This is a genomic window from Paenibacillus sp. FSL K6-2862, from assembly GCF_038005125.1.
Taxonomy (GTDB): domain Bacteria; phylum Bacillota; class Bacilli; order Paenibacillales; family Paenibacillaceae; genus Paenibacillus; species Paenibacillus illinoisensis_A.
Window position 1 is genome coordinate 1,178,724 of sequence record NZ_JBBOSN010000001.1, and the last position, 57,671, is coordinate 1,236,394.

A 57,671-nucleotide genomic window follows, 5' to 3' on the forward strand; every position below is an offset into this window, starting at 1 on the left:
AGAACATCGAGCATTTCGGACACGTAGCTGCGGACATGAGGAATGATCAGGTTGTAGGGTACGAAGAATTGAATCGGATTTTCCGATCTGCGCTGGATGAAGCATGGGCGGATGAAGAGTAGGAGCATAGGAAGAAGGAGGAGTAATCCATGCATTTGATATTAAAAGCAACTGGAGAGGGAGCAGGCAATGTATCGCATCTGCTCTCGAAGAATCCGAATAATGTGTATGACCGGACAGACAAGGGTGTGCGCGTAAGAATGGTATATACGACAGCTACAGAACGTGAAACCGAAGTGTTGATGCACGCCGAACCTGATCCCGTTGATCTGGTTAGAGGAACACCGGATGGTTATGATATTACGCAGTATATTAATGACCGTGAATTTGTGACCAGCAGCTTGTTCTGCTCTTACATACGCTCAGCGCTCGGGACCGCGCTTAATGGCAAACCGAAGGAAGCCTATGTGCAGTGGGTAGGGCATTCGTTCGACATGGAGCTCTCGTTCGGACCGGTGGCATCGGATCTGCCTGATCGAGCCATTGAGGAGTTGTTCTCGCCGCTTGGTTACGCTGTAACCCTGGAGAGAGACGAGCTAGCCTATACGTTTGATCTGAAAAAGAAGAGCACTGTCCGCCGCATCATTCTTCGCGGTCAAGTCACCGTGCAAAATGCACTGCGCCAGTTATTTTTGCTCATTCCCGTGCTGGATAACTATAAACATTATTTCATCGGCGAGGATGAAATCGACAAAATCAAGCGTTACGGCGAAGGTTGGCTGGACGGCCATCCGCTGAAGGAAATGATCATCAAGCGTACGCTGCGGTTCGCCGAATTGATTCGGCAGTATGAGCGTCAGGAGGGGGTTCTATCTGCGCCTGAGGAGGTGGTGAATGCCGGGGACGATAATGTGAGCGCCTATGAAAAAAATGGTGAACCTGACATTCCGTCTCTGCAGGAGGAACCGCCTGTCCGGTTAAATGAACTTCGCTATCGTGCAATTACAGATGTGGTCGCAGGTCTTCCGCTTAAGCGCCGCATTGTGGATATGGGTGCCGGTGAAGGCAAGTTATCTGCCAAACTGGCTTATATCCCAGGCGTGGAGTCCATCTTGGCTGTGGAGCCTTCGGGACAGTCCCGGCTGCGGGCCATGGAACGATTCGCCAAGCTGGAAGGACGAAGCGGGATCGCGGTTATGCCAGAGCCAGTCATTGGCTCACTGTTTTATTTTGATGAGCAGTTGCAGAATCAGGACGTCATGATCCTGTGTGAGGTCATTGAGCACATTGAAGCTTACCGACTGAACGGTATCATGGATACGATCATGAACGAATACCAGCCGGGAGTACTGCTTGTGACCACGCCGAACAAGGAATACAACCAAGTATATGCAATGGAACAAGAGAGCCTCCGCCATCACGACCATCGCTTTGAATGGACCAGGGCGGAGCTGGCAACTCAGTGTGAGATGTGGACGAAGCAGGCAGAGTACACCTTTGAAATCAGGGGAATAGGGGAGTATGTAGAAGGTTTTGGGCAGCCGACGCAGCTCGTGATTTTCAGGAAGGAAAGGAGAGATCAACATGAGGGATAACCCGGGATCTGGAGAAGAAAATGACACAGGCAGAACGCCTCATGATCCGATGGCAGGAAGGGATACCCAAAGACGCCGCAAAATACACCTGCCTCATGCAGGCATCGTCGTGCTTGTTGGTCCATCCAATAGCGGCAAAAGCACATTGCTGGATCGTCTCGTTGCTGAAGGAGTCATCAAGCGGACAGAAGCCGTCTCGTCGGATCAGTTCCGCATGCTGGTCGGAGATGACGAATATGTCGACTGGAAAAATCGCCCACGAAGCGAAGCGGATGTGATCTATGCCGAATACCAACAGGTATCGGCCAAGGCCTTTGAAGCCATGGAAGCGATGCTGGCCACACGCTGCAGGTTGAACAAGCTGACTTGGGTTGACGCGACCCATCTGTATACGGAAGATCGTCAGCGTCTTATTCATCTCGCGAGAAAAGCCCATGTACCTGTCATTGCGATCGTACTCGATGTTCCGGAGAAGGAACTGCTGGAGCGAGATGCTCGTCGCGATTATCCACGTGGCCGTCAGCGGGTGAAGCAGCAGGTGCAGCAGTTCAAACGCACGCTGCGCTCCATCCGTGAAGATGGCTTCGATGCCAATTATGTGCTGAAGCAGCCGGATGAACTTGAATTTGTCCGCACGGCCAATCCACTGATAGTCGACATGGGCGTAGGGATTGATATCATTGGCGATATTCACGGCTGTTATGATGAAATGATCGAGTTAATCATTCGTTTGGGCTATGTGAAAGAGGGAGAAAACGGGCTGTACCGTCACCCTGAGGGAAGAAAGCTGGTCTCGGTTGGGGACGTATCCAGCCGTGGACCTGCATCGCTTCCATGTTTAATGTTCTGGCAGCAGCACTGTGCCGCAGGGTTAGCTTACATGGTTGACAGCAACCATGGATGGAAAATTGCCCGTTATCTGGACGGTCGCGACGTTACCCTTAGTCATGGAGATGAGTTTGTTGAGCAGGAGCTGAACGAACTGGAACGTGAACATGGCACAGAGACAGCGCAGCGAGTACGCACAGATCTAAAAGATTTTCTATTAGATGCCCCTTCCCATCTCGTATTCTCCCGGAACGGGGTACGTCAGGTGGTGGTGGCACACGCGGGTATTCGAGATCATTTTATAGGAAAACAATCCAAACGCATTCAGGATTACTGCCGCTATGGTGATGTGGATGGAACAGATGAGCATGGACGGCCGGTTCGGAAGGACTGGTACGTAGATCACAGTTCAGGCGAATGTATCGTCTGGGGACATGACCCTCGTCCATATCCTACGATCGTCAATGATACGGTCAATATCGATCAGGGAGTTGTATTCGGGGGGATGCTGACGGCCTGGCGCATGCCGGAACGGGAGTCCGTTAGCGTCGCGGCATTGCAGGATTATGCAGGAGATCCGGATAGCCCACTCAAGCGCTGGGAACAGCGTCGGTTTGCACCGCCCAACCTGCGGAAATTCAAGGAAGGATTTACGGTGCAGACCGGATCCAGACTGGACGTATCCATCCAGGGCGAGGTAGCCCGGACGGCTATTGATACTTTTTCCCACTTTACGGTACCGCTCGAGGAATTGGTCTATATCCCGCCTACGATGAGCCCGCCGCCAGTGGCCTCTTCGGTAGAAGGGTATCTGGAGCATCCGCGAGATGCATTCCAATATTACCGGTCGCAGGGTGTTACGCGCATGGTGGCGGAGAAGAAACATATGGGCAGTAGAGCCATTCTGCTCCTCTTCCGCGATCAGGAAGCTGCGAAGCAGCGAGTGGGGAGAGCGGTGCTGGGGAACATCGTGACCCGGACAGGACGATCTTTTTTTGACCCCACAACAGAACAGAATGTACTGACCAGATTGCATGCAGATTTGATCGCAGACGGATATTTTGAACGTCATCAGACGGAGTTTGTATTGCTGGATGCCGAGATTGTCCCCTGGAACCTGAAGGCTCGGGAACTGATTGCTTCGCAATATGCGCATGTGGCAGAGGCTTCGCTCATGGATCGGGGAACGGTGCTGGACAAACTGCGGGAAGCGGAAGCCGCCGGACGAGATGTGAGTGAGTGGTTGCAGGAAACCGAAGTTAAACTGGCGAATGCGACTACATTCCGTGACGTATTTCAGAACTACTGCTGGGATGTGAAGGAACTCGGGGATATCCGTATAGCTCCGTTCCATACTTTGGCTCACAGCACGGGAACGTTCTGGGATCAGACACATGAATGGCATATGGAGCAGAACCGCGAGTTTGCCCGGATGTCCAGCTTCATGATGGAGACGGAATTTCGGGTGATTACGAGTGAGGCGGATGAAGCGGAAGTTATTCGATGGTGGGATGAGATGACGGCAGCTGGACATGAGGGCATTGTTATCAAGCCAGAAACCTTCCGCACGTGGAATGGGAACAAAATGATCCAACCTGCGATTAAAGTACGAGGGCGTGCATATTTGCACATCATCTATGGGATGGATTACCTGGCACCCGAGAATTTGTCCCGGCTCAGCAAACGCAAAACATCCAAGAAGGAACGCCATGCTCTGATGGAAAGCGCTCTGGGCATGGAGGGAGTTGAGCGTTTTGTACGCAGGGAGCCTGTGGAGCGGGTTCATGAGTGTGTGCTGGCAACGTTAGCTCTGGAGTCTGAGAAGGTCGATCCACGATTGTGATGGTCCATAAAATGGAGGAAAACACCTTGCATTAGACTGAGATGAAGGCAGGTTTGGACGAGATCCAGACCTGTTTTTTCGTTTTATTGTAAAAACTTTACATTTAAGAACATTTGAATTAGGAGTCTTAACTTCAATATAAACGAACCAAAGCCCTATATCCTTCCATGGTTATCTGGGTAATAATGTTATATATAGCAAGTAGTCATTGGAATCTCATAACGTAACGATAGGGGGTAACCTGTATGGCATCCATGATTCTGCTGGTAAAACAGACGGAGGATGATGAAAAGGTTATTTATCGATTCGGACCCAATGAGCGGAAGATGGGACTGATTGAAATGAACAAGATCAAGGAAAGTGTGAAGGAACTGGAACCTGTGCAGGTCGAAGGGGTTAATCCCAGCTTTTACTTCAATCGGGCCGCGCAGCGGCTGGTCCGATGTTTGTTCAGGGAAGGCGGCAAGTTTCCGGAACGGACGACGTTTGAATCCTAGTTTTTCTTTTTGGCTGTGCAAGTAGGGGTTACTCGCTCAGATCGCATATGTCTTAATCAAAAAAAAGTCCAAGCTCATCCGACTTGCGGAGCGCTTGGGCTTTTTTGTTGCATCAAAACGTTTTGGCAAAAGAAATGAGTGCAGTAATCGTAATAATGTTCAAGAGTGTTGAGATGAGCACCGTTTGGGCAGCAAAGTCGGGTTCGTTATCATATTCTTCGGCCAGAATGGACGCATTCACCCCGGTAGGCATTCCGGAAGCGATGATCAGTGCCTGTGCAGCGATCCCCTCCAGACCCAGAAGCAGTACGATGGAGATCCCGATGGCCGGGCCAATCAGGAGGCGCAGAAATGTGCTAATATACACATCAAGACGGTACAGCCGGATCGGATATTTAACAATCTGTGCTCCGAGGGTCAGCAGTGCCACAGCAACCATACTTTGCTGCGCATACGTCAGCGGCATGGACAGAAACGTTGGCAGAGGCACCTTCCACATATGGAACAGAATCCCCAATAAGAGCGCATAGGGAACCGGCATTTTGAGAAATCCGATGATGACTGCACGGTAGTTCCCTTTTAGTTTCGCGCCCTGTATAGACAATACGCCATACGTGAAGGTCAGCAATGATTGTAGGGACATGACCAGAGCCTGAATGGAAGACGCGAGTGGGTCTCCGCGAAATACGAGCGCATTGATCGGGAGGCCGTAGTTGCCTGCGTTGTCCAGCATGACACTGTTATTAAAGGCGGCCTTCATGCCTTTGTTCAATCGAAGTGTTCGTGCGAACACGGATCCTACGATATACAGAATAATGACATATATGGCGTAGAAGAGAGTGACCGTCCCGAGCAGTTCACCCGACATATCGGAATGGTACATGCTCATAAAGACAGCTGCGGGGGTAATACAATAGAAATTGATTTTGGCGAGGGTGTACAAGTCCAGCTTGAACACCTTTTGCATCCAGGACCCGACTCCGATCAGGAGAAAGACGGGCAGGACGACTTCAAGCATGATGTCTGCTATCATTGGTTCAGCTTCCTTTTTCATGAAAATTTCAGTCCGATTTCGTAAACACTTCAACCATTATATCATTTTATACACTAGGGAGGTCATGTGAATATGATTCCAGATCATCTGGATGTTGGGTTATCGATTCTGTTTATCGGATTCAATCCCAGCATTACATCAGGCGAAACCGGCCATCATTATGCCTATAAAGGCAATCGGTTCTGGCGCATTCTCGAGCGTTCCGGCTTAACTCCTCGTTTATATCATCCGGAAGAAGATCAGGATCTGCTCAAATTGGGGTATGGATTCACCAACATTGTAGCCCGGCCCACGAGGGGCGTGGAAGATATTACACGTGAAGAATATGCGGAGGGACGCCAGATTCTGCAGCAAAAGCTGAAGCAGTACCGACCGGACGTCGCCTGTTTTGTCGGGAAAGGGGTATACACCCAGTACAGCAAGCGTACCAAAGTGGAATGGGGATTTCAGGACGATCCGGTTGTCCCGGAAATTCAGGAATTTGTTGCCCCTTCTTCGAGCGGATTGGTGCGCATGTCGATGGATGAGATTGTTGCTATTTACTCACAGCTTAGTGATTTTATTGCGCAGAAACGTTGAGGCTGACTATAGTGGATTCGCCCAACCGGCTTTGAACCGGACTTGAGCGAATTCTTTTTTTTGAAGAAAGTGAGAAGTTTTGGAAAGTACTTCCGTCTATATAGTACAGAACCATGCATGGAAGCTGTAGAGAAGGGGGATTACATGACTCAACATATGCAGGAGGAGGAGCTCATCGAGCGTATTATTGCAGGGGATAAACAACTGTTCGCCTTGCTCGTGGATCGATATAAAAATAAAGTCTACGGCATTCTACGCGGAATGGGCGCGAGTCATCCGGATGCGCAGGATCTTGCACAGGACACGTTTATTCGGATCTATCGCTATCTCCCGTCCCGAAGGGTAGGAAGCAGTTTTTCTTCATGGGTATATACCATCGCTGTGAATGGGATGCGGGATTTTATAAGGCAAAAGAAACCGGTGATGACGGCAGATGAACCGATCATGGAGCCAGCCAGTGAAGAATCGCCAGAAAGGCATGTGCTGCACAAGGAGATGCAGCGGGAAATATACCGCCAGATGGAACAGCTGCCGGAATCATACCGGCTTGTGCTGCTGCTGAAATATACCAATGAGCTGAGCTATGAAGAAATTTCAGATATTACCGGCATGAGTGCATCGCAGGTCCGAAACGCGATGTACCGCGGGAAAAAGATGCTCAAGAAACAGATGGAGCGCAAAGGAGGGTTAGCCACATATGAAGCCTATTCCAAATGATGAGGACCAGTTATGGGAACAGCATTTATTCCGTGAGGAGCCTGAACCCGATTTTACGCTTCAGGTGATGAAAAAACTGGATAGTGTCTCCATGGAACGTGAAGCAGAAGTGAATTTTTTCGTGAAAAAGTCTTCCAAAACCCATTGGATGCGCCGTATGGGGGTTGCAGCAGCGGCTGTTGTAATTCTTGCAGGGGGAGTCTGGTTTGCTTGGGATTATAAAATAGGATCTGAGCAACCTACGGTCAACGCAGTGAATAATCCTCCGCTCCCCAATATTCCTGTACCAGAGGAGCTGAAGTACTCCTATCTGGCTGATGATTACAAACGTCTCAAGCCGCTCGGTCTTGTGGTTAATCCTAATATTCATATCGAGGATCAGGGTTACACGCTTAAGATCGAAGATGTACTTGTGGACCGTTCGCAGATTGTACTTACTGTACAGCAAAATGCACCTGATGGGAGTACGATATATTCGGTTTATCCCGCGATGGGAAGGATTCATATTACAGATGGGCAAGGAAACTCGATTGCATCCTTAGCTTCATTTGGGGATCCAATTCAGAATGGTTCAAAATATCAGAGATTTGTATACCAGCTGCAGGATGAAATCCCCGATGAGGTGGTTGTACGCGGGGAGCTGGGGTATTTGAATATAGGAAGCTATTATAATTTCGAGACACAATCGTACGAAGATAAAGATGTTACGGTGGATTGGAGTTTCCAGTTCAATATCGATATGACCAAAGCCAAATCACTGGCTGTCGAAGCTCCTATGGATAACACATATACGACACCAGGAGGTTTGAAGTTGGATATGACACAGTTGGTGCGAACACCAAACGGAACCAGGCTTGACATGAATGTGAGTCTGAGTGATCAATTGCGTGCCAAAGTCGGAGAGGATTGGGAGAAACAAATGGAATTGCTGTACCATCTGGAGATACCTGAAACTAAAGAGTACCGTGTATTTAACGGAAACAGGACGAATGCCCGTCAAGCCAAATTCAGGTTAAGAGATACGAGTCAGTTAAGCCTGGATGGTGGACAGATGAGATTGTCTGAGACGTGGGACCCTGCTATTGTGACAGTGAATGCGAAGAAGATTCGCTTTGTCCTGGATGGGTACACCATGCCGGTAAGGGATGAGAAGTCCTTGGAAGTGGACCTGGAGAAGATGCGTGATGATGCTGAATCTTACACCTACGTACTACAATTTGAACAATTTGGAGATGAGATTTTATTTTCTGATTTCAATTACAAATCTTTGTTGGATTCTCATAACGCTTCGAACGGAGATACGGAAGAATACTCCCTTGTATTGGAGGGGTATGGGTCTTTCCAAAATGCTTTTAATGGAGATCATTGGGTGGCAGTCGATCAGGAAGGGAAAGAGTATCCCGTTGAAGTAATTGGTTTTCCAGATCAGCCGAATACTGACGGAGAATATGTTGCGGATAATCTGAAATTGATCGTCCGCGGCTATTACAAAGGAAGCGGAACGAAATTCACCTTAAAAAGAACAGCGCTAGTTAACGGAGAATATCGCGATGTGAATTGGAAAGTAGATCTGCCATCGTTTACAAGCCTACCTTGGCAAAAATAACAAACATGAACTATTACTCAGAATGAAACATGAAAATTAGAAAGGTTGTAAGGCCCCGCATAATAACATGCGGAGCCTTTTTGCTATCCAACAAATTGTACTGTTGTTAGGGTGGATGTATATCAACCTAAGCCGATTCCCGCGGAATAAGGGAAGTGGCAAGCATGACGGTCTCTTTCGGTGTCCCGGGGCGTTCAATCCGTCTCTGCAAAGCTTCAATGGCCCGCTGTCCTAGCTCTTCCTTGCACAGGTTAACTGTTGTCAAAGGTGGGGAGGATGCTGCGGCAGAGTGTACGTTATCAATGCCAATCACGAGACAGTCTTGAGGTGTGGAGATTCCGATCTCCTGCAGTTTGTTCATCCATTGCAGGGCAATATCATCATTCACCCCAATCCAGGCATCGGGTCGTTCATGCTCCGGCATGTTTTTGATTTCGGCAGCGAGCTGGTTCACCCATTCTCCTTGCTCATAAGGAACATTCCATTCCCGGAATGTGGCAGCGTGACCATGGCCTGGATGAAAATGATTCAATGCCAGTTCCATGCCGATCTTGCGCTGTGCAAAGCTGGCCGCACGACCATCGTCCGTGATTAACCCGATTCTGCGGGATTGCAGGGACAGTAGATATCGCACAACGGTGATGCCTGCCTCCAGATTATCATGGCTGATCGTATCACAGTTCAGGAGCGGTTCCTGATGATCCACCAGTACGATGGGACGACCTGTCTGAGCTAGCCGCTGCAGAACGGCATGAGGAAAGGCGCCCATGACAATGACACCCGCACATCGTTCCCAGTCCAGATGGGGAGCAATGGCCCGTTCCGGTGGCGTATGTTCGTCCCCGGTACCAAGTGAAGGAGATACAATCGCGTGATGCCAGCCCCGTTCATTACAGCCTGAGATCATGCCGGACAGCACCCGCTGCCAGTAGTGAGGCTCCCCGCGGTTTAGCTGATTCATGCAGATGAGCGCGAATGGCGGTTCGGATTGGTCTGCGGCAGCGGAGACACCGGTGCTTCCGGGTGTATTTTGGCGATAACCCAGAGCTCTGGCGAGTTCAAGCACACGGGCGCGGGTAGACTCGCTGACTCCTGTTTTGCCACTGAGTGCACGGGAAACGGCATATTTCGATAATCCAAGCTGGTCAGCCAGCGTCTGAATGGATACTTTGCGGGACATGTTCAAGACTCCTTCATATGTAAACAAAATATATATTTAGAATTGAATCCGTGGCGATTATAGCAATTAGCAATTGACGATATTTACCAAGTCACAGTACACTACATTTAATAACGTTATTATATATTATGATAACAAAAATAACAATAATCAAATATGCCTAAAAGGATATGCCGGTTTTGGAGAAGAACATTCAGCCATATCCAAACACCACAACCACATTTTCATGTCAGAGGAGACTAGATCCATGGAACAGTTCAGATTACCGAAGATTCCCATGCCTCATCTGGAGTTGCCGCAGGCTGTGCAAGATATTCTGGTGGAGGCGGACAAGAAGCTGCAGCACAGGCCGAGATTGCTCGCACAGTTCCGCAACTGCTTTCCAAGTACGCTCGAGACGACGACCAAACTGCTTGATGACGGGACAACGTTTGTCATTACAGGTGATATCCCAGCCATGTGGCTGCGTGATTCCGTGGAGCAAGTCATGCATTATGTGCCACTTGCAAAGGACGATGCAGCATTACAACGGATCATCGGCGGTCTGATCAAGCGGCATATGTTCTATGCTGACATTGATGTGTATGCCAATGCATTCAACGAAACAGCCAACGGCTGGCACTGGGATGCCAATGATGAGACAGAGATGTCGCCATGGGTATGGGAACGTAAATTCGAACTGGATTCCCTTTGCTTCTCGATGAAGCTGGCCTATGCGTACTGGCGTGAGACGGAATTGACGGATATTTTCGATGAACGCTTCAAAAGGGTGATGGAGAGTATCGTCCATCTCTGGCATACGGAGCAGCACCATGCCGAGCAATCTCCATACCGGTTTATGCGCCGTAATTGTCCCGCTCATGATACGATGCGTAATGCGGGGATGGGCATGCCTGTGAACTATACCGGAATGATCTGGTCGGGTTTCCGTCCGAGCGATGATGCCTGTGATTTCCACTATAACATCCCCTCGAATATGTTCGCTGCGGTGACCCTACGCCAGATGGGGGAAATCGCCAAATGGGTATTCCGGGACGAACAATTGGTTAGCGAAATGGCACAGCTTGAAGAAGAGATTCGTCATGGAATTTCTCTCTACGGCATATACAATCATCCGGTCTATGGACGAATCTATGCCTACGAAACAGATGGATACGGCAATCATTGCCTGATGGATGATGCGGGTACGCCTGGACTAATGTCCATTCCTTATTTGGAATATGCACCCGTGGAGGATATCATATACCAGAATACACGCAGGTTTATTCTGAGTAAGGAGAATCCGTTCTATTATGAAGGCCAAGCAGCAAAAGGGATCGGAAGCCCCCATACCCCGCCGGGATATATCTGGCATATGGCACTGTCCATGCAGGGACTGACCGCGGACAATGACGAGGAAATGCTGGAGATGATTGAACGGTTGGAAAATACGGATGCAGGGACCGGGTTCATGCATGAAGGCTTTCATGCAGATGATCCCGATACATTTACAAGACCTTGGTTTGCCTGGTCCAACAGCCTGTTTTCACAGCTCGTGTACAAAGCCATGCAAAAAGGAATTTTATAGAGGGGTATAAAATGGTTATACAGTTACACTCAAAACTAGTTTCATTCTGTAAAGATGCGGCAAAATACTAACCAAGCCAGCCCAACTCGCTCAGATTTGCGGGTTGGGCTGGCTTGGCTGTTTATGAAGCGCTCTCTACGTGTTTTGCATCAGATCAGCGATGAAAACTTTCTGCCCGGTGCGGGCACTCTCGAGGGAAGCGAGCACCATCGCCATGCTAAACTGATTGTCGCTGCAATCCGTTTCGGGCAATCTCCCGGATTCCAGCGCAGCAAACATGTCTTCGAGGCAGCCGTGATGTCCGCTTTTCTCCATGACAGGCAGCTGTCCTTCGATTCGCTCTGAAGGCTGGAAGAAGGAAGGCTTGCCGCTTGAATCCAGGTGCTCTGCTGCAACGACATCTGCATAAATGTCATTATGACCATCCCAGATGGCCGTACCTTTTTCCCCGGTTACACGCCATGATGCTTCCCACGAGGTTGGGGCGCCTTCTGCGCACCAGGACCCGCGGTAATTGAATACGGAGCCGTCGGACATTTCGAAGATACATAGCGCCATCGCATTGCCTGTGTACCAGGAGCCTGGAGGGTTGAATTCGTGACAATAGACCGATACCGGATTGGCTCCAAGAATAAGTCTGGCCTGATCAAACGTATGAATGGCCATGTCCAGCAGCAGCGGACTGTCCATCATATCCCGGAATCCGCCAAAATGGGGTCCGAGAAAGAAGTCTGCCCCAGCATAACCGACCTTACCAATGGTGCCTCCGGCAATGAGCTCCCGAAAGGCACGGATTCGAGGATCGAAGCGGCGATTCTGCATCACGGCCTGGATGCGGCCGGTTTTGCGAGCAGTCTGGACGATATCCCCGCATTCCGCGAAGGTTTCTGCGAGCGGCTTTTCGCCGAATACATGGCAGCCCTGCTGCAAGGCTGTCATGGCAATGCCATAATGACTTGCGGGAATCGTGACATCGAATACGATGTTGGCTTCTGTAGCTTGGATGGCCTCAGCGATATCCGTATATGTAGGACAGGAGAGACCATGGCGTGCAGCCAGGGCCATAGCATTTTGTTCTTGCAGATCGACAAGCCCTACGATCTCCGTGTCCGGTCTTTGCATGGCGTAATCGACCCAGGTGTTGGCCATGGCACCGCAGCCGGCGACAAGCACTCGATGTTGCTGACTCACTTGATCATCTCCTTATTCCGGATTGGGCACAAAATCTCCGCCGCGGCATTGTTTCAGATAGCGCAGAGCATGCACCTGCCCTGTCATTTCCAGTTCATCTTTGTATACCGGATCATGCCAGCCTTCGATGTCGATCGTTCCCTGGTAACCGTTTTGCCGCAGAATGGTGATGATGTCGGACCAATTGGTATCTCCGAAGCCCGGCGTACGATGCCAGACATATTCATGCGGACCATGAACCCCATATTCCTTGACGATATCCCAGGCAATGGTTGCGTCTTTGCCATGCACGTGAAAAACTTTATGCGCCCATTTGCGAAGCTGGGGTATCGGATCGATGAGGCTGGACATCTGATGGCAAGGCTCCCATTCCAGGCCGATGTTTTCTTCCGGAACAGCATTGAACATCATTTCCCAAGCCGTCGGATTATGTGCAATATTCCAGTCGCCCGTTTGCCAGGTTCCACCCATATCACAGTTTTCAAAAGCAATTCGTACTCCACGATCCGCCGCCCGGCGTGCCAGTTCCCCAAAGACCTCCTTGAACCGCGGGATGGACTCGTCAATGGGCTGATTCGTTAGTCGTCCCGTGAACCCCGAGACAATGTCTGCACCGAACAGCTGGGCATGATCAATAACCCGTTCCCAGCTTGCCAGTGTGTCTGCGTTGTCTCCGGCCCCGGTGAGCGGGTTGCCGAAAACACTGAGTGCAGAAATTTTAATATCATGTTCGTCTACCAGCTCGCGTACGCGCTTGGCTGTTTCGGCAAGATCCAGTTCACCCGTGGTTTGCCAGAAGGTCAGATTGAATGACTCGAAACCGTGTTTCATGATCTGAGGGATCACGCGGACAGCATCCGCTCCACCCACGAGGGTACCGATGCGTAATTGATTTTTCATGGTTGTATTTCACTCCAATATTGGCTTATAGTACTTCGTGACACACTCATTATAGCCGCGCATCTGCTGCATGGCTCTATACAATCTTGTGCAATATTAGTCCGATTTTGTGAGGAGGGGGAAGAGGTCTTGCTGGATCTGAAAGCGCTTCACGAAAATACCCGGATTGACCATAAATCACATCCATTTCAGTTGTTTCAGAATCGCTGCTCAGATATGAAAGCGGAGGAGTGTATCATGTATTTGCACTGGCATGAACACTTTGAGCTGATTGCCATGCGCAAGGGTCACGCTGTATTTCATATCGATAGTAGACCATACACGGCCGGGCCGGGCGAGGTGCTTGTTATTCCGGGAGGAACGCTTCATGTGGGTTATGCCCTGGAAGAGGGGGATGTGGAGTATGATTCGGTTGTTGTTAATGCGGCGTTATTCCATGATTTCACACATGATCCGCTGCATCTGCAGTACGTGGCTCCTTATCTGGAGGGACGGATTCGCTTTCCGGTGAAGCCGGCGGAGCAGGACAAAATCTGCCTGGACTACTACTCCCTAATCCATGAGGCGATTGAGGAGATGGTTATGCAGCCACCTGCCTACCAGCTCGTGGCCAAGTCCAAGCTGCACGCCCTGTTTACCATGCTGGCCCGTACCTTTATGCCCCAGCAGCTGCCGGGAAAAACAACGGGTTCATATTTCCCGAACCGCGAGCGGTTCAAACAACTGATCGAGCAGATTGAAGCCAATGCTGCGGAGAAGATATCCGTGACCGAAGCGGCCAGTCAGGTGGGGCTGAATACATATCATTTTTGCAAAATGTTCAAGAAATTGACGGGCCGCACCTTCGTCGAATACCTAAACGGATGCCGAATGACAGAAGCCGAACACCTGCTGCGAAGCAGTAATCTGACCATTACCGAGATTGCCGCCAGGGTGGGGTGCGACAATGCCAATTATTTTACGAAACTGTATAAACAGTATAAGGGAATGACCCCTTCCGAAGGTCGGTTGAACCGGAAAGGATGAGGGGAATGATTTTGGTCACAGAATAACGGCTCTAATCGTCATATGTGTATCCAATAGAAGGGATTGATATGACGTGAGACACAATGACAATGATCTCGTGTGGGACACTGTTATTATTGGAGCAGGTATCGCTGGATTAACTGCTTCTATATATCTGGCCCGGGCCGGGCAAAAAGTACTATTGCTGGAAAAAGGGAGAAATCCGGGAGGCCGTGCTGCTTCTACTGAACTGGCAGATGCCCAAGTTAACTTGGGTGCTCATGCGCTGAATAGAAGCGCACTCCCCATTTTGCGAGACATAGGTGTAATTCCTAATGGAATGGCACCCAAACCGCCGGGTAGCTTGGTTTTTGACGGAGAAAATAGTCGGGGTATGAACGTTTCATTGTTGCGTTTGTTGTTCGGTTCGCGCCTGAATAGTAGAGAAAAATTTCAGCTGCTTGGCTTCTATTGGTCTCTGAACAGAGCGGATGAATCTTCCCTGAACAGGGTCAGTCTGCAGGAGTATTTGGATACAAGGGTGCCTAGCCTGTGTGCGCAGCGTATTGTGCTTGCGCTTGTTCGGTTAAGCACGTATTGTGATGCCCCTGATCTGATAAGTGCTGGAGCTGTAATTAATCAGCTTAAACAGAGTCGGGTGTTGTATGTAAACGGAGGATGGCAGTCTCTTATCAATCAATTGACTACGCGGGCTCAGCAAGCTGGCGTATCCGTTCGTAGCGGTGTCTCCGTAAAAGAAATCCATGGCGCTAAGCCTCGGATTGAGATTAAACTTAAGGATGAATCCCGTCTAATTTCTCGGAATATCATCTCTACTGCTGGGCCAAGGAGTACATTGGCTTTTTTGAATCCTGCACTTACTGCCGCCGAAGAAGCACTTTACAGGCAGCTAGTTCCAGTTTACGCAGCGTGTCTGGATTTGGTTGTGACAGGGATGCCGAATCCCAAAACGACCTTTGTTCTGGGTGCCGACGCCCCGTGGTATTATTCTAATCATTCTGCCACGGCTTCATTATCCATTCACTCCGAGCGTAACGTTGTACACGTCATGAAGTATTTACCAGCAACAGGGCATTCCGATCCCAAAAGGGATGAATACGAACTGACTGGATTTCTGGATTGCATTCAATCAGGCTGGAGCAAGCATGTTGTCCGGAAGCGGCTTCTGCCACGAATGCTGGTTACTCATGCCGTTCCGACCGCCGCAACGGGCGGTCTCCAGGGGAGGCCGAGTCCGCAGATCAAGGGTCGTCCGGGTATCTATGTTGCTGGTGATTGGGTTGGGAGTGAGGGGATGCTGGTTCATGCTTCGCTGGCCAGTGCACGTGAAGCTGCTCGGATGATATTGGCAGATACAGACATCTATACAGAGGGGGCACAGGATGGAACTTGATGAAGTATACAGCAGGTACAGAACGCTTCTGTTTTCTATCGCTTATCGTATGCTGGGATCGGTCACCCATGCCGAGGATTTGGTGCAGGACACTTTTGTGACCTTGCAGCAGAAGGCCATACATCAGGAAGAGGGATACATCCGAGATCTGAAGGCTTATGCAGAATCGTTACGAACCGCTGTCTTGATTATTTGAAGTCAGCCAAGGCACAAAGAGAAGTGTACATCGGTCCTTGGTTGCCGGAGCCCCTTTTGCAAGAGTATACGAGCATCTCAGCATCAATCCGAGCAGAAGAAAGGGATCCATTTCAGACGATTGAGCTGGAAGATACGATCTCTTATGCTTTCCTTGTTATGCTTGAACGGTTGACCCCTGTCGAGCGAGCTGTATTTATTTTGCGGGAGGCATTCGTATTTGAATACGATGTTATTGCAGACTTCCTTGATAAAACCGAAACGGGATGTCGTAAAATCTTGAGTCGTGTCAAACAGAAAATCGAGAACGAATTCGAAATGGAATGGGTTCCCAATGCGAAGTCCGAGCAGTTGACCCTGCGTTTTCTTCAGGCTGCGTCGACTGGCGATATGGCTGAACTTCTCCAGCTTCTCTCGGATGATGTTGCGCTGTATAGTGATGGTGGTGGCAAAATCACGGCAGCTGTGAAGCCGATTGTATCCAGTCAACGCGTCATTACATTCATTGGAGGTCTGGTAGCCAAGGGAGACAGCCTGGTATCGGTACGGGTGGTTAGAATCAACGGACAACATGGTCTTCTGATACAGGTCCCCAATGAGGCTTCTCCAACAGTAGTCAGCCTGGCTATAAAAAACGGCCTCGTTCAAGAAATTTATATGATCCGAAATCCGGATAAGCTGCGGCATATAAGACTGAGATGATAATCCCATTACAATGTTGTATATTACAAATAAAACCCGGTTCTCACCCTTTATGGGGATGACCGGGTTTTTAAATTTGATACCGAAGGATATGTTCCGTGAAAGTACATTGTTGTGAGAGTAACCTTTTTTTATTTCATAAACCTGGCTAACAGACGATTTGCTTTCTTGGATAGGTCGTCCATCTTGAGGTTGGCCTGATCCAGCTGATTGTAGCCCCATTTGATCGTTTGCAGCATACGCGGGGAAATGGGCGTGCCTTTGATTCTTGGATAAATGTTGTGATAGGCCCAGACGAGATGTTCCCAGCGGTTGTCATTGCCTTCCTTAATGTACTCCGAGACATCTAGAACCTTCGCGCGTCCGTTCTGAAGAAGTACATTTTTGAGGTGAATATCCCGTGGGTTGAGGCCGCGGCTGCGTACAGCTGACCGCGCTTCGTCCACATCGATCATCACCTGTTCGGGAACCGGAATTCCTTTTTCCAGACACTCCAGCAGTGTTTCTCCAGGTTCATAACTGATGACCAGAATATTTCGGCCACAGCCGTAATAGGTGGGGAAGTAGGGTAATCCACGCAGCTGTTCGTAGACCCGCTTCTCGTTCTCCAGTTTCTCCAGGGCGTGATCCGAATACACTTTGAAGGCATATTGGGGCAAGCCGTCGTACGTAAAAACAGCCGCATCCGTACCTGTTCCGATGCAATGGATTCCTTCTGCATGGCCGATGATATTCACCAGCTCATTCCGGTCGCTGCCAATGACCTGGATCTGTTGCAAAGCCATTTCCGCCTGGAACCAATCCGGTCGATTCATGGGTGGTGCCTCCTTTTAGGATATGCCTGTACATGATTTGATTTGCAACATCCTGTCCTTTATTTAGTATATTATGCGTTTTGCTTCGCCATTTCATCTTTTGGTGATGATACTATATAAACGTTACGATTCGAATCGGAAACGGTTGCGTTCAATACAAAATAGTAGGACAGCTTGCAGCATTTTCACCCCATCCTATATACTGTGAGCATCAAGGGATCTCATACAGATCCGGTATACAGAAAGGCAGAACAGCTTATGGCACAATACCCGCAGTGGTCGTATTCGCAGTCGCGGGCAAGCATGTTCGATGAGTGCCTGCGCAAATATTATTATCATTATTACGGAGCCCATAACGGCTGGAAGACAGAATCGGCTGATGAGATGCAGGTTCGTCTGTACCGATTGAAACAGCTCAGCAATCTATATCTCGTCTTTGGTGACCTCGCACATCGGATGTGTGAGTCAGCAGTCCGAAGCAGGGAGGAAGGCAAAGACAAGCCGCGTGAATCATTTCTGGAACAAACGATGCGGAAGCTGCTTAATCAAGCCTATGTGGAGTCGATGGATCAGGATCAGTGGCGTCTGGATCCGAAGAATCGGGTGATGCTATCTGAGATCTACTACGGAGATGACACGCTGAATGACCGAATTGCAACGATTAAGGAGCGAGCTTCGGCTTGTGTAAGCCATATGTATCAGACGCTTACCTGGGAAGACCTGTCCCGGGCGAGTACGGATATTTTGGAGATTGAGAAATGGGACACCATGATTCTGCATGATACGCGAGTATACGTGAAGATGGACTTGTTGTATCGCCGCAGCAACGGCAACATTGTGATTGTAGACTGGAAGACGGGCAAGGAGGATGATTTCACGGACCAGCTCATGCTGTACGCAGCGTATGTCAGGGACCATTACCGGGTGCCGCTGGAGCAGATTGAGCTGCGAGTGGAATACCTGTTGACCGGGACACATCGCGAGTTTACGCCGACAGAAGAGGAGCTGCAGAAGGTCGAGGACAATGTGGGAAGATACATCGAAGAGATGCGTTCCTGCGTGGCAGATGAGTATCATAATCGTCCGAAGGACATGTCGTACTTTACTCCGATGCCTTCACGTCGTGCGTGCAGGGATTGTAATTTTCGCGAGGTGTGCAGCGAGCGGGCGGTTTGAATCGTTGGAATATCTCAGAATCCAGAACTTATAATCTAACAGAACTTGTTTCATGCAAAATAAACCGAGAAGCGCCAGTCCGGACAGCATATGCCCGGACTGGCGCTTCTGTTCGTTCCACAGGCGAGAAAGACAAGGTGCCCGGTGGAACGATCATATACAGATTACTGGACAGCGGCGGGATGCTCCAGCGCCTGTCCTGCAGGAACATAGGCATGCCCGAGATCCCGGGCCACTGCCTCATACGTGATATGTCCATTCAGCACGTTGACCGCGCTGCGAATGGATGCACTGCCGCGAATCGCGGAGGCTGCACCATGGTTGGCCAGCTGTAGCGCATAAGGCATGGTGGCGTTGGTCAGCGCCACCGTGGATGTGCGCGGCACCGCGCCAGGCATGTTCGCTACCGCGTAATGCACAACACCATGCTTCACGTAAGTCGGTTCATCGTGGGTCGTAATATGATCAATGGTCTCTACAATTCCGCCCTGATCAATAGCGACATCCACAATGACCGAACCGGGAGCCATCGTTTTGACCATCTGCTCGCTGACAAGTTTTGGCGCCTTGGCGCCGGGAATCAGCACCGCACAGATCAGCAGATCCGCTTCAGCGACCGCAGCGGCGATGTTGGATGCACTGGATACCAGCGTATGGATCTGGTTGCCGAATATGTCATCCAGCTGGCGCAGGCGATTCAGATTCAGGTCGAGGATGGTCACGTCCGCTCCGAGCCCAATCGCAATTTTGGCCGCATTGGTACCGACCGTACCACCGCCGATAATGGCCACTTTGCCGCGGCTGACGCCAGGCACGCCGGATAACAGAATGCCTTTGCCACCTTCGGTTTTCTCCAGCAGCTGTGCCCCGATCTGTGCCGACATCCGTCCTGCCACTTCACTCATTGGGGTCAGCAAAGGAAGAGTGCCGTTAACTTCCAGAGTCTCATATGCAATGGCAGTTACCCTGCTCTGAACAAGAGCCTTCGCCAGTTCCGGTTCTGCCGCCAGGTGCAGATAGGTGAAGAGAATCAGTCCGGGACGAAAATAGGCGTACTCACTGGCAAGCGGTTCTTTAACCTTGATAATCATGTCAGCTTCCGACCAAACGGATTGGGCTTGAGTCTGAATGACTGCTCCGGCAGCCTCATACTCGCTGTCTGTGAATCCGCTGCCCAATCCTGCACCCTGTTCAATCATGACTTGATGCCCTGCTCTGACAAAATCAGCCGTTCCTGCAGGGGTTATGGCTACACGGTTTTCATTGTTTTTGATTTCTTTTGGGATACCGATTCTCATGCCCATGCACCTCGTCCATTTAATGGTTGTCAACTTATACTACAAGTTTATGACCTGAGTAACGGTTTTGCACCTTACTTAATGTCTATGTTTCAAGAGATTCAATCAACATTATGTCGAAAAGGGCTGTTCAGGACATTTGTCCATGAATTATAATGTAAGAAAAAATAACACTACGAGGGATCGATATTGAGAAATGATCGTGTGTTTACGATAAAGGATCTTTTGGCGCGCCCTGTTTTTGCCAGAGCGCGTCTGGTTGCAGGAAGCGGGGGAACATCCCGTCAGGTTGGATGGGTTCATGTATTGGAGATTACCAATGTCTCTCCGTATGTCAGTCCCCATGATCTTATTTTATCCACAGGGCTGTGGCTTCAATCGGAAGAGGGGCGTGAAGAATATCTGCTCCAGCTGATTCATAGTGATGCGGCAGGATTGTGTGTGGAGTTTGGCACCAGCATTCATGGCATTCCCGAACAATTAATTGAACTGGCGGATCGACATCAGTTTCCGCTGATTGTATTTGAACAGCCCGTAAGGTTCGTGGAGATTACGCAGGATATTCATGCGCTGCTCATTAATCATCAGCATCAGCTGCTGAAGAGTCTGGAGGCATACTCCCGACAGCTGCAGCAGCGGACATTGCAGAGCACTGACATGTCTGCCGTACTCCATCTGCTTCATGAATATGCGGCCAAACCAGTTGTCTATATTTCGTCCATGGAGCCAGGCAGCTTTGTCCCGGGTCTTCCCCCGGAGATGGAGCAGGCCATCTATACCTGGTATGAACAGGAAGTAGAGCATTTGGATCTGAACGATTCGGATACTGAACTATGGTTTCGCATCGATGAACAGCATATGCTGCTGTGTCATCCGGTGGTCTGCTTTGGTCAGGTGTTCTCAGCTGTAGGCATGGTGGTGCATCCCTCTGCGCCAGTGGAATATCTCAAACTGCTGCTTGATTACACGGCGAAGGCGGCAGCCGCACTGACGCTTCGTTCCCAGTTTCTCGAAGAGAAGATGGTACGCAATCAGAATGAACTAATTCAGGACTTGATGAATGGTCATATTCATCAGGAAGAGCAGGCACAGACCCGAATGGGACTCCGATTGCTGGTGAAGGGACAGTACTGGTTTGCAGGAGGAGTAATTGAGATTGAGCATCAGCTGAGGGGGACCGGACGTGAACGGATGGAGGCGAATCATCAGGATATTCTGGTTTTGCTAAGATCCTTGCTGAAGAAGAACAATCTGCCGAGCTTGATCATGCTGAAAAATAACCAGGTCTACCTGTGCTGTGCCAAGGAAGAGAGTGCTGCATCCACCTCCCATAAGCTGGTTAGGTCCCTCGAAAGCATTATTGGAGATGTAAAACGCTTTGCGAGCCGCAACCTGAAGCAGGTTGCGATATATGCCGGGTTTGGCAAAATTCGCAACCGCTTGACCGGCATGCCGGACAGTCTTCAAGAAGCGTATCAGGTTATCGAAGTTTCACGTTCAGTGAGTCGGATGGAACATATTTACTTTTACGAACGTATGGGTATATATCAAATGTTGAAGGCACTGCCTCAATCCTTTCTTCAGCCCTTCGTGGAAGACCATCTCGGTGTGCTGATCGAATACGACCGTGCACATCATCTCCAGCTTGTGGAGACGCTTGAAGCCTACTTGCGGAATTTTGGTTCCAAGCGTGACGCTGCTGCCCAATTGTTTATACATCGACAGACGTTGTACAACAGATTGGAGAAGTTGGAAGAGCTGATGGGACCTGGTTTTATGGACCAGGGGAGAAGAATGTGCCTAGAGATGGCGCTGCTTGCTTACGCGATGATGGAGGATAAACAGACTTATCAATCTTGATGGTGGGAAGCATCGAAGTGTGGTTTAGTAGTTTTTGCCGATACGGCGGGATGGACGCAGCTGTGGCAGTATCGAACGACCAGACATGGAACGCCTGCCGCGAAAGAGTTTGGGTTGACCTGTTGAGGGAGCAAGTGATAATGATGTGGGGGCTGCCAATCGGTACGGAGGCGACGTTCGATCAGAACGGTCCTCTGCCTCAGCCTCATGGGATAGAAATTCGTGTTCCTTCAACCAATCAGCCAGCTTTTCATGTTGGATTCCGAGTTGTCCGCTCAGATTACAGATATCGAGTTCTTTTCTCACACAAATCCGCCTTTCCTGGAATCATTATGGTTTTGGAAGGGAAGCAAGAAGTTTGAGATTGGTAAGTGCTTATGTACTTCAGCATCAGGTATTGGCAAATGCAACTAGATTGGTGTGCTCGATTGGCGGAACAGTGAATTAGGTTTAAGCGATGGTAAGACATTATAGAAAATGAAGTGCATGTATCCCGTGTTAAACGTTTGCATGATGCTGTTCGGGACCTATCCATAATTTGGCTTTCTTTAAGATTTTATCATTTCATAGATTAGTGCGCGTCTCAATATAGTCTCAATTTTGCAAGGGAATGGCCTATATGGAGCATTTAGATAATGCTGAGAGTAAAAGTACCAGTATCTAGTACGGAGGGCACAAATGGGAAACAGTAGTGAGGTACAGAGCGATAGACACTATGACCGTGGCAAACGTTTTGTAGGACGAGTCAAGGAATTAATGATTCTGGATCGCTGGTTTGACCATCCGGAAGCACCTTTGACCATTTTTTCGGTAACGGGAATGGGAGGGATCGGGAAATCCTCCTTGCTCTCGGAGATGTTGTCGGTATCCCGTAATCGGGGGGCTACGTCCATATGGATGGATGGCAGATCCTGTGGTTCAACCCCCTCGGTCTTTCTGGAGTATCTGTCCTCGACATTGGGACTGGAAATGATGGGGAGTGAGGGCCATCTCCGGCCACTTAGCCGTCTGAGTGAGACGTCGGTTCACAAGAGACTGGTCATTGCGGTGGATAACTATGAAGAACTTGCCTTGCTGGAAAGTTGGTTTATGGAGGTTTTCGTCAATAAACTCTCCTCCAGCGGGGTGCTGATCATATTGGCCTCACGATCCGAACCGGCTACGGCATGGCGAATGCATCCACGCTTGAGGCAGCACTTGGTGCAGATGCCGCTTCAGCATTTCACGAATGAAGAAGTATCGGAGTACATTGCTGGTGCAGGACTCGTGAATATCAGCATGGCAGGCACGATTGCACGAATGACGGACGGGCATCCGTTTGGACTTGCTCTCGCGGTGGAAGCTGCCGATCATCGGCGAAACGTACCTCTTGCGGAATGGGCCGAGCTATCCTATATGATCAGTGCACGCTTACTGCTCGAATTGACGCTTCCAAGTTTGCATCCCATGATTGAGGTGCTCACGCTGCTCGAAACCGCCAATCAGGAATTGTTATCCTCGGTTCTGCAAACGGAAGTGACGCTCGGTGAATATCTGGCGCTGAAGCGAATGTCATTCATCCGCTCCGTTCCGGATGGCCTGGCGCTGCATGACCTGGCCAGAGTGCATCTGCTTCGGGACTTTCGTCAGCGTGAACCACAGCGGCTGCAAGCCATGCGGGTACGTATCGCTGGCTTGTTACTGCCCCTGCATGCACAGGCCGGGCCACATGAGCAGCGGCAGATTGCCCGGAGAATGCTCCTGCTCTGCCAGGAATCCATGCTTCAGCATCGGAAATATGCGGATGTATCTACCGATGCCCTTTTTTCACCGCTGGAGGTCATGCGGGCAGGAGACCTGCCCTTGCTGCACAGCTTATTGGAGGAATGGTGCGAATACAGTGTGGAGCCGTGGCAGGCTGGGCCTTATCGCCCATTTCTGGATGAGCTGGCACAGCGTTACCCTGAAGGAATTGTGCTGATGCGTGATCAGAACGGGGAGCCGATTGCCATGTTTATTACGGTACTTGTCCACCGGGAGAGCAGTGAGATGCTGTTAAGATATTTTCCGGCGGAAATGGAAGAATGTTTTAGCCCGCAGGAACTGGCGTGCGATCCGGATCAGACAGATACGCATTTTGCCGTACTGGCTGCTGCCCGTGATAACGTACCCGGATACAGACGTGAAGAGCTCGTGGGCTACATGTCGCTGGACAGGCTATCCCTTCTGGGTGATGGAGCAAGAGTCATGCTGGTGGCAACCAATCCGAATCTGAAGCTGTTTTTACAGAGCATCGGTTTTCGGATGAGAAGAACGCATTCCCGTATCTGTGACCGATATGAGGATCAGGCTGATGTCATGGATCTGGATTTGCGAAATGGATTATTTGGAGAATGGGTTATGTCCTTGCTGGATCCCGAGAAACAAGGGAGCAGGTTGCCTTACGAAGCGACGAGTAACGGAACGGAACGGATTACGTGGTCTGAGTCGGATTTGCGAAAAATGCTGGCGCATTTGCACTCCCCGGGGGAACTGCATACGTATGCTGCGCGGGTGAGTGGTCTAAGAGACGGGATACAGCTGCAGATGCACGTGCTGGATCTTCTGGAGGGGCGCGCACACGGAATTTCCCAGCAGGATCAGATGCTCCTCTATACAGCGTACTGGACTCATGCGGGTAACCCAACAGCCGCAGCCCAGGCCTGCTCCATGAGCCGGGCCACGTTTTACCGCCATTTGCGAACCGCACTGATTCGTCTTGCACGAGTGTTATAACTGGATATGGATCATGAAATACAGAAGAGGCTGGTCATAGACCAAGCCTCTTCATTCGGTTATAGAGCGTGGCTCTGGAGATGCCTAGCTGCCTGGCGAGTGTACGCTTATTGCCACCTGCCAAGATCAGACACTGATGCAGGAGATTCGCTTCATATGAATCCAGCATTTCCTGATAAGACAAGGGGGAGACTTCGAAGGACCCGCTCTCGTTTCCTTTTGCAATGGTATCCGGAGATTCGCTGGTTGATGAGAGCATCGGTTGTACCGGTATAACATGCAGCAACGCATTCTCATCCGCTGTGGAGGAACGAGGCTGTATGAGTGAGGTAAGGGATTCCGGCAAATATTCAGCTTTGACCTCACCATCTGTTGTAAGAATGGTAATCCGCTCTATCACATTGCGAAGCTCCCGTACATTGCCTGGCCATTCGTAGCTGAACAGCAGCTTGAATACTTCGGGAGGAACGAGTTCAATGTGACGGTTATAGAGCAGGGAGAACTCTTGAAGGAACGTCTGGGTCAGTTCATATATATCTTCCTTGCGCATGCGCAAAGGAGGGATGATGAGATTGATGACATTCAGGCGATAGTATAGATCTTCCCGAAACTGGTTTTTGGCAATCATGTTCATCAAATTCTGATTGGTTGCCGCGATAATTCGGCAATTCGCCTGTTTCATGCGTGTTCCGCCAACGGGGAAGTAGCTTTTTTCCTGAAGGACCCGCAGCAGCTTCACCTGCAATTCCAGCGGCATTTCGCCGATCTCATCCAGGAAGAGCGTACCGCCTTCGGCCAGTTCAATTTTCCCCTTTTTCCCTTTGGGATCAGCACCGGAAAATGCCCCTTTTTCATAACCAAACAATTCACTTTCGAACAGTGAAGCGGGAATGGCACCGCAGTTGATGGCGATAAAGGGCGCGGATGGTGACTCGCGCAGGTCATGAATGGCTTTGGCAAACAACTCCTTGCCTGTTCCGCTTTCACCCAGTATGAGCACGGTGGCTGAAGTACTACTAATCTTGCGTATGGTCTCGAGACACTGTTTAATGACCGGACTGCTGCCTTTGATACCGGCGAACGGATCGGAATCCGGACGCAGCCGCGCCACGGCCTTCTCCAGGTGCTGGACTTTGGATGTCATATGTAACAGTTCCTGATGCAGGCGGATTTCAGTTGTTATGTCCACTTCGGCAGCTACCGCACCCACGATACGTCCATCAAGAACCACTGGACGTGCATTGATGAGAGCGAACAGATCCGGACGGGGCTGGTGCTGTTTACGGTAGACCGTATCGCCCGTGTACAACGTCTTGAGCGATTGAAGCCGGTCAGGCGGGAAGAAGTCTGCTGCCGGCTGTCCAATGATGTCCTCTTTGTTAATGGAGAAAACACGCTCTGCATCCGTTGTCCAGTAAGCCACCTGGGCTTCTTCATTAATCAGGGTGAGTGCTGTACCTGCCGTTTCAATGGTGGTTTCAAAATAAGCCTCCATGAGGCGATGGGCTTGCAGCATGTGCTGCAAAACATCAGTTACTTCAATATATCCAACAGGGGAGCCTTCATCCTGAACCAACAGGTGGGGGCTTTCGCTAAAATAGGGAATGGCTTCGGGTAGTGCAGTGGTTGAAGAAATAACAGGCAAGTGACTACAATCCTTTAGCCTACTCAGGTCTGTCCGCAGAAGAGACATCACATCTGGAAGCAAATGTTTCATCCGTTTCACCTCGGGTTCGAGCATGATAATCAGAAACGACACTTGTGTGCCATTACTTGCAATGCGAATCGTTGGGCAGCTATAAACCATAATGAATGGTTAGCCCTATTATAGCGGCACAAATAAGTTGTGTATATATTTTTTGACATGAGGTGTAGGTGTTATAGGGAGGGTTAAATAATATAAAAATTAATTAGATTAGTATACGCTTACATACGAATAAGTTGCTTCTATACGCTATTGTTCCTAAATTGTCTGAGCATTTGAAGTCATAGGGAGGTGAAGTTATATAACACCAAGCTGATGGTCACTATTTTTTGAACATTCATCAGTGTCTTAAATATTGGACATTTAAATTTGGGGTTTCTTATTTTTTAGACATTAGCAGTGTGGAAGGGGGCATGACAGAGGGGATAAAAAAACCATGCGACCTGAGAAAACAGGGCTCACATGGCTCCATATATTTGCTTCACTGCGGTCAATCGAACCAGGAAAGGGAAAGTCTGATTATCTAAACATGTTTTTGACAACCATCCAGAGATTGGCCGGCTTCTCGGCAAGGCGGCGAGTGTAATACGGATACCACATGGTTCCATAGGGTACATAACAGCGAATGCGATAACCTTCCCGTGCAAGTCGCTCCTGTTCGCTCATGCGCAGCCCGTACAGCATCTGGAATTCAAACGCATCTGGGGAGATGCCTCGGTCTCTGGCATACTGTTTGGTCCACGAGATAATGTGGTCATCATGCGAAGCGACCGCTGTATAGACACCTTGATCCAGATGCTGGCGGATCATGGATTTGAATTGATCAATGACTTCGGAAGCATTCTGATATGCTACGGCTGCGGGCTCTTTGTAAGCGCCTTTGACGAGGCGAAGCCGAATGCCTTCACGAATCATGTCCCGTGTATCCTGTTCGGTACGATGAAGATAGGCTTGCAGTACAGTTCCCGTGTTATCAAGTCCTTCTGCATGCAGGCGGCGGACAATATCCAGCGTAGCCTGGGTGAATGGGCTGTCCTCCATATCAATTCGGACAAACAGATGATGCAGCTTCGCCTGTGCCGCTACGGATCGGATATTCCGGTAACCCTCCTCCGGATCGAGCGCAAGGCCCATCTGGGTTGGCTTCAGGGATACGTTGGAGTCTGCCCCTTGGCGAGCTATGCCTTCCACGAGTCTTATATATTCATCACGATACTGGGCAGCCTCGCTCAACCTTGTGATGCCTTCCCCGAGATGATCCAGTGTGGCCATGATGCCTTTGTTGTTAAGGACCCGAATCTCCTCCAGTGCCTCCTCCAGTGTGCTGCCAGCGATAAACTTACCTGCCAGCTTTTTGCCGTATTTGATGGACAGATTCTCCACAGCCTTATTGCCTGCAACGGTCAGCAGTGTTTTGCGGTACATTTCCGTTCCGATACTCACGCCAGTTTCCTCCTTAGGGATCATGCTTCTAATAGCCGTTTAATGAAGCAAGAATCGTGCCAGATCACTTATTTTATTAAAATATTCATTCTTAATCGGAGTTGGCACGGATCTTGCTACATATATTGGATGAGAGTGAAATAGCATGGTAAATCAGGCGAGCAGCCAGCGATTCCAACATCCTGAAGGAGGAATTATTCATGAATATCCCTTTTGTTAACGAACCATTTACGTCCTTTGCTGTACCAGCGAACAAGGAAGCCTTTGAGAGCGCACTTCGCAAGGTGGAATCTGAGCTCGGACAGGAATATTCCATTATTATCGGCGGGCAGAAAATAACGAGCAGCCGCACGTTAACCTCCGTTAACCCGGCGGCTAAGGACCAGGTGATCGGAACGATTTTTCAGGCAGATCAGGAGCTGGCAGAGCAGGCAATTCAGACAGCAGCAGAAGCGTTTCGTACCTGGAAACATACAGATCCGAACGAACGCGCGCGATATCTGTACAAAGCAGCTGCGCTTATGCGCCTGCGCAAGCATGAATTCTCTGCATGGATGGTGTATGAAGCAGGCAAAACATGGCCGGAGGCAGATGCAGATACAGCGGAAGCTATCGATTTCATGGAGTTCTATGCAAGAGAAATGCAGCGTCTCAGTGAACCCCAGCCCCTGACCCGAATTGCAGGCGAGGATAATGAACTGACCTATATCCCGCTTGGCGTGGGGGTTGTCATTCCACCTTGGAACTTCCCGCTGGCCATTATGGCTGGCATGACTTCTGCCGCGCTCGTATCGGGTAATACAGTTGTCTTGAAGCCGGCCAGTACGACACCGGTGATCGCAGCCAAGTTCATGGAACTGCTCACTGAAGCAGGATTGCCGGATGGCGTAGTGAACTATTTGCCAGGCCCGGGCAGCGAAGTGGGCGATTATCTGGTGGATCATGCGCTGACCCGCTTTATCAGCTTCACCGGCTCGAGAGATGTGGGTCTGCGGATCAACGAACGGGCTGCCCGCACAGCTCCAGGGCAAAAGTGGATCAAACGGGTGATTGCAGAAATGGGTGGAAAAGATTCCATTGTTGTGGACAGCGAGAGTGATCTGGAACTGGCTGCGGACTCCATTACCGCTTCGGCATTCGGATTTTCTGGACAGAAATGTTCCGCGTGTTCCCGCGCCATTATTCATAAGGATGTGTATGATGAGGTATTGCAGAAGGTCATTGAGCGTACGAAGAAGCTCACGATGGGCAGTCCGCTCGAGGTAGGCAGTCATGTAGGACCAGTTATTGATGACAAGGCGTATGCCAAGATTAATGAATATATCGAAGTGGGCAAGGGCGAAGGCAGGCTTGTGTTGGGCGGTGGTACAGGGGATGTTCAAGGCTATTTTATCGAACCGACGATTATCGCGGATGTTGACCCGCTGGCCCGAATTGCGCAGGAAGAGATTTTTGGACCTGTACTCGCGTTTATCAAGGCAGATACGTTTGAGGAAGCTCTTCATATTGCTAACAACACGGATTATGGCTTAACAGGTGCAGTCATTTCACGGAATCGTGCTCATCTGGAACTGGCGAGACGGGAGTTTTTTGCTGGCAATTTGTATTTTAACCGGAAATGCACAGGTGCTTTGGTTGGCACGCATCCGTTTGGCGGATTCAACATGTCAGGCACGGACTCCAAAGCGGGCGGAAGAGACTATCTGCTGCTCTTTACACAAGCGAAGCTCGTCTCCGAAAAATATTGAGGCGTACAGTGGCTGATGCTTGTAGTCAAGCATTTACTTTTGTACTCTTTTTCCGGAAAATATAATTCAAATTCCAATCCGCGCAGAAGGAGGGAGAATCATGCTGGAGATGCAGCTGGTTCAGCAACAGCGTGTTCGGCTGTCCATGACGCCAGAGATGAAACAGTCCATTCATTTGCTGACGTTGTCCGGTCAGGACTTGAACCGTTATTTGCAGGAAGCAGCCGAAGAGAATCCGGTACTTGAAGTGGAGGAGCAAGCTGCACCGCTGGTTCGTCTCCCGCGGAAAGGAAATCAGAGAACGTTCGCTTCCTACGACCCGCTGCTGCAGGTGAAAAGTGCTGAGCCAACGCTTGAGCAGCTGCTGTCTGCTCAAATTCGCTTGCTGGATCTCCCGCCTATGGTGAAGGTAACAGCTGAATATTTGGCGGGGTGTGTCAATGACGACGGTTATCTGAAGACAGATTTGACTGAATTGTCATCCGTACTTGGCATCTCTGTGGATAGGCTGCAAGCAGGGTTGGATATCCTCCAGTCGCTGGATCCCGCAGGCGTTGGAGCACGCAGCTTGCATGAGTGCTTGCTGCTTCAGATCCGCCGGGATTCGTCAGCCGTTGTCCATGCCGAGCAAATGGTTCAGGCCGGACTGGGGGAACTCGTACCCTTCCATCCAGGGAAAGCGGGAACGAGGCTAGGGATATCCTCACGTGAGGCACAGGCTGCGTATAATTACATTACGCAGCTTGACCCCAAACCCTGTCGTTCCATTGGATGCCAAGAGCGTCCCCGTTACATTATTCCAGATGCCATGGTGGAACTGCGGCAGGGCGAGATTTATATCGGGCTCCATTCGGCAGGGAACCTTCGTGTATCCATGAATAAAGCATGTTCCCACTGGATTATGCATGAAGCTTCGGACGAAGTCTGGTCGGCGAGGGCAGCGGAGGCGAGAGCCATTGTTCGCAGTGTGCAGCTGCGGCGCAGAACCTTGATGCGTGTTCTCACCGCAGTGATGAGTGAGCAGGTACATTTTTTGCATGAAGGGCCCGCTGGTCTGAAACCGCTCAGTCTGGCTAACGTTGCCGAGAGGATTGACATGCATGAGTCCACGGTGAGCCGTGCCGTTAGCGGGAAATATATACAGACCTCTCATGGGGTGTTTGAATTGAAGTCCTTTTTTTCTACAGGCATTGAGACGGCATGCGGAGATCCCACTTCTGCATCAGTGGTTAAACTTCGCTTGAAGGAACTCATCCGTACAGAGCAGGTTAGCCGGCCGTATTCAGATAGTCAATTGGCAGCGCTGCTCGCCGGGGAGGGGATCAGGATCTCCCGCAGAACAGTGGCAAAGTACAGGGAGGAGCTGCAGATCCTGCCTTCGCTTGAGCGCAAGCGCTGGAGTTAATAAACCTTCATGCCTTAATGTCTTCATTCTTGTTGCATTAGTGTTATAACACCATAAAGCCCCTGCATACCGGATTAACGGTGTGCAGGGGCCTTCTGTTTGGATTCATAATCATGATGAATTCGAGTCAGTCAAACCTCATTACATATTGTGCAGGAAACGCTCACCAGCAATACCTGGGGTAGTCATCTGTTCCGGATGCATGATTTCTTCGAGCTCCTCTATGGTGAGCAATCCGCGTTCCAGAATGATTTCTTGGAGCGAAGCACCCGTTTTCAGGGCTTCCTTCACAATGGATGCTGCCACGTCATAGCCCAGATGCGGGTTGAGTGCCGTAATGACGCTGAAGCTTTGCTTCATGATCAGTGCACAGCGTTCACGGTTTGCTTCCATTTCCTCCACAGCATAACGGGTGAACACGTCAATGCCGTTATTCATGATTTTCAGGGATTGCAGCAGGTTGAACGCGATGACAGGACCCATTACATTCAATTCGAATTGTCCGGCTTCACACGCCATGCAGATGGTATGATCGTTCCCCATGACCTGGAAGGAGACCTGATTGATCACTTCGGCCATAACCGGATTGACCTTCCCTGGCATGATGGAAGAACCGGGCTGACGGGCCGGAAGGCGTAGTTCATTGAATCCTGCGCGCGGTCCGGAAGCCATCATGCGAATATCGTTACAGATCTTGGACAGGTTGACTGCGCATACCTTGAGGGCAGCAGACAGCTCCATATAAGCATCCGTATTTTGAGTGGCATCGACGAGATCATCAGCCGTCTGCAGCTTCAGTCCGGTAACATCGGACAAATGTTCCGTGACCTTAACGATGTACTCCGGTTTGGCATTGAGGCCTGTTCCTACTGCCGTAGCTCCGAGGTTGATCGTCAGCAGGCGGCGATTCGCAAATTCAAGACGCTCCATATCGCGTCCCAGCACCCGCGCATAGGCACCGAATTCTTGTCCCAAACGGATCGGCACGGCATCCTGGAGATGGGTGCGTCCTACTTTGACGACATCATTGAACTCCAGTTCTTTTTTTAGAAAAGCATCTTTCAGACGCTGCATGGTATCAAGCAATGTTTCAGACAAACGATACGCCGCGATCCGCAGTGCTGTTGGAATGACATCATTGGTCGATTGGGACATATTCACATGGTTGTTGGGATTGCAATGGAAGTAATCCCCTTTGTTTTGCAGCAGCAGTTCCAGTCCGCGATTGGCCAAAATTTCATTCATATTCATATTCATGGAGGTGCCTGCACCGCCCTGAATGGAGTCAACTATAAAATGATCCAGATGATGACCTTTCATCATTTCTTCAGCGGCCATCACGATGACATCGCCAATTTTCGGCGGCAGCATTTTCAGCTCCATATTCGTGATTGCGGCAGCCTTCTTCACGGCAGCGAGGGCTGTAATTAGCTCCCGGTGCACAGGTACACCGGTAATCGGGAAGTTTTCCACGGCCCGCACCGTCTGTATACCATAATAGGCATAAGCAGGAATTTCTTTTTCACCAATAAAATCTTTCTCCGTCCGTGTGGACATTGTAGACATTTCTTTCGCCTCCAGTGGCATCCAAAAATAGGTCAGCTCCGGCGATGCCGAAGCGCACTCAGTATATCATTTAAGCAAAATGGATGCCAGGCTAAATGATTTTACCCAAGTTGCCGATAATAATTTAAATTAGGGGGATTAACCTGGCTTGGTACTGGGTGAATCGAAGTGTAACAAACTTATCTTATAAATTATGCACCACAAGGATGAAAAGGTATTCGTGTGGGACAAGATGGGTTCCTGATTCAGCGTTTTCAGTGATGTAGATCACATGTTTTCTGGTCGATGATTGGTAAAATAGGAAAAAAGGACTACGAGGTGTGAGCATGAAATGGACTTTAGGCGCAAAGACAGTCGCAGGTCTGGTACTCATTTCGATTATTACATACGGGACTAGCGGCTTTTTTATATTCTTCCTCCAGGACTGGCTCTCTTTCTCCATGCCAAGCTGGTTGTACATCACCTTAGTACTCATATTAGGAGTGTGCTGGAACGGAATTCTGGGATGGTTTGCCTCACGCTGGCTGACACGCCCGATTGTTCACCTGTCCAAGGCAGCTCAGCAAGTTTCGTCAGGGGATTTGACAGCTGAAATTCCGGAGCGCCGTACACAGGACGAGCTTGCCGTTTTATATGACGCATTTCGCGCGATGGTCGTTAATCTAAGAAGTATTGTAAACGATATCTCGGATAGTACACGTACGACCTCACAGAATGCGCAATCGCTAAGTGAAGCCATTACCCAGGCAGCTGAACAGATCGAAATGATGTCGGAAGCGGTGGATCACATTGCCGTAGGGGTAGAGGAACAAAAAGAGACCTCACAGCATTCACTGATTACCGCAGATGAGATGCTGAATGATTTTCAGCGCATGCATACCCAATCGATCGGAATGACAGAGATGTCAGGGCAGATGGAACGGTCGGTTGATCAAACGAAGCAGACTTTCTCGTATCTGATGAAAGGCATGGATGAGCTGACCGTATCGCATAATCGTTCCCGTGACATCATGGTGCTTCTGGAGAAGGAAGCTTCGGATATTGAAGCCATTACGCAATCGGTCAAAAATATCGCCGAGGAGACAGCGCTTCTTGCCCTCAATGCATCCATTGAGGCAGCGCGTGCCGGGGAAGAGGGAGCAGGCTTCGCTGTAGTTGCCCAGCAGATTCGCAAGCTGTCGGACGAGAGTACACAATCGGTTCACCGGATTAACGAATTGATCAGTCGTGTTCAGCAGCGTATCCGCGATACAGCACAGCTGATTCATGAGCAGCACGGTCTTGTCGTGAATGAATCCCAGCGCACCATTAACGTCGATCAGACACTGCAGGAGCTGACCGGAACGGTTGAGGTGTTCATGAAAGGCGCTCATGAGATCGGCTCCAAAATTGCAGAGCAGACCGTTCGGGTTGAACGGACGCATGGTCACGTCAAACAAATTCAAGGAAACGCCGGCTCGTTCTCGGACGAGGCCAGACGGATTATGGATGCCGCTCATGAGGAGACGGCAATCATGGAGGAAATCTCCTCTTCCGCTGAAGAGTTGAGAGAATTAACGAATCGTTTGATGGATAAAACAAAAGCATTTCGGATGCAGCCATAAGCTGTGTCCGGGGTGTTTTTTTCTTTATATGGATAAACCCGAACATTCTTTCGTAAAATTTGAGGTTTGTAAAGTTTTTTTTATGAAACATTAACAAATTCGCAACGACTGGGCGATAAATGACGATATAATAGTTGTAGTATTCCATTTTTAAAAGAAGGAGCCCAGAATATTGAAAACTTGGACAGGTATCCTGCTGATGATCGTTTTGGCGGTTGTTACGATTAGTACAACTTCAGCTGTCAGAACATCCAATGAACCAAAACAGCTTAACATAGATGATCAATCCAGCCAGACCGATGGGGTCGTGGCATCCAATATAGAAACCAATGAAACATCCTTTACCTCCATAGAGAGAACTCCTGTAAAAAAAGAGAACGTTTCCGTTGCTCCGGAAAATGAAAAGGTGAGACTATACCCGATGCAAGTGGAGGGTTCTGGTTATATATATAACGGCATGATTCTTGAAGTGAATGGACAGACCCGTGAATTCAGCAAGTGGCAGGGAGAAGGCGGGTCTTACAAACCCGAAGTGCACGAACTGGATCTGAATGGGGACGGCAAAAAGGAAATTATCGTGCTTTTCACTGCCGGACACGGGACGGGCATTTATTTGGGTCAGGCACACATTATAGATCCGGATACGCTAGAAGAGATGAACATGCAGCCTCTGGATGAGGTGGTGAAGCAGCACATTCAGTCCAAAGTAAACGTGACGCCTGGGAAAGTGAACATTGAGGTAGCGTTGGATGGAGTGAAGTTAGAACCTTCTCAGATAGAGGAAGAAACGGATGGCATAGCCTATCATGATGAACTTCAATTCGGCGATGTCGTGTATTACAGTGTGGAGAACGGCAAGTTGGAAGTCACGGCATCCGGTGCTTATGGACCGGCTGGATACGACGGAGATCTGACGTTTGCCTATGCATATCAGGATGGTGAATGGAAGGCCGAGAATGTTGAATACCGTACAGAAGCGTATGAAGATGAGTATTATGAATCGTTTGATTGAATTCACGGAGTATGAGATCTAAGAAATTGCTGCTTGTCATAAAAGAATAACTTATGCTTCTGCTTTATTAGGCAGGGGCTGAACGGTGAGGCTGAAAAAAACGGGGATACTCAGCCTCTCTTTGTGCTTTTCTCATACGGAATTATTTCCAAAATATTGAACTAAAATGGTTGACATTACCACTTTAGTCGTTTAAATGTATAAAGGACAAACAATTTTGTATGGGAGGGATTTATAGTGAAGAAAAAAGCCGTAATCGGACTGATGGTGGGCACACTGACACTCGGTATTGGTACAGGGGCACTGGCAGCAACAGGGCTTGAACCAATTAAGGCCTATCTGAATAGCAAGATTTCTCTGAAAATGAATGGAGCAACCGTGACAGCCAAAGATGCCAATGGCAAGACGGTCCTGCCAATTACCTACAATGGAACAACGTATTTACCAGTGCGTGCAGTGGGGACATTGCTCGGTACGGAAATCACTTATGATAGCGCAACCTCTTCGGTTCTGATCGGCAGTGGCAGCGGATCTGCTGCACCCGAAGAGAATAAGTTAACCTTGAGTTCACTTGGAGCAACTGCGCTCGGAACTTCCGGGTGGCACACCAAGGATCCGGGCGACACCTCTTACAAAGGGAAAGACTACAAAGATGTATATCTTCATACGGACTCCGTGAAACAAGGCGAAAGCTTCCAGATCATGACACAAAAAAAGTATTCCAAGTTACATTTGGAACTGGCAGCCATTACGGGTTCCCACGAGATCAGAATTATAGATCATAATAATACAACGCTGAAAACACTCACTGTTGCAGCAGATCTTGGATTGCAGAGTGTAGATGTTGATGTTTCCGAGGCTGATTTTGTCTTTGTGGAGATCGTTGACGAAGAACCGGGCTCTTCTCTGTTCGTTCCATTGACGACTTCGTATCTGACTAAATAATTTATTGGTTTATAGAAAAAACGATTATTGCCTTTGCGTTAGATGGTTCAGTCTGAACCACGGGCGCATGCAATAATCGTTTTTTTAGGTTTCAGAGAAATGTCCTAAAGTTATGAGCTGCTTAACGAATTACGGTATCGAGAGGTTTGAGATTGGCTTCGATCTCTGCCCGGCGGCCTTCCAGGAATGGAGGCAAAGCGAGCGATTCTCCCAGATGAGCAAGTTCCTCGTCCGTATCAAAACCAGGACCATCCGTTGCGAGTTCAAACAGGATACCGTTTGCTTCACGGAAGTACAGGGACCGGAAGTAAAAGCGATCGACGAAGCCGGAATTAGGGAAGCTGAAGTTACGAACACGTTCTACCCATTGTTTCAATTCTTCCTCATTATCCACCCGGAAGGCCACATGGTGTACGCTTCCACGTCCTGGTCTCTCAATCGGCAAGTCATTACGCTCCTCGACATGGACCTCGGAACCACTGCCTCCCTCACCGGATTCGAATACAAGGACATCCGGTTGTCCTGCAACAAAAGCAGGGTAGGTTCCATTTTGACGGAATCCAAGCAGCTCCGTGAGAACAGTTGCCGTCAACGATGCATTCTGAACAGTGAGGTGTACAGGACCAAGACCGACAATACCGTATTCAGCCGGTACCGGGCTCTGATCCCATGGTTTGCCCCCAGGTACACCTGTGTTGTTCTCGTCAGACACCAAGATCAGACGCTGGTTTTCAAAATCAGTAAATGAAAGTGTTGCACGGCCACCACGATTCGTAATTTCACCATGAGGTACCTCGTATTCGTCAAAACGTTTGATCCAATACTGAAGAGCAGCATCACTCGGAACGCGCAGCGAAGTAGCAGAGATGCTGTTCACGCCTTCACGTGTCTGACCGGCCATCGGAATTTCGAAGAAGGTTAGCTCGGTGCCGGGATTGCCTTTTTCATCTCCATAGAAGAGGTGGTACACGGAAACATCATCCTGGTTTACTGTTTTTTTGATCAGGCGAAGGCCCATGACATCGGTATAAAAGCGATAGTTTTCAGCGGCATGTGCGGTCAGTGCGGATACGTGGTGAAGCCCTTTGATTTGCATTGTTAATTCCTCCTGAGTAATAGGGATTGGTATTCTTGATTATGTGTAAGTTGTTATTTAACTTTTATTAAGTGGCTAACTTTTTGTTTGATTTGTTCTGGATTTATCTTAACATAAAGATAATTATAAAGCAATACATATCTGCAAACATTCAACGGATAGACTTTCGCTTCGATTAATGCCAAAATGAAAAATATTACATTTCAAGGTATCACTGTTTGTGATGGGAAGGAGAAGAACATGGGATACCCCCAGTGGCTTGACCCTTATGATGAACGGCTTTTTATCATGTTTTCGAATCCACATCTATGGGCGACAGCCTGCACGGCAATGGTGATTATGTTGCTGTACCTGTTTAGAAATCAATTGAGAGCATGGCCGGAACGCACACGGAGAGTGCTGCGAATCACCTTAGCCATATTTATGATAGGTTGTGAAGTGCTGCTTCAGTTATGGTATGTCTACTGCGGGGTGTGGAGTGTGAGGACATCGCTTCCGCTCGAGCTGTGCAGTCTGTCCCTGTTGTTGTCGGCCGTGCTGCTGTTAACACGCAGTCGCATGCTTCATTCGGCGTTATTATTTGCAGGGATTGCAGGTGCATTGATGGCGATCGTAACTCCCAACCTGGGTTATACCGTTCCACATTTTCGTTTTATTCAATTTTTTACGGCTCATGCCTGTATTATACTCGCCTTGCTCTATATGACCTGGGTAGAACAGCTTCGTCCAAGCTGGAGATCGGTCGTAGGTTCAATGGTTTTTGTTAATGTGGCTGCGCTGATTGTATATGGAATGGATGTTCTTTTGGAAGCCAACTATATGTTTCTTCGTCATAAACCGGAGACGGCATCCGTGCTGGATCTTCTGGGACCGTACCCGTTATATATTGTGGGGGAAGAAGTGCTGGCAGCCGTATTGTTTTCGCTCATGTACGTGCTGTTCTTCGCCATTCCGGAGCGAGTGAAGAACTGGGTGAAGAAGGAGAGAGGTTCCGCGGTGTGATTGGCAAAAGGAGGACAATGAAAATCCCGCAGTATCCTGAAGCTCAGGAGACATGCGGGATATTTAATTTATAGAACTCGATGCGATGGGGCGGATAACTTATCCCCGAAGGAGGGATTCTGCACCATCCACATAGATTCGTGTACCTGTGACATGGGAAGATTCGTCGGAAGCCAGGAAAAGCACCAGGTTGGCTACCTGTTCTGATGTACCAGGTTCACCCTTAAGCGGATGTTCATGGCCTTCCGGGAATTCCACGGGGATCTGTACATCCTTCAGATCATCTGATGGATAGGTGTTGTCATCGATATTGGTGTCGATGGCACCAGGACATACGGCGTTGACACGAATCTTGTAACGCGCCAGTTCGAGCGCAGCCATCTTCGTAAAAGCAGTTTGCCCGGCTTTGCTGGAAGCGTATGCAGAGAACCCGATACCTGAGAACACCCGGTTACCGTTAATTGAACTGGTGATGATGATGCTGCCTCCACGGTCTTTCAGATGGGGGATGGCGTATTTGACGGTTGCAAACGTGCCGCGCATATTAATCCCCATCGTTTGGTCCCAGTCTTCCGGTTCCATCGTTTCAATCGGTGCCATTGTGCCGTTGATCCCGGCATTGGCGAATACAATATCCAGTTTGCCGGCTTCAGCCGCAGTCTGATTAATCGCTTTTTGCACATGGTCCGGTTTGGAGATATCGCATTCAATCACATAAGCCTCACCGCCAGCCTTCTCAATGGTCTGCTTCGTTTCTTCCGCTTTCTCTGGCGTACGGTCCAGCATGTAGACTTTGGCTCCATGCTCTGCAAAACGAATCGCTGTAGCCTGCCCAATACCGGAACCACCACCGGTCACAATCGCCACTTTTCCATTCAAACGCTGTTCACTCATCCTGATCCCTCCACGTCCATTAGATTTCAGTGTTACTCTCTATCTCTACATACCCGGCACAAGGGAGGTGAATCAGGATCCTTCATACTTGTCCAACACAAAAAAACAGGACCGATAATCGGTCCTGCATCTACATCTGAAATGACGTCTAATATGCGAATCGCTTGCTGAAATGTTATTTATGTTTTTTCCAGTCCAGCGAGCTGTTATTCAATAAATACTCGAAGTCATTATCCCGACGCTTCTGTTCTGCTTTGCGAGCTTCTTCCGCCTGCTGGCGTTCCTCTTCCTTGCGCTGGGCTTCGGCAGCCTTGGCTTCATCAGCTTGAGCCTTCAGCTTCTCCAGTACGTCGCTGCTGAGCAGATCCTTCAGCGTCGTTGGTTTATCCTGAGCTGCTTTGGGGGCAGCAGGTTGTTTTTTGGATTTTGCCATGGAAAATTCTCCTCTCAGACGTAAATCAGGTTCCCTGTTTCGATCCGTAGTCATAGTATATCAGGTTCCCGGTATCCGTTCCATGAAACGAGACAAGAAAAGAAGGAAATCGACTGTTCCGTGACGAATGAAAACGGGTATAAAATCATATAGTATTACCGATACTGCGACTATTCCCTGGAGAAAGGAGTCGTTGTTCGTGGAAGTTGACCGCAGCTTGTTGAAAGGGCTTGCATGGGGGATTGCCTTCAGCTGCCCGCTATGGATTGCGATTATTGGCTGGTTCCGGTTGTTGGGGTGGATGTTGTGAGATCAGCGGGTTGCAGAGCTGCTGTGTATATATGTGCGTAGAGGGCTTTTTTTTAAACCTCTCATGTAAACGCTACCATTTAATAAAGCTCTGCCTTGCGTATTTATCGCAAGACAGAGCTTTTGTTTGTAGAATACCTGGTGGCTTATTACTCAGGCATTTTAACAGGTTCAGGATATTCCAGTCCATGCGTATCTACGGTCACTTTTTTCATGACTTGATCAGTAACCGGTTTGTCTTTTTGACCTATTTCCTGAGCAGCGATCCCATCGACTACGTCCATTCCCTCTGTGACTTTGCCAAAGGTTGCATAAGCATTATCCAGGTAATCCGCATCAGCTAACATAATGAAAAACTGGGAACCGGCCGAGTCTAGGTTATCAGATTGACGAGCCATGGAAATGACCCCGCGTGTATGATTCAGATGGTTTTTGTGGCCGTTGGATGTAAATTCACCCTTAATGGCATATCCAGGACCGCCTGAACCATCACCAGCTGGGTCTCCACCTTGAATCATAAAGCCTGGAATGACGCGGTGAAAGATGAGGCCATCATAGAAACCTTGATTGGCCAGCGAGATGAAATTGTATACCGTGTTGGGCGCAATTTCCGGATAGAGTTCGATCACGATTTTTTGCCCGTCCTGCATTTCAATCGTGGCTACCGGGTTTTGACCTTCAGGCGGCGCCGGAACAGGTTCCGTAGCGCTGCTCGAAGGGCGTCCGCAGCCGCTAATAACAATAAGCAGCAGCGCCATGATCAGCGATGCAGCAGTTGTTTTTTTCCATCGTAAAGACATGAGAATGTTCCCCCTTGCATCTCTGCTTAATGTGTTTCAACGGAATTATTTTGGGATAATCCATCAACTATCATACCGTTTTTTGGGACAGGAAGGCAATCCAAGCTTTGTTTTTGAAACTGTCAGGGATGGTCTTCATGGAAGCATAGGTGTAAAATAAGGAAAATGCTTCCGCAGCAGGACGTACGGGTCTGTTCCGTCCGCTCCAAACCACGGCAGTCCCGGGCGTCAGTAACGGAAAGGGCGTGTGGGTATATGAACTTCTCGTGGAAGCGTAATCTGGTGATTTTGTGGATTGGTGTATTTTTTTGCAGCACCGCGTATTCAATCTCCATTCCGTTTTTGCCCTTGTTTCTGAGCGGCGATCTCGGCGTTCGTGATCACCTGGAGTTTTGGTCAGGGCTGGCCTTTGGCATCACGTTTCTGGCCAGTGCACTGGTGTCTCCGTTCTGGGGTTCCCTCGCAGACAAATACGGACGCAAGCCGATGCTGATCCGGTCGGGATACAGCCTTGCGGTTTTGTATTTAATCAATTACTTTGTGCAGGACCCTTATTCACTCATCGTAGTCCGGCTGTTTCAAGGATTGCTGGCTGGTTTCGTTCCGGCTGCAATTGCCCTTGTGGGTACGAATACACCAGAAGATAAGACCGGATACGCACTGGGTATCATGTCGACGGCCGGAGCTACGGGCGGGATCATTGGTCCATTGATTGGCGGTGTGGTAAGCCATTACTACGGCAATCGAAATGCCTTTTTATTTTCAGCCATTGTAGTGCTCGTCTCTGCAGTAATCGCGACCTTCTGGGTAAAAGAGGAGAATTTCAATCGAAATAAGCCGCGTTCCCATGTCATGGATGATATCCGTGAAGCCAGAGCGAATCGTCTGTTTATTACTGTACTAGGCATGATGGGCATCTGTACCTTTTCCGTCATGATTCTTGAGCCGCTGCTCACGGTCTATGTTATGGAGATGGGGATTCAGCCGGACCGGGCATCACTCAGCTCAGGTATTATTTTTTCAGCGGTAGGTATAGCTACCGTAATTATGGCACCGAGATGGGGGAAGATTGGTCAGCGCATCGGTTACGGCAAAGTGCTGATTATTGGACTCGTCGGTGGGGCAGTGGGGAATCTGCTGCAGTTTTTCACGACAGGTTATATCGGTTTTGGTGTTTTGCGGTTTGTCTACGGGTTGTTCTTCGCGGCTGTGTTCCCGGCCATCAATGCCATGATTGTGCAGGCGACGGACCCGGGTTTCCGAGGAAGGGCCTTTAGCCTGAATCAGTCGGCATCCCAGATCGGTACGATGGCAGGTCCCATCATTGGTGGTATTCTCGGTGGATGGCTGCCTATTCGCTGGATTTTTATCATCAACGGACTGGCGCTGTTAATCACAGCGATTGTAGCCAAATGGTCTGGCTTGGAGCATAAGCTCCCGGGTTCAGGAAAATCAGCGGAGAAAGCGGTAACAGCAGATCGATAGATGCATATTACGGAGAGAGATGGCGCTGTAGCAATACAGCAGCCATCTTTTTGATATGACTATATATGTGGGCAAGTAATATACATTAAAAAAAGGGAAACCTCTTCATGAGAGATTTCCCTAATGTTCAGCCTGCTCGATTATAGAAAAGGTGTATCATTCTTCAGAATCGGATTTCTCCTTCGGAATAGCATGCTCAACAGCATCACGCTGATCCTCTTTTTCCAGAGCATCCGGAAATGAATCTTCCGTAAATAGCCCGAAATCAGGATCGATATCCCGTTCGGTCACCAGATTATCCGGCGTCTGGGCATGCTTATGGTGGTCATCCTTCATTATGCTGCACCTCCTTATTTACGACGCAAGGGAGTTTGCCAGTCCTAACCTCGTGGAAGAATGTCGTCCTGCGGTTTGGCATCGGCTCCCGCACCGTTGAGAAGATCAGTACCATGAAGGGCGTCCGGATCAGGTGCAGCCGGGTCAACCGGGCTATTCGGCTGCAGCAGATCGGCATCAGGTACAGATTCCAGTGCAGGCTCTGCCAAACGTGATTCGAGCTCTTCATCCTCTACTGTCGTTGCAGCTACAGGAGGCAGGTCCGTTTCATCAGTTTCAATCCGTCTTCCGGAAACTTCGTCAAATGTATCCATATCGCCCGCGGGTACTTCCGTTTCGGGCGGAATATCGCGGAACCTCTGATATCGGTCATAATAACGGTCGCTTTCGTCATTACTAATCGGTCGGTCTGTCATAAGTAGCAGCTCCTTTCAGGAATTAAATGTGATTGACTGCATGTATTAGTGTGCTGATATTTTCTAAGGTTCTTACCCCGTAGTTACCCAAACCCTAAACGTTGTAATCCTGCACGTGTTAGCATTCCCTGGGTTGCACCGAATATGAATGATTAAAATTTAGGGAATACATATTTGACGAGAAAGTATAGGAAGCCGAAGAAAATGAGTACATAAGCCGCATATTTAATAAAAGTGGAGGCGACCATGCTGGAATCCGATTTTTGCTGAATGTCTTTCCGTTCTACTTCTACCGTTTTGTGTGGCTCGTTCATTTAAATCATCTCCTTAATAGGTGAATGGTTGCTTTGAGGAACCATTACACCCATAGAAGCAAATTGAATCGTAGAGCAGCTGGTACAGCTTTCGAGCAAGGCCTATGTTATGATGGAGCATGATGAAATAGGGAGGGATTCCAGTTGGAATGGTTTACACTTGGCAATATGATCACTCGAATCCGAATTGGACAAAAGGCATCTACGCCCGGCTTTTCGCGTACAGTCATTCGTAGACCGGACGGTTTATTCTGGGTCGGTGGCATTTGGGCTGGACAAGTTGTCCAGTTGCGTGATTTTCTTTTTTCGGATATATGGACGATTTATGAGGATGAGGAAACGGAGCAGTGGCTGAAGTTTCGGAATGCCTATGAACGAACGGAACGGGAAATGATTGAGAACCAGTTCGAAGATTTGCGCGGGTAAGGCAAGGGATAACTGGATTCCCTCTTTATAAAATGGAAATAAATATATAGTTGAACTAAAATGTGAATTTTTTCGTTTGCCATTAGAAGGTGACACGTTAAATCATGGCGAATCATAAATGATAGAGTTAGGGGATAGATTCAGCATTTTGCATCTTTGGATGTTGCTAAATGCTCAAAATATGAACTTTGAGGTGCTGTGAATGAAAAATGTGCCCAAAGCGATCATCGTCCTATGGATCAGCCTGTTATTCATCATGTATTGGCCGCAGGGAGTAGGTGCGGCAGGTGTACAGGAAGATAACAGTCCTGTCCCCATTACGACATGGGAAGTAAAATGGGGAAATGAACACGATCAGGGGTTTATCAGCGAAGTGGGAAGACCTGATGAGGTCTGGGAGCGGCAAGGGTTGGAGAAGCCGGATTACACCAAGGTGAATCCTTCTACGGAGTCACTATGGACTCGCTTGACCATTCCACAACTAAGTGAGGATAATTCTGCCATTCGTTTTGAAAATATTAAAGGTCAGCATATTGTGATCTATCTTCAGGATCGCAAGGTGTATGAGAACTATCATTATAACTATGACAACAATGCGGTACTGCTGCCTCTATCTATCGAAAATTCAGGTGAGCAGCTGTATATATGGACTGAAAATACCAACGGCCGACTCGGAATCTTCGGGACGGTGGAGGTAGGCAGATACACCAATCTGCAGGAGAGATATATTCATAATGGTTTGTTGGATGTCATCTTAGGGGCAACCTTTCTGTTTACAGCCATGACCATGCTCAGCTGCACATTCTTCTTTGGTAAATTCCATAAGGGATTATGGGTCTCGTTATGTATTGTCATGGGTTCCATCGGAACGATGATCATTACGTATTCACAATTTCTGTATACGTTCTACCAGATTTACGGGGATCTGTACTCCATATTGTTCGATATGGCGATGATGGCGGGAATGCCTGCACTATGTTATTTTTTCGAACAGATTATTGGGGCGGGTCCATATGGGATTTTCACGAAGTTAAGGAAATTCCAGCTCGTGTATTCCGGTATTGCAATCATTGCGCTGCTCCTATATTTCATCTCGAGCGGTCAATGGGACGTACTCTATGTATTTCTGGTTCAAAAGGCAATCGGCGTCATTTTGGTGATTCTGCTGACATTACTGATGATTGGCACCATATCCCAGGCACTAAGGAGAAACAAGGAAGCGATACTGCTGGCTGCAGGATACAGTACGTTTGCGCTCATCAGTGTAGCGGAATTGTTATGGTACTATCAGCGTAACGGCACGTATCATCTCATATGGTGGAAGTGGTCGATGGTTGCTTTTATCATAGCGCTTATTGCCATTCTGGGCAGTCGTTTTGCGGAAAAGCATAGACAGGTGATTGAATACTCCAAGGAACTGGAGCTGTTCAACAATGAATTGCAGCGATCCGAGAAGATGGAGATTATTAGTGAACTGGCCGCTTCGGTTGCACATGAAGTTCGCAATCCTCTACAGGTGACCAGAGGGTTTTTACAGCTGATGACCGAACAGGAAGACAACAAAAACAAGGGGTATGTGCGAATTGCCCTTGAGGAGCTTGACCGGGCATCCGGGATCATTACGGACTTTCTGACGTTTGCCAAACCGGAGTTTGATCATATCGCTTCTCTTAATATTGCTGAAGAGTTTACCCATATTGAAGGGATTTTGGTGCCAATGGCCAATCTGGAAGGCGGTAAAATAACCACGGATATTCCGCCAGACCTCTGGATTCGTGGCAACTCCTCCAAGTTCAAACAGGCCTTTATTAATATTATTAAAAACAGTATTGAAGCTTTGCAGGATCAAGGTCAGATTGATATATGGGCCTATGCCCAGGATGGAATAATTAAAGTGCACGTGAGGGATAACGGGGAAGGCATGGATGAGGAAGCTTTGGTCCGCCTGGGAGAGCCCTACTTTTCCAACAAGATCAAGGGAACAGGGCTTGGCATGATGGTAACCTTCCGAATTGTGGAGGCGATGCATGGCGAGATCTCATTTACAAGCACAAAAGGGGTAGGAACGGAAGCTGTCGTATCTTTTGCCGAGTTCGTCGATTGACGGACTGGCAGAAGATAGACAGCTTTTTTGTCCTCTACCCCTTTACCTGTAATGTTGGCCCTGAGCCGTTAATTTGGGTATTTAGGTTCTCCAAGGTCCGCAATTCACGTCATAATTCACTTTGGAGGGATTGGGTGGAATGACAAGAACATAATCATTCTGCTGTTCTTCTACTGTACGGATCTTGACGTTGTCGGGAATATCAATACCGAATGCATCGCGAAGTGCCTGCTTTGGATTGGAATGCAGCTGTTGTCTGAAATGTTCATCGGTCCAGGCCTTTTCAATAATATCCTCATGCATTGTTCTCTCAGATACCATCATCGTTCAACAATCCCTTCTTAATATAGAATATGAACTTTCACAGTGTCATGACTTCCCTTGTGGGTTTAAGGCATGTTCACTGATCCAGTAATGAAACCCGCCTTGATGAAGCATTTTTTTATGCTGCTTGATTGCCTCGACAGCTTGTACAAGTGTTTGACATAAATGCGTATTAAAGGACAATAGGTGCGGAATGCCTGAGTTAGACGATGCCAATATGTCATGATATCGGTAAGCTATGTCTACATAAGAGTACATAATTGGTGTGCTGTACATATTATCCCGGATACGCTCGCTTAGCGGCTGTTCAGGATAAGTTAGTTGTAGAGCAGAAGAAATATGAGAAAGGAAACTATTATAATTTCCCTGCGCAGCATCTTGATCCATGTCATTGAAATCATCTGTCATCTGGAGGGTCATGAGTGCGATGTTAACAGCAGAACACACCGCAACAATTCGGTCTTTTTGTTCAAGTAAAAGAAGAGCACCAGCAGCTCCCAGTTGAAGGGGAGCTGCCTTTTGGGCGATTAGAAGTGGGTTTTCTTTGAAGTAATCCAGCGACTTCTCGCCGTTAACACTAACAGCCCAGTCCGTTACATATTGTCTGAAATACGTCCAAAACAGGGAAGACGGGCTAAATAAATCCGAGTAGATACGCAAAGCATCCATGTAGTATAAATTACCCAAGGATAACTTCAATGTGCTGTCGTCAGGACGTTCATCCATCACTTCATCCTGATTGAGAAAATACAGCATATGAATCAGACAGGCCGTGCTTAACTTGTGTGCAGTCTGTGGAGGGAGTCCGTCTGAAATCTGCATCCAGAGCGGAATAATGTAGCCAATATAGCTGTGACCTGAATCGCGTAACAGGGGATTAATGGAGTGAAGTTGTTTCAGTGCATGTTCTGACAGGGATTCAGGATAGTTCTGAACCAGCTGCTCGGCAGCAGCGAACACCACCTCCAAATCGGATCTAAACGGATCAAGCCATTCTCTCCGCATCGTTTGTTTACGCCCTTCCCGCAATAAAATAATTAAGGACTATTCGACTAGATCATGGAGTTATACCCAGTATAGCGGATATGAATTGAAAAAAATAGGATCTTTTGTGATGAATTGTGAAATATTTGATGACTTTTTGTATTTTTATGGGATAAAAACGGGTGGATTAGGCTCAAACTAGGTTTAGACCACAGTATTTCGACATGCGAAAGGCGGAAAACAAATATGAAGCACCCATGGAAAACATGGCTTGTAAGCAGTTTGGCAGCCATGCTCATATTAGCAGCAACGGGAAATACTGCCTCAGCCAGTGCGGCAGAAAAGCCTGACAGCACCGGAATGACAACTCCGGCAGCTTCCCAGCAAGACAAACAACCTTGCATGCAGGCAAGCCATGGATTATTTATGATTGGTGAAACTGCCGATCTGCTCGGCATTGGACTCCGAGATCTGAAGGAGCAGATGGAGCTAGGCAAGACATTGAGCCAGATTGCCAAGGAGCGCAAAGGTCTAAGCGAAGAGCAGCTGTTACAGAAGCTTAAACCATCCCTAGTGAAACGTCTGGATCAAGCTGCTGCAGAAGGCTGCTTAACCAAGGAACAGGTCTCGGCAGCCAAGGCTGGCATGGATGAAAAGTTGAAAAAGGTCATCAATACCCCGCTTAGAGAGCTGCGTAGGGAGTTTGCAGGTCATGGTAGAAAACATCCTTCCTTGAACCACAAGGCGATTGCTCAGTTTATCGGCATTACGCCGGAACAGCTCCATGAGCAGTTAAAAAGTGGCAAGTCTCTTGCTGAGGTTGCCAAAGCACACGGGATTAGTGAAGCACAGCTCATTGACAAGCTGAAGGAAGAGTTGACGGGTGATCTGCAGCGGCTCGTGAACCGCAAGGGCGGGGTACATCCGGTTCCGCGGGAGCAAGCACCGGGGCATCCGGCTTCGACCGAGTCAGAATAATTTATGTACATGCAGGGCGCCTTGTCTTCCTTGGAAGACAGGCGCCCTATTTCTCGTCATCATAGGTATATAACGATGTTGACTGAGGTTTACTTTACTAGATTATGCAACGTGATCAGCCCTTCTAGCTTGTTTCGGAAGAACGCCTTGCACTCAGTGGTGTAACTGGTCCGGCTTTAAGCCGAGGCTCTGCAGAATCGGATCCTTTACCAGACAAGATCCTGCTCTTCTTACGCTGTAAACCAACCGTATAACGGGAACCCGGTAATCGGGATAGTCCATAGCTAATGGCCAGCGCTGTGGCAGCTGTCACCAGAAATGACATCAAGGTTACGGGCAGATGCCAGCCGCCAAGCTGGAGTGGTCTGGTGAAATAGGCGATCGCATAGATAACCAGAGCATGCACAAGATATCCACCGAACGAATAGCGGCCGATCCAGGTGAGTGCGCTCAGAAACTTTGTTGTTTTGCCTCGTAATAGGACAAGGAATCCATATAACATGAACATCTGCGCGATAATAATAATGAACGTTGTTGGTTTGAGATAAGTCGATATATTAAGATTAACTATATCCCCAGACCCTCTGAGCACATCGTAACCCAGCCAGAAGTACATGCCAATAAAAAGACTGATCATCCATGGGAGTGCACGAATGGTCCAGTTTCTCCAAGTGTCTACAGCCCAAGCGCAAACTGCCCCAAGTAAGAAATAGAACCAGTACATCACCCAGGAGTAGGAACGATACTCCAGCAATGTCGACCAGGGCTTCGCAAGGGCTGCTGTCCAGCTGGCCATGTCGTAATAGGACCACTTCATTAGCAAGCTATACATTCCTGCTGCAAGCAGAACAAGCAATAGAACGGATTGCATGTGCGTTATTCTGGTGATTTTGGTAAGCTGGCTGTTCACGAATTGAACCCCGAGCCGGAACAAAGGAAATAACACATAAAACTGAAAAATCATAATGACAAACCAGAGATGATATCCTGTCTGAGGGATGAAAAGCTCGCGGATCAAGCTGTGGACATCCGGCGTGCCCGAGAGCCAAAATGCAGGTGTGAAAATGCGAACAGACAGCCAGTAGATCAGTGTCCAGAGAACAAAGGGGACATAAATATCCCCAAATCGTTTTCGGATGAATGGACGGTATTCCGGCTTGACCTGACGATGATGATAAAAAAGCATCACACCGGACAAAAAGACAAAGGTTGGCGTTCCGAACCTGGTGAGATGATAGATCATGGTCAGCATGACGGAATCCGGTTGTTCAATATCTGAACGATAGATATATTCCGCGATATTATGCTGCATGACGATGGCGAGAAACGCGATCCCGCGCAGCTGCGTCCACTCTTCTATACGCGGTTTACCCAAGATGGCCCACCTCCTTCCAATACACAACATCATTAAAGGGTACTATCTCAACATTAAGAGGAGATTAAATGGTGAAAATAGGATAGAAAAACGGCGACCCAAAAGGCCGCCGCTTTTCTATTTATTGCTGCTCTGCCTGAGCATCTTCCTCGAACAAATTTTGAATGAATGCCTGGAGTTTATTTTTATCCACGCCCAGAACCTGAGCGGAACCCGCAAGCTCGTTGGTTAACAATTTATTAGGTGGAATCTGTTGTTTGTCAACTTCATTAGCATTAATGTCAAACCCGAGCGAGGCCAGCTTCAGCATCTGCGTAGGGCTGAGGTCTGTTTCGATATAAGGGGCAACCGCCTCCAGGATCTCCGGAATTTTGAAGAGGGAGGTGGTGCTTTGCAGCTTCTTGGCAAGCTCGGTCATGAAGATTCGCTGCCGTTCGGTGCGCGTGAAGTCCGATGTGGCATCATGCCGAAAACGAACATATTGGAGGGCCGTTTTGCCGTCCATATGCTGGAGTCCTTTTTTGAGATCAATGTCATACATATGTTTGTCAGCTTTACTGGTGTAGTACATGTCTTTTTCCACATCAATATCAATGCCGCCAACAGCATCGACAAGAGCCATGAAGCCGATGAAGTCCGTGTAAATGTAATGCTGGATTGGAATGCCGAGCAGATTGCTTACCGTTTGTTTGGTCAATTCAGCCCCCCCGTAGGAAAAAGCTGAGTTAAGCCGGCTTTTGCCATGCCCAGGGATATCCACATATGTATCTCGCAGGACAGAGAATAAATGCGCCCGTTTGGACACCGGATCAATGGAAGCCACCATGACCGAATCGGAGCGCCCTGCATCATCACCTCTGGAGTCACCCCCAAGAAGCAGGATGTTTACGCGTTCCTTGCCTTCCCATTTGGGAATTGGTGTTGTAGTAGTGTCTGTACCAGGGTCTGCCTGAGGATTGGATGTAGACGATGAGGAAGTACCTGAAGCGGTTGAGATGCTATTGGCAAAATGTACAATGGAATATCCGTAATATACGAGGACACCTGTTACGGCAAGCGCCAGGGTTAGGGTTGTCCCCAATAACCATTTTTTAAGCATAATCTTCACCTTTCTATTGTTGAACTTATATGTAACCCAAATTATTTTAACAAAAAGTAAGAGAAATGTCCCCTTTGATTTCGAATATTCGGTCAGTCGGTGCATTGTTTGACAAATAGTTGGTGGGTATTATAGTGTAAAAACGAATCACGTTTTATGTCATGGAGGTATGAACGCAATTATGAATCAATCTGTCTTTAACTGGATCAACCAGTTTGCGGACCGGGTTCCGCTTCTGGACTGGTTTATGATCAATGCAGCAGAATATGCCGTGTGGATTATGATAGCCCTTCTGGTTATTGTCTGGTTTCTGGGTAATCCGGCCAAGCAGCGTATTGTCTTTTATGCATGTGTAGCATCTATTGTGGCTCTTGTTCTTGCCAAGTGGGGCATTTCACCAGCCGTTGGTCATCCAAGACCATTTGTGGAAGGGAACGTACATCAGCTGGTGCCGCATGTACCGGATCCATCTTTTCCAAGCAAGCATGCTTCATTTGTCTTTGCCCTTGCTGCAGCTTCGTTTTTCATCGGACGTCGTTTCGGATGGTGGATGCTGCTGCTGGCCGTGCTGACCGGGGTATCGCGTGTATATGTAGGTGTGCATTATCCGGGAGATATTCTTGGCGGATTCATTCTGGGCAGTCTGGTCAGTGTCATTCTGATCACGACGCGTAACTATACGAAGTCGGTTCCTGATTTCTTTATCCATATCCATCGGAGAGTTTTCCGCTAGAATAGCACTTATGATGTGGGGACGAGGGGTTGGGCGATATATACATTAAAGTCTTGAGTTTTTGGCTGGGCCAAAGACTTGAGGCTTTTTTTGGTTTTAAGGACGAAGTTACATGAAATTTATGAAAATTAAACCTCAAATATCTACAATTCATGTCGATAGATGTCGATATACTATTCATACGTATTGGTTTGGTTTATGGCCAAGTTGGGAGTGGGGAACATGAAAAGCACGCGGGGGAACGCGTTAGGGAAAATGAGATTGACCATTCGGATGAAATTGTTGGCTGGGTTTCTGGTTGTGGTAGCTCTGCTTGCCTTCGTAAGCACTTATGCTTTGATTCAGATTCAAGGGATGTCCAATACTTCTGAAGAGATCGATCAGACGTGGATGCCAAGCGTGAGCCTGCTAGGTACGATGAATGGCGATGTTTCAGACGTGGAGCGTCAGGCTCTTGCAGCCATTGTTGAGACGGATGAGAATTCAATCGCAGAGATAAGTGAATCTTTAGAACAGCTCCAAATCAAGATTGAAGACGAGCGTAAACAGCTTATTGAGTTAGTCAAGGGCAGCGATGAGGCCATGGCGCTATATGATACGTTCAGTACGAACTATGATGCCTACTTGGCCAAAATGTCTGGATTTGTCGAACGAGGTATGGCTAACGACTTTGATGAAGCTAGCAGGCTGCATTCAGAGGCATTTCTATTATGGGATACAGCCAATGATACTATTGCTCAGCTGATTACGATGAGTAATGAATTAGCAGGGCAAGCCACAGCGGATTCATTGAACGAAGCAAATAGCGCCTTTATTATCATTTTAGTGGTAACGATTATTGCCTTCCTGATCGCCGTCTTTATCGCTTTCTTCATTGCAAGTATCATCTCGAGACCAATTCAGAAGATGAACGAATCGGCAATGCTGATTGCAAACGGTGATCTAACGGGTGAAATGATCACGCTGAAAAACAAGGATGAACTGGGCACGCTGGCTGCTTCCTTCAATACCATGACGGGTAACTTGCGTGCAATGATTCAGTCCGTTTCCGTGACTTCCGAGCAGGTAGCTGCTTCTTCGGAAGAACTGCTGGCGAGTGCCGAGCAAAATACGCAAGCATCGGAGCAAATTTCCGCAACTGTGGAACAGCTCGCTGTGGGCACATCTGACCAGGTGAATATCGTGAAACGTTCTTCCCAGGCGATGAGCGAAATGGCCATTGGTTCAGAACAGATTGCAGAGCTTGCTCAGAGTGTATCCGTATCGGCTGTAGATGCAGCGAATCAATCGGCTGAAGGAAATATGATTATCCAGCAGGCTGTGGATCAAATGGGATCGGTACGTACGTCCATTGCTTCACTTACTGAGCTCGTAACCGGGCTTGGAGAACGTTCTGCAGAGATTGGCAGCATCACGGAGGTCATCAACAATATTGCTCGTCAAACCAACCTTCTCGCATTGAATGCTGCGATTGAGGCCGCACGTGCAGGTGAACACGGACGAGGTTTCGCCGTTGTTGCCGGAGAAGTTCGTAAATTGGCCGAAGAATCATCGGAATCCGCACAGAAAATTACGGACCTGGTGCAGCTCATTCAGAATGACACGAACCATGCGGTACAGGCCGTAAAAGTGAACAGTAGTGAAACAGAAACCGGAATAGAGATGGTAACTGCGGCAGGACAAGCCTTTGAGCAAATCTCAGAAGCAGTCAACAAGGTCGCAGGTGAAATTCAGGAAGTATCTGCCGGATCGGAAGAAATGTCAGCAAGTACGGATGAAGTGGTTCGATATGTGGATCAGATCTCCAATATTGCTGAAGAAGCGTCAGGCGGGGTGCACAATGTATCTGCGGCAACCGAAGAACAGCTAGCTTCCATGGAAGAGATTGCGTCATCGGCTGGTTCTCTCTCCAAAATGGCCGAAGAATTGCAAGAACAGATCAATAAATTCAAAGTATAGAACAAACATACGAGAGACTGTTACTTCAGGCGCGAGCAGCGTCATAAGTAACAGTCTTTTTTGTACCCTGAGCTGGACGTGACCTGTTAAAAGTAAGGCAGAAGAGAGCAATCATTGAAAACCACTTGGTACAAAATAGGCGAATTGACGCTGCTTCTAATTTTTTTTGCGAGTAGTAATGTTTACCACTTATGGAATATGTGATTTTAAAAGTAGGTCTATTGACCTATCATCTGATTTGGTTCATTGAACGGACTGTAATAGCTGGAAACGAAGTGCTATCAAATAGTTACAATATTTTAACCTTTGGAAATTGCTTAATATTCATGCAGTTATTCATGTTGATGCTGGTTCAACTCCTGATCCTTAGTGCTCAATAAGCCTGAGGTGAATACAGGACTTTGGTCTGATGATCACGATGGACAGCCCGTTTACAATGGGGCAAGCCCGGAGAGAACGAAGCCAGGTTAAAATTCTGTAACATCAGGGGGAACACGACATCATGAACTGGAAAAGTAAGATCATTACCGCAAGTCTAACAGCAACGATGCTGATGGGAAGTCTGACGACAGGAGCACTAACGGCACCGGTATCCGCAGCAACAGCCGAAAATGCCAAGCTGAAAGTGATTTGGGGAGTTAACATGCGTACTTCACCATCATCTTCTGCGAGTGTTGTTCGTATGGTGGGCAAAGGGGAAACCATTACCGTACTTCAGAAATCTGGATCCGCATGGTATAAAGTAAAAGATTCAAGCAACCGGACAGGATACATATCCTCTTCATCTAAATACACCAAAGCCGTTAGCGGCAGCACAACAACATCGGGTTCCAGCAGCACTTCTGTAACAGGCAGCGCCGCTGTGGAGAAAGTTATTGCTGCTGGCATGAAATATTGGGGCACGCCTTATGAGTTCGGAGCGAGCAGAAACAGTACGGCTACGTTCGATTGCTCCAGCTTTGTCCGCCAGGCATTTATCGATGCACTTGGAGTCAAGCTTCCTGCAGATTCACGCCAGCAGGGAACTTATGTAAAAGGCAAAGGTTCTGTTAAGACGGATTGGAAAAAACTCAAGCGTGGAGATTTGATGTTCTTTATGTCTTATAAAGGCACGAAAGCTTCCTCATATGCTGGGGTGAACAAGTCTACGGCAAGAATTACGCATGTCGGAATCTATCTTGGCGACGGAAAAATACTGCACACCTATTCCAATGCTGGTGGCGGAGTAACGACCAGCGACATCTCGGGCAAGCACTGGGAATATCGCTTCCTGTATGGCGGGAGTGCACTGTAAGATCAGTAAAGGCCAGTTTTGAGCTCTCGTAGAATAAATGTGTATCGTGAGAACAAAAAAATGTGGATACAGCAAAAAGACCTTCCATCATCGCCGAATAGGCAGATGGAAGGTTTTTTGTATTTTCTGAGACCTCTAATCCTGGTAGTAGAGACGGAACAGTATATCCTGATTATAGTTGCCGAATCCCTCACCGTATAAGGTAAGACCTCCTACATGCTGGGCATCTTCTTCTACCGACAATCGCAATGTCCATTGATTGCGCTCGACCGGAATATCCGAGAGTGTTACTTCAGAGACACGCTGCCCATCAATAAATGTACCTTCCTGCGTGATCCGCAGCACTTTCAGCATGCCGTACTGATTGACACTTTCACTCCACCAGTCTGGCGTGAATACGCCACGGCCATTCCCCGAATCACCTGGGCTAGTCCATTCACCGACCTGTATTCCGTTGAGCATAAAGGTAATATCGGAGGGCCAATTGGGATTGACCGAAGGCGCCTCTGAACCGATCTCCAGCGATAATTCAATCGAGTTGATCTGCTGTCCTGATAAGAGGTAGTTTGGAATTTTGTATTCCACAAATCCGTGTCCGAACCAGAGAATATTAGCGTGCATTCGCTCGGGATCCAGGAAGTACCGCGGGTCATCATATTGTCCGATCACATGATTGACTGTAGCCAGGCCGCAGGTGGGATACACGTCAAAATGGGTATAGTGCCCGACAGGTATAGCAACCTCATGCACCTTGTTCGACATACCGGTATCCTGTGGCATGGAGATGCCGATCCAGTCGATCGCAAGGCTGTTCATTTTGTGGGTACCGCCGTCCTTGCGGACCATTTTGGATTGAATGATGCCGACATCCTGCAGCTTGCGAACGTGCATCGTTACAATAGCACTGCTTAGCCCAAGTGAGGCGGCGATATCTTTTACGTTCATCGGGTTCTCGGCAACAAGTCGTATAATCTGCAAGCGCACTTCACTGGCAAGTGCTTCGTATAAGGGCAGCCATTCGGCATCCGTATTTGCTCTAATCATGGGGTTCCTCCATTATTGAATATAGAATTAAGTTAAACATAAATCCATCAAAAAGAATAACATTTTTAAAAATTCAGGTTGAAATTAGGGTTGTAATCGATTTTAATATAAATATGAACGTTGATCCATAGATTATCAATTAATTTTTTTATTAATCTTAAGGAGCTGAACTTCACGATGGTAAAAGCAAAAATGACGGTAGACAAGGATTTCACGATTGGTGCAGTCGATAAACGTTTATACGGTTCATTCATTGAGCATCTCGGACGTGCCGTATATGGCGGTATTTATGAGCCAGGGCATTCCTCTGCGAACGAAGCGGGATTCCGCACGGATGTGCTGGAGATGGTCAAGGAGCTGCAGGTGCCGATTGTACGCTATCCTGGGGGTAACTTTGTATCCGGTTACAATTGGGAAGATTCCGTAGGTCCCGTTGCAGAACGTAAACGCAGGCTTGAGCTGGCTTGGAGAACCATTGAGACCAATGAATTCGGTTTCAACGAGTTCGTGGATTGGTCCAAACTTGCGAATTCCGAAGTCATGATGGCCGTCAATTTGGGGACACGGGGCGTAGATGCAGCCCGGAACATCGTGGAGTACAGCAACCATCCGGAAGGTTCATATTATAGTGATCTGCGGATCAAACATGGTTACAAGGAGCCGCATGCGGTCAAAACCTGGTGCTTGGGTAACGAGATGGACGGTCCATGGCAGATCGGTCACAAAACGGCAGAAGAATATGGACGGGTTGCGCTTGAAGCAGCGAAAGTCATGAAATGGACTGACCCAACTATTGAACTGGTTGCCTGCGGAAGTTCGTCACTGGGCATGCCAACGTTCCCAGAATGGGAAGCAACTGTGTTGGATCATACCTATGATCATGTGGAATACTTGTCACTCCATCAGTATTATGGCAACGCGGATGATGATACGCCTACGTTCCTGGCGCGTTCGCTGGAGATGGATCGGTTTATTGAGACCGTCATGGCAACCTGTGATTACATCAAGGCGAAGAAGCGCAGCAAGAAAACAATGTATCTGTCTTTCGATGAGTGGAACGTATGGTATCATTCCAATGAAAGTGACAGGAAGCTGGATCCGTGGCAAATTGCACCCCCGCAGCTGGAGGATGTATACAACCATGAAGACGCGCTGCTTGTAGGCTGTATGCTGATTAGCATGCTTAAGCATGCGGATCGCGTGAAGATGGCCTGCCTCGCACAATTGGTCAACGTTATCGCGCCGATCATGACGGACACAGGTGGTGCTGCCTGGAGACAGACCATTTTCTATCCGTTTATGCACGCTTCCGTCTTCGGACGTGGAACAGCACTTGTGCCATTAATTCAATCAGCGAAGTATGATACGAAGCAAATTACGGACGTGCCGTACCTGGAAGGTATTGCGGTGCATAATGAAGAGCAGGGCGAAGTAACTGTATTTGCCGTGAACCGTCACCTGGAAGATTCTCTGCAGCTTGAAGTCGATCTGCGCAGCTTCGGACAATGCAGCCTGCTGGAGCATATCGTACTGGAAAGTGATGACCTCAAAGCCGTGAATACGGCTGCACAGCCGAATCGTGTGGCTCCACATAACCGCGGCGGGGCAGAAGTATCGGGCACGCTGGTTACTGCAAGTCTGGCGAAGGCTTCCTGGAACGTGATTCGTTTGAAAATTCAATAAATAAGTGCCATATAGAAAAGGATGTTTCCGTCATTTCGTGACAGGAACATCCTTTTCTTACTAATCACATTAACGCTTCTTACACCAGCTCCGAATTTGAATCAAATACGAAACTTTCGCCATCCCGAGGAATGAGAACCTGCCCGTCTAAATGTTCAGAAGCCAGATAACTGGCCAGATCCGTGCGGGACATCATGCAATGGTTAATGGCATCCATATGAACGGCGATGACATGTGCATCCGGTGCATGCCGTTTCACTGCAGCTACATCCGGTCCGTCCATGGTGATGGGATTACCCTGGGTAAAACGGGCACCTCCCGCGTTCACAACGATCACTTCCGGTTGGTATCGCTCTATGGCTTCGGCCGGTTCTTCGCA

53 protein-coding genes (2 of these 53 cut by a window edge) are annotated in these 57,671 nt (G+C 48.5%); 30 read left to right on the forward strand and 23 right to left on the reverse strand.

Translation table 11 applies throughout. The features are described 5' to 3' along the window. The 4 genes from MHB82_RS05335 to MHB82_RS05350 form a co-directional block, all read left to right on the forward strand. On the forward strand, positions 1-122 hold the end of the coding sequence (locus tag MHB82_RS05335; RefSeq protein WP_341174067.1) for a nucleotidyltransferase domain-containing protein. 682 nt of this gene lie to the left of the window's left edge; the window shows 122 of its 804 coding nt (coding positions 683-804); its start codon lies off the left edge, out of view; it ends in the stop codon at positions 120-122. Positions 123-149: 27 nt separating this feature from the next. Continuing rightward, the gene (locus MHB82_RS05340) at positions 150-1,595 is read left to right on the forward strand and encodes a 3' terminal RNA ribose 2'-O-methyltransferase Hen1 (protein WP_341174068.1); all 1,446 of its coding nucleotides are present in this window, start codon (positions 150-152) and stop codon (positions 1,593-1,595) included. A gap of 49 nt (positions 1,596-1,644) precedes the next feature. Continuing rightward, positions 1,645-4,266 (forward strand): polynucleotide kinase-phosphatase, encoded by a 2,622-nt coding sequence (locus tag MHB82_RS05345; RefSeq protein ID WP_341176585.1) that lies wholly within the window; start codon positions 1,645-1,647, stop codon positions 4,264-4,266. A gap of 245 nt (positions 4,267-4,511) precedes the next feature. Continuing rightward, positions 4,512-4,763, forward strand: coding sequence for a hypothetical protein (locus MHB82_RS05350; protein WP_095360818.1), 252 nt, complete (start codon positions 4,512-4,514; stop codon positions 4,761-4,763). A gap of 112 nt (positions 4,764-4,875) precedes the next feature. Here MHB82_RS05350 and MHB82_RS05355 read toward each other — a convergent pair whose 3' ends face one another. Further along, positions 4,876-5,796 (reverse strand): AEC family transporter, encoded by a 921-nt coding sequence (locus MHB82_RS05355; protein ID WP_095288865.1) that lies wholly within the window; start codon positions 5,794-5,796, stop codon positions 4,876-4,878. Between the two features lie 93 nt (positions 5,797-5,889). Here MHB82_RS05355 and MHB82_RS05360 point away from each other — a divergent pair, with 93 nt between their 5' ends. The 3 genes from MHB82_RS05360 to MHB82_RS05370 all read left to right on the forward strand — a co-directional run bounded on the left by MHB82_RS05360 (position 5,890) and on the right by MHB82_RS05370 (position 8,719). After that, complete coding sequence (locus MHB82_RS05360) at positions 5,890-6,396, forward strand: mismatch-specific DNA-glycosylase (protein ID WP_341174069.1); 507 nt, start codon at positions 5,890-5,892, stop codon at positions 6,394-6,396. A gap of 144 nt (positions 6,397-6,540) precedes the next feature. Then, positions 6,541-7,113 (forward strand): RNA polymerase sigma factor, encoded by a 573-nt coding sequence (locus MHB82_RS05365; RefSeq protein ID WP_341174070.1) that lies wholly within the window; start codon positions 6,541-6,543, stop codon positions 7,111-7,113. Then, positions 7,094-8,719, forward strand: a complete 1,626-nt coding sequence (locus MHB82_RS05370; RefSeq protein WP_341174071.1) for a hypothetical protein — start codon at positions 7,094-7,096, stop codon at positions 8,717-8,719. Before MHB82_RS05365 ends, MHB82_RS05370 begins: the two co-directional genes overlap by 20 nt. A gap of 127 nt (positions 8,720-8,846) precedes the next feature. Here MHB82_RS05370 and MHB82_RS05375 read toward each other — a convergent pair whose 3' ends face one another. After that, entirely contained in the window at positions 8,847-9,899 is a 1,053-nt protein-coding gene (locus tag MHB82_RS05375) for a LacI family DNA-binding transcriptional regulator (RefSeq protein WP_341174072.1), read from the reverse strand. A 247-nt stretch (positions 9,900-10,146) separates the two neighbouring features. Between MHB82_RS05375 and MHB82_RS05380 the strand changes: the two genes are divergently transcribed. Then, a complete protein-coding gene (locus MHB82_RS05380) occupies positions 10,147-11,466 on the forward strand; it encodes a glycoside hydrolase family 125 protein (RefSeq protein WP_341174073.1) in 1,320 nt (439 codons plus the stop codon). A 135-nt stretch (positions 11,467-11,601) separates the two neighbouring features. Here the strand turns inward: MHB82_RS05380 and MHB82_RS05385 are convergent, their stop codons facing one another. Beyond that, a complete protein-coding gene (locus MHB82_RS05385; protein WP_341174074.1) occupies positions 11,602-12,657 on the reverse strand; it encodes a Gfo/Idh/MocA family protein in 1,056 nt (351 codons plus the stop codon). Positions 12,658-12,669: 12 nt separating this feature from the next. Then, the gene (locus MHB82_RS05390; protein WP_154892723.1) at positions 12,670-13,557 is read right to left on the reverse strand and encodes a TIM barrel protein; all 888 of its coding nucleotides are present in this window, start codon (positions 13,555-13,557) and stop codon (positions 12,670-12,672) included. Between the two features lie 129 nt (positions 13,558-13,686). Between MHB82_RS05390 and MHB82_RS05395 the strand changes: the two genes are divergently transcribed. From MHB82_RS05395 to MHB82_RS05410, 4 genes are all read left to right on the forward strand, one after another. Continuing rightward, complete coding sequence (locus tag MHB82_RS05395; protein ID WP_095360809.1) at positions 13,687-14,583, forward strand: helix-turn-helix transcriptional regulator; 897 nt, start codon at positions 13,687-13,689, stop codon at positions 14,581-14,583. A gap of 73 nt (positions 14,584-14,656) precedes the next feature. Then, positions 14,657-15,976 carry a phytoene desaturase family protein gene (locus MHB82_RS05400; protein WP_341174075.1) on the forward strand — a complete coding sequence of 440 codons (1,320 nt, stop codon included), beginning with the start codon at positions 14,657-14,659 and terminating at the stop codon, positions 15,974-15,976. Further along, entirely contained in the window at positions 15,966-16,172 is a 207-nt protein-coding gene (locus MHB82_RS05405) for a sigma factor (protein WP_341174076.1), read from the forward strand. Before MHB82_RS05400 ends, MHB82_RS05405 begins: the two co-directional genes overlap by 11 nt. Next, on the forward strand, positions 16,169-16,873 hold the full coding sequence (locus MHB82_RS05410; RefSeq protein WP_341174077.1) for a sigma factor-like helix-turn-helix DNA-binding protein: 705 nt from the start codon (positions 16,169-16,171) through the stop codon (positions 16,871-16,873). Before MHB82_RS05405 ends, MHB82_RS05410 begins: the two co-directional genes overlap by 4 nt. Before the next feature lie 131 nt (positions 16,874-17,004). On the opposite strand, the gene MHB82_RS05415 is transcribed toward MHB82_RS05410, so the two are convergent. Continuing rightward, positions 17,005-17,688: a serine/threonine protein kinase gene (locus tag MHB82_RS05415; protein ID WP_341174078.1), complete on the reverse strand. Its 684-nt coding sequence runs from the start codon at positions 17,686-17,688 to the stop codon at positions 17,005-17,007. 258 nt (positions 17,689-17,946) lie between these two features. On the opposite strand from MHB82_RS05415, the gene MHB82_RS05420 reads away from it, so the two are divergent. Continuing rightward, complete coding sequence (locus MHB82_RS05420) at positions 17,947-18,864, forward strand: PD-(D/E)XK nuclease family protein (protein WP_095289115.1); 918 nt, start codon at positions 17,947-17,949, stop codon at positions 18,862-18,864. A gap of 164 nt (positions 18,865-19,028) precedes the next feature. Here MHB82_RS05420 and ald read toward each other — a convergent pair whose 3' ends face one another. Beyond that, complete coding sequence (gene ald, locus MHB82_RS05425) at positions 19,029-20,162, reverse strand: alanine dehydrogenase (protein ID WP_341174079.1); 1,134 nt, start codon at positions 20,160-20,162, stop codon at positions 19,029-19,031. A gap of 189 nt (positions 20,163-20,351) precedes the next feature. Here ald and MHB82_RS05430 point away from each other — a divergent pair, with 189 nt between their 5' ends. Continuing rightward, positions 20,352-22,022: a PucR family transcriptional regulator gene (locus MHB82_RS05430; protein WP_341174080.1), complete on the forward strand. Its 1,671-nt coding sequence runs from the start codon at positions 20,352-20,354 to the stop codon at positions 22,020-22,022. Between the two features lie 24 nt (positions 22,023-22,046). Here MHB82_RS05430 and MHB82_RS05435 read toward each other — a convergent pair whose 3' ends face one another. After that, positions 22,047-22,328 carry a hypothetical protein gene (locus tag MHB82_RS05435; RefSeq protein WP_141236977.1) on the reverse strand — a complete coding sequence of 94 codons (282 nt, stop codon included), beginning with the start codon at positions 22,326-22,328 and terminating at the stop codon, positions 22,047-22,049. Between the two features lie 372 nt (positions 22,329-22,700). On the opposite strand from MHB82_RS05435, the gene MHB82_RS05440 reads away from it, so the two are divergent. After that, on the forward strand, positions 22,701-24,776 hold the full coding sequence (locus MHB82_RS05440) for an nSTAND1 domain-containing NTPase (RefSeq protein ID WP_341174081.1): 2,076 nt from the start codon (positions 22,701-22,703) through the stop codon (positions 24,774-24,776). Between the two features lie 34 nt (positions 24,777-24,810). On the opposite strand, the gene MHB82_RS05445 is transcribed toward MHB82_RS05440, so the two are convergent. Both MHB82_RS05445 and MHB82_RS05450 read right to left on the reverse strand, forming a co-directional pair. Next, positions 24,811-26,535 (reverse strand): sigma-54 interaction domain-containing protein, encoded by a 1,725-nt coding sequence (locus MHB82_RS05445; RefSeq protein ID WP_341174082.1) that lies wholly within the window; start codon positions 26,533-26,535, stop codon positions 24,811-24,813. Positions 26,536-27,000: 465 nt separating this feature from the next. Next, positions 27,001-27,924: a proline dehydrogenase family protein gene (locus tag MHB82_RS05450; protein WP_341174083.1), complete on the reverse strand. Its 924-nt coding sequence runs from the start codon at positions 27,922-27,924 to the stop codon at positions 27,001-27,003. Between the two features lie 200 nt (positions 27,925-28,124). Here MHB82_RS05450 and pruA point away from each other — a divergent pair, with 200 nt between their 5' ends. Together pruA and rpoN are read left to right on the forward strand one after the other, a co-directional pair. After that, positions 28,125-29,672 (forward strand): L-glutamate gamma-semialdehyde dehydrogenase, encoded by a 1,548-nt coding sequence (pruA, locus tag MHB82_RS05455; RefSeq protein ID WP_341174084.1) that lies wholly within the window; start codon positions 28,125-28,127, stop codon positions 29,670-29,672. Between the two features lie 100 nt (positions 29,673-29,772). Next, the gene (gene rpoN / locus MHB82_RS05460) at positions 29,773-31,077 is read left to right on the forward strand and encodes an RNA polymerase factor sigma-54 (protein WP_341174085.1); all 1,305 of its coding nucleotides are present in this window, start codon (positions 29,773-29,775) and stop codon (positions 31,075-31,077) included. A gap of 141 nt (positions 31,078-31,218) precedes the next feature. Here the strand turns inward: rpoN and MHB82_RS05465 are convergent, their stop codons facing one another. Beyond that, positions 31,219-32,643, reverse strand: a complete 1,425-nt coding sequence (locus MHB82_RS05465; protein WP_095288886.1) for an aspartate ammonia-lyase — start codon at positions 32,641-32,643, stop codon at positions 31,219-31,221. A 326-nt stretch (positions 32,644-32,969) separates the two neighbouring features. Between MHB82_RS05465 and MHB82_RS05470 the strand changes: the two genes are divergently transcribed. From MHB82_RS05470 to MHB82_RS05480, 3 genes are all read left to right on the forward strand, one after another. Beyond that, positions 32,970-34,247: a methyl-accepting chemotaxis protein gene (locus MHB82_RS05470; RefSeq protein WP_095360797.1), complete on the forward strand. Its 1,278-nt coding sequence runs from the start codon at positions 32,970-32,972 to the stop codon at positions 34,245-34,247. A gap of 172 nt (positions 34,248-34,419) precedes the next feature. Continuing rightward, positions 34,420-35,259, forward strand: coding sequence for a hypothetical protein (locus MHB82_RS05475; protein WP_110821491.1), 840 nt, complete (start codon positions 34,420-34,422; stop codon positions 35,257-35,259). 237 nt (positions 35,260-35,496) lie between these two features. Next, positions 35,497-36,204: a stalk domain-containing protein gene (locus MHB82_RS05480; RefSeq protein WP_341174086.1), complete on the forward strand. Its 708-nt coding sequence runs from the start codon at positions 35,497-35,499 to the stop codon at positions 36,202-36,204. 121 nt (positions 36,205-36,325) lie between these two features. Here the strand turns inward: MHB82_RS05480 and MHB82_RS05485 are convergent, their stop codons facing one another. Then, positions 36,326-37,300, reverse strand: a complete 975-nt coding sequence (locus MHB82_RS05485; RefSeq protein WP_341174087.1) for a ring-cleaving dioxygenase — start codon at positions 37,298-37,300, stop codon at positions 36,326-36,328. Positions 37,301-37,540: 240 nt separating this feature from the next. Between MHB82_RS05485 and MHB82_RS05490 the strand changes: the two genes are divergently transcribed. Next, positions 37,541-38,302 (forward strand): YwaF family protein, encoded by a 762-nt coding sequence (locus tag MHB82_RS05490; RefSeq protein ID WP_341174088.1) that lies wholly within the window; start codon positions 37,541-37,543, stop codon positions 38,300-38,302. Positions 38,303-38,401: 99 nt separating this feature from the next. On the opposite strand, the gene MHB82_RS05495 is transcribed toward MHB82_RS05490, so the two are convergent. Continuing rightward, complete coding sequence (locus tag MHB82_RS05495) at positions 38,402-39,196, reverse strand: SDR family oxidoreductase (protein ID WP_341174089.1); 795 nt, start codon at positions 39,194-39,196, stop codon at positions 38,402-38,404. A gap of 175 nt (positions 39,197-39,371) precedes the next feature. Next, positions 39,372-39,629, reverse strand: a complete 258-nt coding sequence (locus MHB82_RS05500) for a YqkE family protein (RefSeq protein WP_110821486.1) — start codon at positions 39,627-39,629, stop codon at positions 39,372-39,374. Between the two features lie 127 nt (positions 39,630-39,756). Here MHB82_RS05500 and MHB82_RS05505 point away from each other — a divergent pair, with 127 nt between their 5' ends. Next, positions 39,757-39,939, forward strand: coding sequence for a hypothetical protein (locus tag MHB82_RS05505; protein WP_217506553.1), 183 nt, complete (start codon positions 39,757-39,759; stop codon positions 39,937-39,939). Between the two features lie 148 nt (positions 39,940-40,087). Here MHB82_RS05505 and MHB82_RS05510 read toward each other — a convergent pair whose 3' ends face one another. Next, positions 40,088-40,738: a peptidylprolyl isomerase gene (locus MHB82_RS05510; protein WP_341174090.1), complete on the reverse strand. Its 651-nt coding sequence runs from the start codon at positions 40,736-40,738 to the stop codon at positions 40,088-40,090. Between the two features lie 255 nt (positions 40,739-40,993). Here MHB82_RS05510 and MHB82_RS05515 point away from each other — a divergent pair, with 255 nt between their 5' ends. After that, positions 40,994-42,223, forward strand: a complete 1,230-nt coding sequence (locus tag MHB82_RS05515) for an MFS transporter (protein ID WP_445671217.1) — start codon at positions 40,994-40,996, stop codon at positions 42,221-42,223. Positions 42,224-42,379: 156 nt separating this feature from the next. Here the strand turns inward: MHB82_RS05515 and MHB82_RS05520 are convergent, their stop codons facing one another. The 3 genes from MHB82_RS05520 to MHB82_RS05530 form a co-directional block, all read right to left on the reverse strand. Then, positions 42,380-42,559 carry a hypothetical protein gene (locus MHB82_RS05520; RefSeq protein ID WP_095360789.1) on the reverse strand — a complete coding sequence of 60 codons (180 nt, stop codon included), beginning with the start codon at positions 42,557-42,559 and terminating at the stop codon, positions 42,380-42,382. Positions 42,560-42,603: 44 nt separating this feature from the next. Further along, on the reverse strand, positions 42,604-42,975 hold the full coding sequence (locus MHB82_RS05525) for a hypothetical protein (protein ID WP_193723446.1): 372 nt from the start codon (positions 42,973-42,975) through the stop codon (positions 42,604-42,606). A 152-nt stretch (positions 42,976-43,127) separates the two neighbouring features. After that, on the reverse strand, positions 43,128-43,289 hold the full coding sequence (locus MHB82_RS05530; protein ID WP_164764231.1) for a hypothetical protein: 162 nt from the start codon (positions 43,287-43,289) through the stop codon (positions 43,128-43,130). A gap of 144 nt (positions 43,290-43,433) precedes the next feature. Here MHB82_RS05530 and MHB82_RS05535 point away from each other — a divergent pair, with 144 nt between their 5' ends. Continuing rightward, on the forward strand, positions 43,434-43,715 hold the full coding sequence (locus tag MHB82_RS05535) for a hypothetical protein (RefSeq protein WP_095288897.1): 282 nt from the start codon (positions 43,434-43,436) through the stop codon (positions 43,713-43,715). A gap of 202 nt (positions 43,716-43,917) precedes the next feature. Next, positions 43,918-45,819 carry a sensor histidine kinase gene (locus tag MHB82_RS05540; RefSeq protein ID WP_110821482.1) on the forward strand — a complete coding sequence of 634 codons (1,902 nt, stop codon included), beginning with the start codon at positions 43,918-43,920 and terminating at the stop codon, positions 45,817-45,819. An 81-nt stretch (positions 45,820-45,900) separates the two neighbouring features. Here the strand turns inward: MHB82_RS05540 and MHB82_RS05545 are convergent, their stop codons facing one another. Both MHB82_RS05545 and MHB82_RS05550 read right to left on the reverse strand, forming a co-directional pair. After that, complete coding sequence (locus MHB82_RS05545) at positions 45,901-46,143, reverse strand: NHLP leader peptide family RiPP precursor (protein ID WP_095288899.1); 243 nt, start codon at positions 46,141-46,143, stop codon at positions 45,901-45,903. A 45-nt stretch (positions 46,144-46,188) separates the two neighbouring features. Continuing rightward, complete coding sequence (locus MHB82_RS05550; protein ID WP_110821481.1) at positions 46,189-47,148, reverse strand: hypothetical protein; 960 nt, start codon at positions 47,146-47,148, stop codon at positions 46,189-46,191. Positions 47,149-47,373: 225 nt separating this feature from the next. Between MHB82_RS05550 and MHB82_RS05555 the strand changes: the two genes are divergently transcribed. After that, positions 47,374-48,105 (forward strand): hypothetical protein, encoded by a 732-nt coding sequence (locus tag MHB82_RS05555; RefSeq protein WP_341174092.1) that lies wholly within the window; start codon positions 47,374-47,376, stop codon positions 48,103-48,105. Between the two features lie 124 nt (positions 48,106-48,229). On the opposite strand, the gene MHB82_RS05560 is transcribed toward MHB82_RS05555, so the two are convergent. Next, a complete protein-coding gene (locus MHB82_RS05560; RefSeq protein WP_341174093.1) occupies positions 48,230-49,480 on the reverse strand; it encodes an acyltransferase in 1,251 nt (416 codons plus the stop codon). Positions 49,481-49,601: 121 nt separating this feature from the next. After that, positions 49,602-50,579 (reverse strand): LCP family protein, encoded by a 978-nt coding sequence (locus tag MHB82_RS05565; RefSeq protein ID WP_341174094.1) that lies wholly within the window; start codon positions 50,577-50,579, stop codon positions 49,602-49,604. A gap of 181 nt (positions 50,580-50,760) precedes the next feature. Between MHB82_RS05565 and MHB82_RS05570 the strand changes: the two genes are divergently transcribed. The 3 genes from MHB82_RS05570 (at position 50,761) to MHB82_RS05580 (ending at position 54,565) form a co-directional block, all read left to right on the forward strand. Further along, the gene (locus MHB82_RS05570) at positions 50,761-51,312 is read left to right on the forward strand and encodes an undecaprenyl-diphosphatase (protein WP_341174095.1); all 552 of its coding nucleotides are present in this window, start codon (positions 50,761-50,763) and stop codon (positions 51,310-51,312) included. 222 nt (positions 51,313-51,534) lie between these two features. After that, on the forward strand, positions 51,535-53,271 hold the full coding sequence (locus MHB82_RS05575) for a methyl-accepting chemotaxis protein (RefSeq protein WP_445671218.1): 1,737 nt from the start codon (positions 51,535-51,537) through the stop codon (positions 53,269-53,271). 502 nt (positions 53,272-53,773) lie between these two features. Further along, on the forward strand, positions 53,774-54,565 hold the full coding sequence (locus MHB82_RS05580) for a C40 family peptidase (RefSeq protein WP_095360781.1): 792 nt from the start codon (positions 53,774-53,776) through the stop codon (positions 54,563-54,565). A gap of 135 nt (positions 54,566-54,700) precedes the next feature. Here the strand turns inward: MHB82_RS05580 and MHB82_RS05585 are convergent, their stop codons facing one another. Further along, positions 54,701-55,609: an ArsR/SmtB family transcription factor gene (locus tag MHB82_RS05585; protein WP_110821476.1), complete on the reverse strand. Its 909-nt coding sequence runs from the start codon at positions 55,607-55,609 to the stop codon at positions 54,701-54,703. 177 nt (positions 55,610-55,786) lie between these two features. Between MHB82_RS05585 and arfA the strand changes: the two genes are divergently transcribed. Further along, positions 55,787-57,292, forward strand: coding sequence for an arabinosylfuranosidase ArfA (gene arfA, locus MHB82_RS05590; protein ID WP_095288907.1), 1,506 nt, complete (start codon positions 55,787-55,789; stop codon positions 57,290-57,292). A 79-nt stretch (positions 57,293-57,371) separates the two neighbouring features. Here the strand turns inward: arfA and MHB82_RS05595 are convergent, their stop codons facing one another. Continuing rightward, positions 57,372-57,671 carry the final stretch of an MBL fold metallo-hydrolase gene (locus MHB82_RS05595; RefSeq protein WP_341174096.1) on the reverse strand. The gene runs 474 nt beyond the window's last position, so the window shows 300 of its 774 coding nt (coding positions 475-774); its start codon lies off the right edge, out of view; the stop codon is at positions 57,372-57,374.

What these genes read in the sequence shown, in the direction of transcription:
- MHB82_RS05340 (WP_341174068.1), top strand. Translation starts at nt 150, where the DNA reads ATGCATTTGATATTAAAAGCAACTGGAGAGGGAGCAGGCAATGTATCG.
- MHB82_RS05345 (WP_341176585.1), top strand. Translation starts at nt 1,645, where the DNA reads ATGGCAGGAAGGGATACCCAAAGACGCCGCAAAATACACCTGCCTCAT.
- MHB82_RS05350 (WP_095360818.1), top strand. Translation starts at nt 4,512, where the DNA reads ATGGCATCCATGATTCTGCTGGTAAAACAGACGGAGGATGATGAAAAG.
- MHB82_RS05355 (WP_095288865.1), bottom strand. Translation starts at nt 5,796, where the DNA reads ATGATAGCAGACATCATGCTTGAAGTCGTCCTGCCCGTCTTTCTCCTG.
- MHB82_RS05360 (WP_341174069.1), top strand. Translation starts at nt 5,890, where the DNA reads ATGATTCCAGATCATCTGGATGTTGGGTTATCGATTCTGTTTATCGGA.
- MHB82_RS05365 (WP_341174070.1), top strand. Translation starts at nt 6,541, where the DNA reads ATGACTCAACATATGCAGGAGGAGGAGCTCATCGAGCGTATTATTGCA.
- MHB82_RS05370 (WP_341174071.1), top strand. Translation starts at nt 7,094, where the DNA reads ATGAAGCCTATTCCAAATGATGAGGACCAGTTATGGGAACAGCATTTA.
- MHB82_RS05375 (WP_341174072.1), bottom strand. Translation starts at nt 9,899, where the DNA reads ATGTCCCGCAAAGTATCCATTCAGACGCTGGCTGACCAGCTTGGATTA.
- MHB82_RS05380 (WP_341174073.1), top strand. Translation starts at nt 10,147, where the DNA reads ATGGAACAGTTCAGATTACCGAAGATTCCCATGCCTCATCTGGAGTTG.
- MHB82_RS05390 (WP_154892723.1), bottom strand. Translation starts at nt 13,557, where the DNA reads ATGAAAAATCAATTACGCATCGGTACCCTCGTGGGTGGAGCGGATGCT.
- MHB82_RS05405 (WP_341174076.1), top strand. Translation starts at nt 15,966, where the DNA reads ATGGAACTTGATGAAGTATACAGCAGGTACAGAACGCTTCTGTTTTCT.
- MHB82_RS05415 (WP_341174078.1), bottom strand. Translation starts at nt 17,688, where the DNA reads ATGAATCGACCGGATTGGTTCCAGGCGGAAATGGCTTTGCAACAGATC.
- MHB82_RS05420 (WP_095289115.1), top strand. Translation starts at nt 17,947, where the DNA reads ATGGCACAATACCCGCAGTGGTCGTATTCGCAGTCGCGGGCAAGCATG.
- ald (WP_341174079.1), bottom strand. Translation starts at nt 20,162, where the DNA reads ATGAGAATCGGTATCCCAAAAGAAATCAAAAACAATGAAAACCGTGTA.
- MHB82_RS05440 (WP_341174081.1), top strand. Translation starts at nt 22,701, where the DNA reads ATGGGAAACAGTAGTGAGGTACAGAGCGATAGACACTATGACCGTGGC.
- pruA (WP_341174084.1), top strand. Translation starts at nt 28,125, where the DNA reads ATGAATATCCCTTTTGTTAACGAACCATTTACGTCCTTTGCTGTACCA.
- rpoN (WP_341174085.1), top strand. Translation starts at nt 29,773, where the DNA reads ATGCTGGAGATGCAGCTGGTTCAGCAACAGCGTGTTCGGCTGTCCATG.
- MHB82_RS05465 (WP_095288886.1), bottom strand. Translation starts at nt 32,643, where the DNA reads ATGTCTACAATGTCCACACGGACGGAGAAAGATTTTATTGGTGAAAAA.
- MHB82_RS05470 (WP_095360797.1), top strand. Translation starts at nt 32,970, where the DNA reads ATGAAATGGACTTTAGGCGCAAAGACAGTCGCAGGTCTGGTACTCATT.
- MHB82_RS05485 (WP_341174087.1), bottom strand. Translation starts at nt 37,300, where the DNA reads ATGCAAATCAAAGGGCTTCACCACGTATCCGCACTGACCGCACATGCC.
- MHB82_RS05490 (WP_341174088.1), top strand. Translation starts at nt 37,541, where the DNA reads ATGGGATACCCCCAGTGGCTTGACCCTTATGATGAACGGCTTTTTATC.
- MHB82_RS05495 (WP_341174089.1), bottom strand. Translation starts at nt 39,196, where the DNA reads ATGAGTGAACAGCGTTTGAATGGAAAAGTGGCGATTGTGACCGGTGGT.
- MHB82_RS05500 (WP_110821486.1), bottom strand. Translation starts at nt 39,629, where the DNA reads ATGGCAAAATCCAAAAAACAACCTGCTGCCCCCAAAGCAGCTCAGGAT.
- MHB82_RS05505 (WP_217506553.1), top strand. Translation starts at nt 39,757, where the DNA reads ATGAAAACGGGTATAAAATCATATAGTATTACCGATACTGCGACTATT.
- MHB82_RS05510 (WP_341174090.1), bottom strand. Translation starts at nt 40,738, where the DNA reads ATGTCTTTACGATGGAAAAAAACAACTGCTGCATCGCTGATCATGGCG.
- MHB82_RS05515 (WP_445671217.1), top strand. Translation starts at nt 40,994, where the DNA reads ATGAACTTCTCGTGGAAGCGTAATCTGGTGATTTTGTGGATTGGTGTA.
- MHB82_RS05520 (WP_095360789.1), bottom strand. Translation starts at nt 42,559, where the DNA reads ATGAAGGATGACCACCATAAGCATGCCCAGACGCCGGATAATCTGGTG.
- MHB82_RS05525 (WP_193723446.1), bottom strand. Translation starts at nt 42,975, where the DNA reads ATGACAGACCGACCGATTAGTAATGACGAAAGCGACCGTTATTATGAC.
- MHB82_RS05530 (WP_164764231.1), bottom strand. Translation starts at nt 43,289, where the DNA reads ATGAACGAGCCACACAAAACGGTAGAAGTAGAACGGAAAGACATTCAG.
- MHB82_RS05540 (WP_110821482.1), top strand. Translation starts at nt 43,918, where the DNA reads ATGAAAAATGTGCCCAAAGCGATCATCGTCCTATGGATCAGCCTGTTA.
- MHB82_RS05545 (WP_095288899.1), bottom strand. Translation starts at nt 46,143, where the DNA reads ATGATGGTATCTGAGAGAACAATGCATGAGGATATTATTGAAAAGGCC.
- MHB82_RS05550 (WP_110821481.1), bottom strand. Translation starts at nt 47,148, where the DNA reads ATGCGGAGAGAATGGCTTGATCCGTTTAGATCCGATTTGGAGGTGGTG.
- MHB82_RS05555 (WP_341174092.1), top strand. Translation starts at nt 47,374, where the DNA reads ATGAAGCACCCATGGAAAACATGGCTTGTAAGCAGTTTGGCAGCCATG.
- MHB82_RS05565 (WP_341174094.1), bottom strand. Translation starts at nt 50,579, where the DNA reads ATGCTTAAAAAATGGTTATTGGGGACAACCCTAACCCTGGCGCTTGCC.
- MHB82_RS05570 (WP_341174095.1), top strand. Translation starts at nt 50,761, where the DNA reads ATGAATCAATCTGTCTTTAACTGGATCAACCAGTTTGCGGACCGGGTT.
- MHB82_RS05575 (WP_445671218.1), top strand. Translation starts at nt 51,535, where the DNA reads ATGAAAAGCACGCGGGGGAACGCGTTAGGGAAAATGAGATTGACCATT.
- MHB82_RS05580 (WP_095360781.1), top strand. Translation starts at nt 53,774, where the DNA reads ATGAACTGGAAAAGTAAGATCATTACCGCAAGTCTAACAGCAACGATG.
- MHB82_RS05585 (WP_110821476.1), bottom strand. Translation starts at nt 55,609, where the DNA reads ATGATTAGAGCAAATACGGATGCCGAATGGCTGCCCTTATACGAAGCA.
- arfA (WP_095288907.1), top strand. Translation starts at nt 55,787, where the DNA reads ATGGTAAAAGCAAAAATGACGGTAGACAAGGATTTCACGATTGGTGCA.